The sequence below is a fragment of the Limnohabitans sp. genome (genome assembly GCF_031539175.1).
GTDB lineage: Bacteria > Pseudomonadota > Gammaproteobacteria > Burkholderiales > Burkholderiaceae_C > Limnohabitans.
Map to the genome: position 1 here is coordinate 1 of NZ_JAVKLQ010000072.1, position 54,752 is coordinate 54,752.

General features: G+C 57.2%; 54 protein-coding genes, 1 pseudogene and 1 riboswitch. Of the genes and pseudogenes, 30 read left to right on the forward strand and 25 right to left on the reverse strand.

Annotated elements, in window-relative coordinates; translation table 11 throughout:
* From RMS95_RS13210 to RMS95_RS13220, 3 genes and pseudogenes are all read left to right on the forward strand, one after another.
* A pseudogene (locus RMS95_RS13210) lies at positions 1-131 on the forward strand (IS30 family transposase); the annotation flags it as partial.
* 696 nt (positions 132-827) lie between these two features.
* Entirely contained in the window at positions 828-1,268 is a 441-nt protein-coding gene (locus tag RMS95_RS13215) for a helix-turn-helix domain-containing protein (RefSeq protein ID WP_310646666.1), read from the forward strand.
* Positions 1,269-1,407: 139 nt separating this feature from the next.
* Positions 1,408-2,898: a HAMP domain-containing sensor histidine kinase gene (locus RMS95_RS13220; RefSeq protein ID WP_310646667.1), complete on the forward strand. Its 1,491-nt coding sequence runs from the start codon at positions 1,408-1,410 to the stop codon at positions 2,896-2,898.
* A gap of 235 nt (positions 2,899-3,133) precedes the next feature.
* Here the strand turns inward: RMS95_RS13220 and RMS95_RS13225 are convergent, their stop codons facing one another.
* Genes RMS95_RS13225 through RMS95_RS13245 form a run of 5 tightly spaced genes read right to left on the reverse strand, consistent with a single transcriptional unit; the run spans position 3,134 to position 7,438 of the window.
* Positions 3,134-3,595 carry a hypothetical protein gene (locus RMS95_RS13225; protein WP_310646668.1) on the reverse strand — a complete coding sequence of 154 codons (462 nt, stop codon included), beginning with the start codon at positions 3,593-3,595 and terminating at the stop codon, positions 3,134-3,136.
* On the reverse strand, positions 3,592-4,413 hold the full coding sequence (locus tag RMS95_RS13230; RefSeq protein ID WP_310646669.1) for an FAD:protein FMN transferase: 822 nt from the start codon (positions 4,411-4,413) through the stop codon (positions 3,592-3,594). Before RMS95_RS13230 ends, RMS95_RS13225 begins: the two co-directional genes overlap by 4 nt.
* A 7-nt stretch (positions 4,414-4,420) precedes the next feature.
* Positions 4,421-4,990 carry an FMN-binding protein gene (locus RMS95_RS13235; RefSeq protein WP_310646670.1) on the reverse strand — a complete coding sequence of 190 codons (570 nt, stop codon included), beginning with the start codon at positions 4,988-4,990 and terminating at the stop codon, positions 4,421-4,423.
* Positions 4,991-5,000: 10 nt separating this feature from the next.
* The gene (locus RMS95_RS13240) at positions 5,001-6,341 is read right to left on the reverse strand and encodes a hypothetical protein (protein ID WP_310646671.1); all 1,341 of its coding nucleotides are present in this window, start codon (positions 6,339-6,341) and stop codon (positions 5,001-5,003) included.
* 14 nt (positions 6,342-6,355) lie between these two features.
* Entirely contained in the window at positions 6,356-7,438 is a 1,083-nt protein-coding gene (locus RMS95_RS13245; protein ID WP_310646672.1) for a cytochrome c peroxidase, read from the reverse strand.
* Positions 7,439-7,622: 184 nt separating this feature from the next.
* Here RMS95_RS13245 and RMS95_RS13250 point away from each other — a divergent pair, with 184 nt between their 5' ends.
* Positions 7,623-7,907 carry a FeoA family protein gene (locus RMS95_RS13250; protein WP_310646673.1) on the forward strand — a complete coding sequence of 95 codons (285 nt, stop codon included), beginning with the start codon at positions 7,623-7,625 and terminating at the stop codon, positions 7,905-7,907.
* A 12-nt stretch (positions 7,908-7,919) separates the two neighbouring features.
* Positions 7,920-9,674: a ferrous iron transport protein B gene (gene feoB, locus RMS95_RS13255; RefSeq protein ID WP_310646674.1), complete on the forward strand. Its 1,755-nt coding sequence runs from the start codon at positions 7,920-7,922 to the stop codon at positions 9,672-9,674.
* A gap of 38 nt (positions 9,675-9,712) precedes the next feature.
* Here the strand turns inward: feoB and RMS95_RS13260 are convergent, their stop codons facing one another.
* Positions 9,713-10,588: an alpha/beta fold hydrolase gene (locus RMS95_RS13260; protein WP_310646675.1), complete on the reverse strand. Its 876-nt coding sequence runs from the start codon at positions 10,586-10,588 to the stop codon at positions 9,713-9,715.
* Here RMS95_RS13260 and RMS95_RS13265 point away from each other — a divergent pair.
* Genes RMS95_RS13265 through RMS95_RS13280 form a run of 4 tightly spaced genes read left to right on the forward strand, consistent with a single transcriptional unit; the run spans position 10,587 to position 13,481 of the window.
* Positions 10,587-11,381, forward strand: coding sequence for a DUF4118 domain-containing protein (locus RMS95_RS13265; RefSeq protein WP_310646676.1), 795 nt, complete (start codon positions 10,587-10,589; stop codon positions 11,379-11,381). The two genes, RMS95_RS13260 and RMS95_RS13265, sit on opposite strands and share 2 nt — an antisense overlap.
* Entirely contained in the window at positions 11,374-12,156 is a 783-nt protein-coding gene (locus tag RMS95_RS13270; protein ID WP_310646677.1) for a MipA/OmpV family protein, read from the forward strand. Before RMS95_RS13265 ends, RMS95_RS13270 begins: the two co-directional genes overlap by 8 nt.
* Positions 12,157-12,166: 10 nt before the next feature.
* Positions 12,167-12,805 carry an MBL fold metallo-hydrolase gene (locus tag RMS95_RS13275; RefSeq protein ID WP_310646678.1) on the forward strand — a complete coding sequence of 213 codons (639 nt, stop codon included), beginning with the start codon at positions 12,167-12,169 and terminating at the stop codon, positions 12,803-12,805.
* A 7-nt stretch (positions 12,806-12,812) separates the two neighbouring features.
* Complete coding sequence (locus RMS95_RS13280; protein ID WP_310646679.1) at positions 12,813-13,481, forward strand: DUF1345 domain-containing protein; 669 nt, start codon at positions 12,813-12,815, stop codon at positions 13,479-13,481.
* 16 nt (positions 13,482-13,497) lie between these two features.
* On the opposite strand, the gene RMS95_RS13285 is transcribed toward RMS95_RS13280, so the two are convergent.
* Positions 13,498-14,331, reverse strand: coding sequence for a M48 family metallopeptidase (locus tag RMS95_RS13285; RefSeq protein ID WP_310646680.1), 834 nt, complete (start codon positions 14,329-14,331; stop codon positions 13,498-13,500).
* 35 nt (positions 14,332-14,366) lie between these two features.
* On the opposite strand from RMS95_RS13285, the gene RMS95_RS13290 reads away from it, so the two are divergent.
* From RMS95_RS13290 to RMS95_RS13300, 3 genes are all read left to right on the forward strand, one after another.
* On the forward strand, positions 14,367-15,752 hold the full coding sequence (locus RMS95_RS13290; protein ID WP_310646681.1) for an AmpG family muropeptide MFS transporter: 1,386 nt from the start codon (positions 14,367-14,369) through the stop codon (positions 15,750-15,752).
* Between the two features lie 69 nt (positions 15,753-15,821).
* Entirely contained in the window at positions 15,822-16,556 is a 735-nt protein-coding gene (locus RMS95_RS13295; protein WP_310646682.1) for a response regulator transcription factor, read from the forward strand.
* Between the two features lie 4 nt (positions 16,557-16,560).
* Positions 16,561-17,796, forward strand: a complete 1,236-nt coding sequence (locus RMS95_RS13300; protein ID WP_310646683.1) for an ATP-binding protein — start codon at positions 16,561-16,563, stop codon at positions 17,794-17,796.
* 10 nt (positions 17,797-17,806) lie between these two features.
* Here the strand turns inward: RMS95_RS13300 and waaF are convergent, their stop codons facing one another.
* From waaF to RMS95_RS13330, 6 genes are all read right to left on the reverse strand, one after another.
* Positions 17,807-18,889, reverse strand: coding sequence for a lipopolysaccharide heptosyltransferase II (waaF, locus tag RMS95_RS13305; RefSeq protein ID WP_310646684.1), 1,083 nt, complete (start codon positions 18,887-18,889; stop codon positions 17,807-17,809).
* Positions 18,873-19,076, reverse strand: coding sequence for a zinc-finger domain-containing protein (locus RMS95_RS13310; RefSeq protein ID WP_310646685.1), 204 nt, complete (start codon positions 19,074-19,076; stop codon positions 18,873-18,875). The genes waaF and RMS95_RS13310 overlap by 17 nt, the downstream gene beginning before the upstream one ends.
* Positions 19,077-19,108: 32 nt before the next feature.
* Entirely contained in the window at positions 19,109-20,050 is a 942-nt protein-coding gene (locus RMS95_RS13315; RefSeq protein ID WP_310646686.1) for a branched-chain amino acid transaminase, read from the reverse strand.
* 85 nt (positions 20,051-20,135) lie between these two features.
* Positions 20,136-20,570, reverse strand: coding sequence for a glycerate kinase (locus RMS95_RS13320; RefSeq protein ID WP_310646687.1), 435 nt, complete (start codon positions 20,568-20,570; stop codon positions 20,136-20,138).
* 63 nt (positions 20,571-20,633) lie between these two features.
* Positions 20,634-22,010: a DNA repair protein RadA gene (gene radA, locus RMS95_RS13325; RefSeq protein ID WP_310646688.1), complete on the reverse strand. Its 1,377-nt coding sequence runs from the start codon at positions 22,008-22,010 to the stop codon at positions 20,634-20,636.
* 76 nt (positions 22,011-22,086) lie between these two features.
* Complete coding sequence (locus RMS95_RS13330) at positions 22,087-24,795, reverse strand: response regulator (RefSeq protein ID WP_310646689.1); 2,709 nt, start codon at positions 24,793-24,795, stop codon at positions 22,087-22,089.
* Positions 24,796-25,001: 206 nt separating this feature from the next.
* Here RMS95_RS13330 and hpaR point away from each other — a divergent pair, with 206 nt between their 5' ends.
* The 11 genes from hpaR to RMS95_RS13385 all read left to right on the forward strand — a co-directional run bounded on the left by hpaR (position 25,002) and on the right by RMS95_RS13385 (position 34,468).
* Complete coding sequence (gene hpaR, locus RMS95_RS13335; protein ID WP_310646690.1) at positions 25,002-25,484, forward strand: homoprotocatechuate degradation operon regulator HpaR; 483 nt, start codon at positions 25,002-25,004, stop codon at positions 25,482-25,484.
* A 15-nt stretch (positions 25,485-25,499) separates the two neighbouring features.
* The gene (locus RMS95_RS13340; protein WP_310646691.1) at positions 25,500-26,207 is read left to right on the forward strand and encodes a fumarylacetoacetate hydrolase family protein; all 708 of its coding nucleotides are present in this window, start codon (positions 25,500-25,502) and stop codon (positions 26,205-26,207) included.
* Positions 26,204-27,010 (forward strand): fumarylacetoacetate hydrolase family protein, encoded by an 807-nt coding sequence (locus RMS95_RS13345; protein WP_310646692.1) that lies wholly within the window; start codon positions 26,204-26,206, stop codon positions 27,008-27,010. Before RMS95_RS13340 ends, RMS95_RS13345 begins: the two co-directional genes overlap by 4 nt.
* A 25-nt stretch (positions 27,011-27,035) precedes the next feature.
* The gene (gene hpaE / locus RMS95_RS13350; RefSeq protein WP_310646693.1) at positions 27,036-28,511 is read left to right on the forward strand and encodes a 5-carboxymethyl-2-hydroxymuconate semialdehyde dehydrogenase; all 1,476 of its coding nucleotides are present in this window, start codon (positions 27,036-27,038) and stop codon (positions 28,509-28,511) included.
* Between the two features lie 98 nt (positions 28,512-28,609).
* A complete protein-coding gene (locus RMS95_RS13355) occupies positions 28,610-29,536 on the forward strand; it encodes a tripartite tricarboxylate transporter substrate binding protein (protein ID WP_310646694.1) in 927 nt (308 codons plus the stop codon).
* A gap of 3 nt (positions 29,537-29,539) precedes the next feature.
* On the forward strand, positions 29,540-30,463 hold the full coding sequence (gene hpaD, locus RMS95_RS13360) for a 3,4-dihydroxyphenylacetate 2,3-dioxygenase (RefSeq protein ID WP_310646695.1): 924 nt from the start codon (positions 29,540-29,542) through the stop codon (positions 30,461-30,463).
* Between the two features lie 4 nt (positions 30,464-30,467).
* Entirely contained in the window at positions 30,468-30,941 is a 474-nt protein-coding gene (locus RMS95_RS13365) for a 5-carboxymethyl-2-hydroxymuconate isomerase (protein ID WP_310646696.1), read from the forward strand.
* Positions 30,942-30,969: 28 nt separating this feature from the next.
* Positions 30,970-31,785: a 2-oxo-hept-4-ene-1,7-dioate hydratase gene (gene hpaH, locus RMS95_RS13370; protein ID WP_310646697.1), complete on the forward strand. Its 816-nt coding sequence runs from the start codon at positions 30,970-30,972 to the stop codon at positions 31,783-31,785.
* 70 nt (positions 31,786-31,855) lie between these two features.
* The gene (locus RMS95_RS13375; protein ID WP_310646698.1) at positions 31,856-32,677 is read left to right on the forward strand and encodes an aldolase/citrate lyase family protein; all 822 of its coding nucleotides are present in this window, start codon (positions 31,856-31,858) and stop codon (positions 32,675-32,677) included.
* Between the two features lie 4 nt (positions 32,678-32,681).
* Positions 32,682-33,443, forward strand: a complete 762-nt coding sequence (locus RMS95_RS13380) for a class II aldolase/adducin family protein (RefSeq protein WP_310646699.1) — start codon at positions 32,682-32,684, stop codon at positions 33,441-33,443.
* Positions 33,440-34,468 (forward strand): 2-dehydropantoate 2-reductase, encoded by a 1,029-nt coding sequence (locus RMS95_RS13385; RefSeq protein ID WP_310646700.1) that lies wholly within the window; start codon positions 33,440-33,442, stop codon positions 34,466-34,468. The genes RMS95_RS13380 and RMS95_RS13385 overlap by 4 nt, the downstream gene beginning before the upstream one ends.
* Positions 34,469-34,571: 103 nt before the next feature.
* On the opposite strand, the gene RMS95_RS13390 is transcribed toward RMS95_RS13385, so the two are convergent.
* Together RMS95_RS13390 and alr are read right to left on the reverse strand one after the other, a co-directional pair.
* A complete protein-coding gene (locus tag RMS95_RS13390) occupies positions 34,572-35,450 on the reverse strand; it encodes an EamA family transporter (protein ID WP_310646718.1) in 879 nt (292 codons plus the stop codon).
* A gap of 16 nt (positions 35,451-35,466) precedes the next feature.
* On the reverse strand, positions 35,467-36,576 hold the full coding sequence (gene alr, locus RMS95_RS13395; RefSeq protein ID WP_310646701.1) for an alanine racemase: 1,110 nt from the start codon (positions 36,574-36,576) through the stop codon (positions 35,467-35,469).
* A 109-nt stretch (positions 36,577-36,685) separates the two neighbouring features.
* Between alr and lplT the strand changes: the two genes are divergently transcribed.
* Genes lplT through RMS95_RS13410 form a run of 3 tightly spaced genes read left to right on the forward strand, consistent with a single transcriptional unit; the run spans position 36,686 to position 39,434 of the window.
* Positions 36,686-37,993 carry a lysophospholipid transporter LplT gene (lplT, locus tag RMS95_RS13400; RefSeq protein ID WP_310646702.1) on the forward strand — a complete coding sequence of 436 codons (1,308 nt, stop codon included), beginning with the start codon at positions 36,686-36,688 and terminating at the stop codon, positions 37,991-37,993.
* Between the two features lies 1 nt (position 37,994).
* The gene (locus RMS95_RS13405; protein WP_310646703.1) at positions 37,995-38,885 is read left to right on the forward strand and encodes a DMT family transporter; all 891 of its coding nucleotides are present in this window, start codon (positions 37,995-37,997) and stop codon (positions 38,883-38,885) included.
* Positions 38,886-38,942: 57 nt separating this feature from the next.
* Positions 38,943-39,434 (forward strand): glutathione peroxidase, encoded by a 492-nt coding sequence (locus RMS95_RS13410; protein WP_310646704.1) that lies wholly within the window; start codon positions 38,943-38,945, stop codon positions 39,432-39,434.
* 32 nt (positions 39,435-39,466) lie between these two features.
* Here RMS95_RS13410 and glcF read toward each other — a convergent pair whose 3' ends face one another.
* From glcF to RMS95_RS13435, 5 genes are all read right to left on the reverse strand, one after another.
* Positions 39,467-40,699, reverse strand: coding sequence for a glycolate oxidase subunit GlcF (gene glcF, locus RMS95_RS13415; RefSeq protein ID WP_310646705.1), 1,233 nt, complete (start codon positions 40,697-40,699; stop codon positions 39,467-39,469).
* A gap of 27 nt (positions 40,700-40,726) precedes the next feature.
* Complete coding sequence (gene glcE / locus RMS95_RS13420) at positions 40,727-41,902, reverse strand: glycolate oxidase subunit GlcE (protein ID WP_405023395.1); 1,176 nt, start codon at positions 41,900-41,902, stop codon at positions 40,727-40,729.
* Between the two features lie 174 nt (positions 41,903-42,076).
* Positions 42,077-43,549: an ammonium transporter gene (locus RMS95_RS13425; protein WP_310646707.1), complete on the reverse strand. Its 1,473-nt coding sequence runs from the start codon at positions 43,547-43,549 to the stop codon at positions 42,077-42,079.
* Positions 43,550-43,588: 39 nt separating this feature from the next.
* The gene (locus tag RMS95_RS13430) at positions 43,589-43,927 is read right to left on the reverse strand and encodes a P-II family nitrogen regulator (protein WP_100133666.1); all 339 of its coding nucleotides are present in this window, start codon (positions 43,925-43,927) and stop codon (positions 43,589-43,591) included.
* Between the two features lie 33 nt (positions 43,928-43,960).
* Positions 43,961-44,716 carry a TorF family putative porin gene (locus RMS95_RS13435; protein WP_310646708.1) on the reverse strand — a complete coding sequence of 252 codons (756 nt, stop codon included), beginning with the start codon at positions 44,714-44,716 and terminating at the stop codon, positions 43,961-43,963.
* Between the two features lie 211 nt (positions 44,717-44,927).
* On the opposite strand from RMS95_RS13435, the gene RMS95_RS13440 reads away from it, so the two are divergent.
* Positions 44,928-46,475 carry a YifB family Mg chelatase-like AAA ATPase gene (locus RMS95_RS13440; protein ID WP_310646709.1) on the forward strand — a complete coding sequence of 516 codons (1,548 nt, stop codon included), beginning with the start codon at positions 44,928-44,930 and terminating at the stop codon, positions 46,473-46,475.
* Between the two features lie 125 nt (positions 46,476-46,600).
* Positions 46,601-46,900, forward strand: a complete 300-nt coding sequence (locus RMS95_RS13445) for a PsiF family protein (protein ID WP_310646710.1) — start codon at positions 46,601-46,603, stop codon at positions 46,898-46,900.
* On the opposite strand, the gene RMS95_RS13450 is transcribed toward RMS95_RS13445, so the two are convergent.
* Together RMS95_RS13450 and RMS95_RS13455 are read right to left on the reverse strand one after the other, a co-directional pair.
* Positions 46,901-47,656, reverse strand: a complete 756-nt coding sequence (locus RMS95_RS13450; RefSeq protein ID WP_310646711.1) for a putative DNA-binding domain-containing protein — start codon at positions 47,654-47,656, stop codon at positions 46,901-46,903.
* On the reverse strand, positions 47,650-48,474 hold the full coding sequence (locus RMS95_RS13455) for a DUF692 family multinuclear iron-containing protein (protein ID WP_310646712.1): 825 nt from the start codon (positions 48,472-48,474) through the stop codon (positions 47,650-47,652). Before RMS95_RS13455 ends, RMS95_RS13450 begins: the two co-directional genes overlap by 7 nt.
* Positions 48,475-48,605: 131 nt before the next feature.
* Here RMS95_RS13455 and RMS95_RS13460 point away from each other — a divergent pair, with 131 nt between their 5' ends.
* Complete coding sequence (locus RMS95_RS13460) at positions 48,606-49,166, forward strand: sigma-70 family RNA polymerase sigma factor (RefSeq protein WP_310646713.1); 561 nt, start codon at positions 48,606-48,608, stop codon at positions 49,164-49,166.
* On the forward strand, positions 49,163-49,861 hold the full coding sequence (locus RMS95_RS13465) for a DUF1109 domain-containing protein (RefSeq protein WP_310646714.1): 699 nt from the start codon (positions 49,163-49,165) through the stop codon (positions 49,859-49,861). Before RMS95_RS13460 ends, RMS95_RS13465 begins: the two co-directional genes overlap by 4 nt.
* 3 nt (positions 49,862-49,864) lie before the next feature.
* On the opposite strand, the gene metH is transcribed toward RMS95_RS13465, so the two are convergent.
* The 3 genes from metH to RMS95_RS13480 all read right to left on the reverse strand — a co-directional run bounded on the left by metH (position 49,865) and on the right by RMS95_RS13480 (position 54,470).
* Entirely contained in the window at positions 49,865-52,588 is a 2,724-nt protein-coding gene (gene metH / locus RMS95_RS13470) for a methionine synthase (RefSeq protein WP_405023396.1), read from the reverse strand.
* Positions 52,589-52,637: 49 nt separating this feature from the next.
* Positions 52,638-52,732: riboswitch (S-adenosyl-L-homocysteine riboswitch) on the reverse strand.
* Between the two features lie 17 nt (positions 52,733-52,749).
* The gene (locus tag RMS95_RS13475; RefSeq protein ID WP_310646716.1) at positions 52,750-53,352 is read right to left on the reverse strand and encodes a hypothetical protein; all 603 of its coding nucleotides are present in this window, start codon (positions 53,350-53,352) and stop codon (positions 52,750-52,752) included.
* Positions 53,349-54,470, reverse strand: coding sequence for an XRE family transcriptional regulator (locus RMS95_RS13480; RefSeq protein WP_310646717.1), 1,122 nt, complete (start codon positions 54,468-54,470; stop codon positions 53,349-53,351). The genes RMS95_RS13475 and RMS95_RS13480 overlap by 4 nt, the downstream gene beginning before the upstream one ends.
* Between the last annotated feature and the right edge of the window lie 282 nt (positions 54,471-54,752).

Genomic DNA, 54,752 nt, shown 5'->3' on the forward strand with positions numbered 1-54,752 from the left:
AAACCGTGACGGATGAGGAATTGACTATGATTGAAAACCGATTGAATCATCGCCCCAGAAAGCGACTAGGATTCAAGACACCTCACGAGGTATTCCATGCCTCGTTAAAGCGTGTTGCACTTCGTCCTTGAATCCGCCATACAAAAAATCCGAGAAAATTACAACGAAGAAATTCCTGCCATCATCGTGACAGCAGATACCTCACCGTCTCACGTCAACTTATTTGCCAAATTGAATGTGCAGGTCTTACATAAGCCCATAAGTTTCCAAGCAGTTTTACAAGTCATTGAAACAACCATTGCCCCATAACGCATTGGTTCTAGTACACATTTGTTATTGAAATAGCGCTGCGCTGCCAATACGATTTGGCATGTTTTTAATTTGGCATTTACATGAAATTCGCAATCGTCACTTCCACCCTGTCCGTCTTACTCATCATCATCGTCAGCGCGATTTCTATTGCTTTACTTTCTTGGGCCTACTCAAATCATCCGCCCTCAAAAAAAATTCCAGACACAAAAATTGACATCCGATGGGGTGAAGGCGCTTAACAGAACCGCCACATTCACACGCGCCCGCGCGATACGGGACAGATGAGTGTTGAGCTCATTTAGCTTCCCCCAAACAAGAACGCACGATCTAAACCATCGTGCGTTCGACTTTGTCGTGGCATTCCTTCCCAAACCTGTAGACACTTTTTTCAGCGCAAACTTTGATCCACGTTGCACCAAGATAGGGCCATTTTGATCATTGAATGTGCGCCAACACACAAACCAAATTGCATATAAATCAGCATACTTATCAAAGTATTGCTAATTTTCGCAAAAATGACACATCCAAAATCGAATCGACTATTTGAATCATTGCCAGAAAGAGACTACGAACGACTGCTTGGAGGTGCAATTTTTGATGTTTGGATGCGTGCCAACCAATATCTTTTGAATCAGCTTTCACAAAATGCGGTTTGCAACAAGTTTCACAGCGTCAATCAACGTCTGGCGCGGTGGCTTTTGACCAATTCAGATAAGTTTGAAATGAATTCGATTCCTGTCACCCATGCTTTTTTAGCCTCTTCCATTGGCGTCAGACGAGAGGCTGTCAGTTTGGCGTTCCTGAGCATGAATGATTTGGAAATCGTTCAAAGTAACCGTGGCACCACCGAAATATTGGATCGCGAGAGACTAGAACGCATGACGTGTGAATGCTATTTCACGTTACGCAAACTTTCTCCATTTCATTTGGACAATGACTTGCTGATACATACATAAACTCAACCTTAAGTAGCACTTAAAATATTTGTGACGTTTAATCTAATAAAATACGCAACAAAACAACCATTTGAGTTAACGATTTGTCGCCTTGCATGACTCGTTGCAGACACAGATTTAACTTAACAACTCGCCGCGCATGCAACTCGATACACAAACCACCATCTTCATGATCTGCTTCGTGTATTTGATGCTGCACGGCGCCATTTGGCTCGCGCTGCTGGAGTACCGAAGCTTCCAAGTCAAACTGTGGTGCGCCTCTGGCTTGATCAGTGGCGTTGCCGTGATCCTGCTGGCCATGCGAGGCAGCGTGCCAGAAGTTATGTTTTTTTATGTCGCACAACTCTTGATGCTGTTGGGCAACTGGGGGCGCATGGTGGCGCTGCGCATGTACTTGTTGCCAGCCTCACAAAGCAAAGCGTTTCACACGTACACCTTGGCAAACACAGCTTACTTTTTCGTCTTTTGTTATCTGATTTATTTTCACCAAGCCGAGTGGGAAGCCTTACTTTTGTTCAACGGCTTTTACGCCGTGTTGTGCTTTGACTATTTCCGCATCGGTCAAAAGCTGAATCAACGTCAAGCGTCGTTCGGCTCTAAATTGTTGATGTGGGCAGGCCTGAGTTTCACGGTCACACTAGCCACACGCACCTTTGGCGTTGCCCTGATTGGCGACATGCATGATATTTATGCGCCCAGTTGGGACCAAGGGGTCATGGTCGCGGGCCAGTTCACCGCCATTACTTTGAGCAACATTGCGTTTTTGCGAATCTTTTTAGAAATTGCAGAGCGTCAAAAACTTGCGATGACGCATGAATTGGCGGTCACCAATGAGCGGGCTGAGTCCATCCGGAGAACCAGCGTTGAATTGCAGAAGCTGCTGCAAGAGCGAGAAGAAATCATTCGGCAGCTGGCCATTTTCAATAAAACGGCGGGCATGGGCGCCTTGGTCGCTAGCTTGGCGCATGAGCTGAACCAGCCGCTCACGGCGATGCAACTCAATGCAGAGTTGATTGACTCAGCCTTTTTGAGCAGCCAAACATCTGCCAATTCAGACCATGCAATCAAAGAGGCGATGAGTGACTTGTTCAAGGACAACCAACGCGCTGCGACCATCATCAAAACGTTGCGCAACATGTTTGGCAATGGTCGCAAATCTGTGACGACGTTCGACATGAACGAGTTGGTGAACGAGGTGTTGCTGATCTGCAAATCTAGACTGACCCATCAAAACATCGCCTTGAAAGTTGAATTGCATCCAGAAGCGGTGCGCATCACAGCTGATAAATCTCAACTGCAACAGGTGTTTCTCAACCTCATCACCAATGCGGCGGATGCATTTGCTCCCAATTTTGCAAAACAAAAATGCATCACCGTGCGCACGCAATTAAACGACACGCAAGCACGCCTGAGCGTGACAGACAACGGCTCAGGCATTGCCCCCGAGATCGTCGAATCAATTTTTGAATTGCTGCGTACCAACAAAGACGAAGGCATGGGTGTCGGTTTATGGCTCAGCCGAACCATTGTGGAATCTCACCACGGCACGATCAATTTTGAAACCGGCTCAGAGACAGGCACCACGTTCACGGTCACGCTCCCCTTCTCGCAAGAGACATTGATTTATTAGCATGTGATTTACTCTAGGCGCGATTGGCTTGACGCCTAAAGGTTGAGGCACACGGCATCGACTTGGGCCACAAGCACAACAGGTCAGTTGTGATGTTGGTGACATCACGCAATATGACTTTGGTGCCAAGCCATTCGACGTGTGGCACGACAGCGCTGAGTTTCTCTTTTTGACAGACCCAACAGCCAGACAGGCTCACGCAAAGCAAGGGCAGACGTGTCCACGGCCAATTCATTCATCCATTTTTAACGCCCACTGTCGGGACGAACCTTCGCCATGTGTGGGCCAAGAAAATCAATGGAACGGCAGCGCCTATCCAAAAATGCAGGGGTGACAAGGTTTCATGCAGGTCCGAAGTGCCGTACAGCAAAAGCAAACCACTCAGCGCCAGCCACCCCAGCAAGACAAAATTAGCCTGTCCCAATATCCATTTGGTTTTTTCAGCGCGTTTGTGCCACATCACGCGCAAATGCGGCCACACACCGCGGCCACACATGACACAAAACCACCAAGTGGCCACGCCGTGCACGACGCCCGAGGCGTGACGTATCGAGGCTTGAAAGGGGGTCATGTCCATCAACTCAGAAACGGGGAGCACAAACATCACCACACCCGTGCTCCACAACAGCGTGCAAACAGCCGTCATCAACCCAAAGGTCGGGCGCCCCCAACCTGCTAAATTTTTTGTTTTTTTCATTGGGTTCTCCACATTCGTCCACCGTTCAAGCGCAACACCTGCCGCAAACTTGGGCACAACAAACTCGATTGCAGGGCCCACTTCGTCAACACGTCTGCGGCCATGCATGTATCGGCTTGAACTGTCACACTTTGCCACTGTGGCGGGCAATGGGTTCTAGACCCAACAAACTCTGGGTTCAGTTTGCCAGCGACCGATGTCGCCATGGCTTGCTGTGCCAAGTACCGATGCCGACTCAGCCGAACATCCCTCAAGGTCTGTTGCGCATGCCGCACATCCACCGGCCATTTTCGCTGACCGATGGCACGCATATCGCCCCCCGCATTCACCAAGGCATCACGCACCCCCTGCGCCAGCAAAACGTCCACAGCACAGTCAACGGCATAACCCTTGGCGATGCCTCCAAAATCTAATTTGACAGGACAAGCCAGTCGGACCTCGGTCTCAGAAAGTATCTGGATGTCGCTCAAGCGGCCCGTGGCGTCACCGGTCATACCAGGTCTCAAAGCTCGACGAGACAAGTCCTGCGCAGCACGGCATGGATTGAAGGTGCCCCCCGTCACGCGTGTCCAGTATTGCGCCGCACGAAGCACATGCACCGTGTGTGCATCGAGCGTGAGTACATCACCGGCACGAGCTGCTGAGATTCTTCCTAAATCAGAGCTGGCCTCGTGGGCGCTCATCACGCGACCGATGTGGGCCATGGTAGAAAACGCCTGCGCCATGACATGCTCGACAACTTCACGATGATCCGCACAACTGTGCGCATGAATGGAAACCACAGTCCCCAGCAGTGGGCGAGCCCGCGCAATCTGCATGCGCGCCCTACTTTCCACTCGCCAGCATCAGGGCCAAGGCGCTCACACGTTGCATGCCTTCCGTGACATGCTGACAAGAAAGCGTGGCTCCTGAAATGTTGCGTATGTCATCCGCAAATCGCATCGTACCGGGACCTTTTTTGCCGACGAATTGTTTGCGCCACGCGGTTTGCCGCACCTCAGCACCGTGTGATTCACGGTACGCCAAAATCTCGATGCCCAAGGCCGTACCCTCGGCATCAAAGCCTGCGGCGTAATCGATCAAGTCGTATTTACCAACCACACGGTCGGCAATCACCCAGCCTAAGGTCTTGTCGTTTTGAACGGCACGCCAACATTTGGGTTGAAAACCTCTGGGAACCCGGGTGTCACTGGCCTTCGCGATCGCATTGAGCTTGGCTTCATCCCATGTCAAAGGCCATGCTTGAAAAGCATCCGCATTAGGCTGCAGCACTTTTTGCGCTTGCTCTATCTCCATGAAAACCGTCGCAAAAGCGAGACCGCCCATCAACGAGGTGGCCCCCAAACCAACGGCACCCATTTTTTGCAAGGCTTGTCGACGGTTGGCAATCTGCATATTTTTCATCTCAATAATGGAAACCTAAGCCCATGTTGAAGCGGTCCAAGGCACTGTTGTCTTGGTATTTCTGAACGTCCATTTTGACGACCACCTGAGGGTGCAAATAGTAGCTAGCGCCAACGGTCACCACCTTGTTCTCAGGCCCATTGCTGTAGACCTGCCCTGGGAAGACGCCAGAGAAGCCCACGGCAGTGTTCACACGCTCATAGCGCGCGAAGGGCACCAAGCTGTAATCGCCACTGCGCCACAAACGGTAAGCAGCTTGGGCATACCAGCCGCGAAATTGATCTGGAACAGGGTTGCTGGCACCATTTCCCGACGCATTGAAGGCACTGACATCATGGAACCGACCTTGCGCAGCGAGCGCGGAGAGATCCCACGACCCCACCTGCCACTTGGTGTGCAACTCCGCCAACGTGACCGATGCGTTTGGCGACGCAATGGTGGCCTGTTTTTGTCCAATGCCGCCTTGGAAAAGACTGCCACCGAAATTGACACCAGGAATGCCATCAAAGTTCAAAGCACCGTAATAGGCCAGCGATGCGGCTTTGGCCAGTTGTCCTTCTTGGTGGATAGCGCCCAATGGAGACGCTTTGGTTTCTGCGCTCTCCGTTGGCCATTTGTTCAAATCAAAGCTCGTGACAACGCCTGCATCCCAACGTAAACCGGAGTCTTGTGTGCCTCGAAATCCAACACCCAACTCACGCCACGTCGAGGGAATGATGGCTGTTTCCACCAAGTTGCGGGTGACGCCGTAATAACGGGTGGGCTCGTGGGTTTCGTTCATGTAGCCGATGGGCAACAAGAACAAGCCCATTTTGGCGGACAGCCTCTCGCTGAAATCATGCTCCACATAGAGTTGTTCAAACGCCACTTCACCTTTGTCACCCGCAGAGACCACCGCGTTTTCAACTTCCAACTCCGCCGCAAAGCGTGTGCGATCGTTGAACCTGTAACCAAAACCCAGCACGGCACGGCGCGCTGTGGCTTCTGAGGCGGCGATGTTGTTTCTAGGACGTGTGAAATTCAGCTCGCCATAACCAAACAAGTTCACCGCATTCACGGGCAACTCCGTCTCTCGGTTGCGATTGGACGCGACGTCGTTAGTCCCGCTCGCTTTAACGGCTGTGATGCCTTCGACATTTGCCGAACTCGGCACCGGTGCAGCAATGGCGGACGCCGTTGCATCATTCTTTTGCTTTTTCAAGCCATCCAGCTCGGCACGAAGTTGGCGCAATTCTTCACGCATTTGACGCATTTCAGCTGCGACTTCTTGTGCTGTTTGCGCATGGCCCACTTGGCAGGCCAACATCACAGCGGTGGCGACGAGGGTTGTTTTGAATTTCATGGCAAGGTCCTTTTTCAATTCATGTAACCATCACTCAGCGTTCTGAGGAAGGCGATCAAATCATTTATTTCTTGCGCATTGAGCGCTGGCGTTTGGCCCTTGCGGTTGTAGGGGCCTTCGGTCACATTCACGTTGACGCGTTCCAAAGCGGGCAAATCGTTGTAGACCAACACATTGAGCGGATCCAAGGGATACCAAGCCGTCGGGTTCGTATCGCGCGTGACATAGAACTGCACAACATCCGTGAGGTTGTTGAACTTGCCGTTGTGAAAGAACCGTTTGCGTTGTGCCACGTTGCGCAAGCTCGGTACCTTGAATGCCCCGCACAGTGGGGTGCGTTGTGACAAATCTGTTCGCACGGGACCGCACAAGCCCTTGTCATAGAAACCAGCATCGGAGTTGGCCGGAATGTCCGCATTGCGCGGCAATCCAAGGTTGTCATACGAGAAATCGGTGAACAAGGCTGCAGGTGCGTTGTCTGGCTTCGTGCTGGGATGGCAAGCAGCACAGTTGCCTTTGTCGGCGCGGTTAAACCAAGTCAAACCTCTCAACTCTTCAGGGGTGAACGTGGCCTTGCCTTGGTTCACCGCATCAAACTTGCTGGTGAAGGGCGCGAAGTCTGCATCTTCAATTTGATAGCGCTCAAGCGCATAGGCCACACGCTCAAAAGCAGCGTTTGCATCGTTCAGAATGTTGGCCCCAAACACCCTTTTGAATTGCTCAACATAGGTGGCGTTGCGCAGTTTGTCGATGACCGCCGTAGGCGTGCCATTGGCCATCTCAGCGCCACTTAAAAAGGGGCCTTTGGCTTGTTCGGCCAATGAGTTGGCGCGGCCATCCCAAAAAAATCCGCCTGACGCTTTGCCCTCGGCATCGAATTTGAATGCATCGTTGAATTTGAGATAGTTGATCGCAGGCGGCGTTCTGAGCCCATGCTCTGTCAACGCGGTTGTCGAGCCCCCAGGTGCCACCGCCGTGTCAAAGGGGGACGCGTGGCCAATGCGCGGGTCATGGCAGGTTTCACACGCCATGACACCCGAAGCCGATAAGCTTTTGTCTTTAAAGATCAACTGGCCCAACTGAGCTGCACCACTCATGGCCTCGGCCGAACCCGAAGTAGAGGCGCCACCACCTCCGCAAGAAGCAAGGAATGTTGAACAGATCAACAACGCGAATAGACGAGGCCTGAACATGGTGTTTGGAATGTTTTTTAGGATTGGATTAAAATAAATTCTAAATGCAAATCATTCCTATTTGCATTGTTCGCTTAAAATTTTCACCATGTCCTCATCTGCCGCAGCACGTTCCACTGAAAACCAGCGTCCTTTAACGCTGGAGAAACTCTCCTGTGGCGAGTCAGGAAGCGTCATGGCCATCAATGTCGACACTGAGCTGAAAAAGCGCTTCTTCGCCTTGGGACTGAAAGAGGGCTCGCATGTGAGGGTGCTTCGCAGAGCCAAGTTTGGAGGCCCGATTCACCTGCGCGTCGGGACAAGCGAGTTGATCCTTCGGCTGAAAGAAGCCAGCTGCATTTGCCTTGCGTCCTCTCTTTTAGCGCCTGTTTAAAGCCCTCGCCACATGAAACGCATTGCATTACTGGGCATGCCCAACACGGGCAAGTCCACCCTCTTCAACCGACTGACAGGCGCACATGCCAAAGTGGGCAACTGGCCAGGACTGACGGTGGAGCTGCTCAATGCGCGTTTGATCTTGGGCGATCAAGTGGTTCAGTTGGTGGATTTGCCGGGTATTTACGACCTGCATGGTTTCTCGGATGACGAAAAAGTGGTCACCACCTTTTTGGACACCCAAAAAACCGACCTCATCATCTTTGTACTGAACACCTCGCAGTACGAGCGTCAGTTGAACCTTCTCAGCCAAGTCATCGCCAAAGGTATTCCCGTGCTTGTGGTGATGAACATGGTGGATGAGGCCAGCGCCATGGGCATCACGGTGGATGTCGACACGCTGAGTCGACAACTTCAAATCCCCATTCACTTGCTTTCGGCGAAATATGGCCAAGGCATGGAACGACTGCAACCCGCCATGCGTCAAGCATTGAGCGCGGACCAAGCGCTCTTGAAAACCCCGTCGCTGGCCAACATCGAAGCTGCGTTTCAAGCCGCCATCAGCGTCCCAGCACAAGCGTCGAACGCGTTGACCGAGCGCTTGGACAAGGTGCTGCTTCACCCCGTGCTGGGACTCCCACTGTTTTTTGCAGTCATGTTGTTGCTGTTTCAAGGCGTCTTTGCGATTGGCAAGCCTCTGCAGGACGGCACCACATGGCTGTTGACAGAATTTCGGGCCGTCGCACTTGAGCCTTTGAGCGCGCACTTGCCCTTGGTGCTTCACGGTTTGCTGTTGGACGGCGTCTACAACGGTCTGGGCACCGTCGCGAGCTTTGTGCCGCTCATCGTGCTGTTCTTTTTGTTCATGGGCATTGTGGAAGACACGGGGTATTTATCGCGTGCAGCATTCTTAATGGATGCGCTGATGGCCAAGTTCGGCTTGGATGGGCGCAGCTTTGTCATGCTGCTCATGGGCTTTGGCTGCAACGTCCCCGCGTTGATGGGCACGCGCGTGATTCGCTCAAGAGGTCTGCGGTACTTGACCATGCTGACCATTCCGTTTTCTTTGTGCTCGGCGAGGATGCAGGTTTTTGTGTTCTTCATTGCCGCACTCTTCACCGCAGAGCAAGCACCTTGGGTGCTGTTTTCGCTCTACATCATGAGCATCTTGATGGCCATCGTGACCTCGCTCGTGTTCAAGCGGGCGTATGTGAACAACGACGCTTTCGTGCTCGAAATGCCCCCTTATCGCTTCCCAACGGTTCGTCAGATGGCGATCTCTGGCTGGCAAGAAGTGAGACACTTTTTGCACCGTGCCACGCGCTTCATCGTGCTGGGCGTGGTGATGATTTGGATTCTGACCAACTTCCCCCAAGGCGTTGAACCCGGTAGCCTTGACTCATGGGCCGGACAAATGGGGCATTTCCTGCAGCCCCTGCTTCGCCCGATTGGCATCAACGCCGAGTTGACGATTGCACTGCTGTTTGGATTCATCGCCAAAGAAATCGTCATTGGTGCCTTGGCCATCATTTACGGCCAAGAGGGTACGGCCTTGGTGCACGCCATCACAGAGCACATCACGTGGATTCAGGCCTACAGCTTCATGCTGTTTGTTTTGATCTACACACCCTGCGTGTCCGCCATTGCAACCATTCGCAACGAAACGAAAAGCCTGAAATTCACGGCCCTATCGCTGGCGTGGCCCTTGGTGATGGCGTGGCTGGTGAGCTTTGCGTTCTACCAAACAGCCATGGCATTTCTTTAATTCACAGCAGAACAACAAGATGGCCGTGAGGCCTCTTGTCATCGTTTGCGCAATGCACGGCGCAATTCTGCCGACTGAACCGTTGCAACATCAAATGCCGGCTCATCGGTTGAGAGGTTCACCGCTTTTTTTAAAAATCGAATCGTCTCCTGATTGACGGTTTCGCGTTCGTTGTCTACGGTAATCATGTGGTAGCTATCACCCAGACAAACGAACTCTTTCTCCTTGGATGAGACGCTGTCATAGGCCCATTCGGCATTGCGCATGTGCACGGTCTCGTCGTCTGCGGCGTGAATAAAGAGCACGGGGCAATCAACAGACCGCACCTGCGCTCGGGCTTCTTTGATCAGAAGTTTGCCCTGTGACACATAGCCAAAAGACAGCGCATCAGCCCCCACTTCGGAAATGTGGTCCTTCGCCAAAGCGCGTTTGATCATGGCACGCATCTCTGGATTTTTCACACCAAATGGCTCAGCCTCGGCATAACGATAACGACTGGCGAACGGCACCCATCTGGAAAAGTTCAACAAAAAGCTGTACCAAGGAATGGCCCATCCATCGTAAGCCAGCGCCGTCGACAGCAGCACCAAGCATGTGACCTGCTCGCGTTGAGCAATCACCATGGCCAAGGTCGCGCCCATCGACAAACCTACGACAGAAACAGTTTTGTATTTCTTTTGTAACGCCCAAAGTACGTCTTGTACATGCTCAATCCATTGCCCCCAAGTGCCACACTCTGAACCAAAGCTGTAGTTAGGGATGTTTGGCGCGAAAACAGAAAAGCCTTCACCGTGCAGGTCTTTGGCAAGCCGCGCCAGTTCTAAAGGACTGGCACCCAAGCCATGTAACATCAACACGCAATGATCACCCGCAACGAGGTTGATGTCTTCTTGCAGCTTCAGTGAATCACTCATGCGTATTAAAAATTCCAAATCTTGGGTCAGTTATTCGCTCACGCAATCAGCGGTGTATTCCCTGCTGCTTTTAGGCATGGCGTTCGTCGCACGAATGCTGCTGCATTCCTATATCGAGCCTTATGCGCCGTTCCATTTTTTCATCGTAGCATGCCTCTTCATTGCCTACTTTTTTGGCTACCAACTGGCGCTGATCGGCGTTTTGATCAGCGTGCTGGTTGGCAATTATTTCTTCATTCGACCCTACGTTCAGTTTGGCCCCATCTCGACAACTGACCTGATTCAGTTTTTCACATTCGCCTCGGTGGCTGTGATTGCAATTTACGTGATTGAACAACTGCAACGCACCGCCTATTCGCGCAACATGGTCGTGAAAATCATGAAATCACGGCACAAGATTTCATTGCAGCGCGAAAACGATCGTTTGTATTTTGCTAAAAAACAAAATCAATCATGGGCCATTCTTGAAGGGATTTTGACCAGCTTCGATGAAATCGTGCTGCTCAAGTATGGGGCGGCCAACGTCCGGCTTGAGCCACTGTTTCTTGCGCTGGCCCACAGCCCAACATACCTGCTGGCCCAAGATGAATGGCAAACCTTGGTACACCCTGATGATGCAGCGCCATTGCAAGCCGCGCTCGACGCGAGCCATGCGCCATCGCCCCAAAAACTATCACTGCGTTTTTCACACGACCCCGCCCACACAACACATGCCGTCATCGTAGAGAGCAACCTCTTCATGAACAAACCGCTCAAGATTGTGCGCCTGGCGAAAGAGGCAACCTATGGTTAAACAGGCTTGGCTTGTTGCATCGATTTGCTTGCTCATCTCGGCCAACAGCGACGCCGATGTAGCGCGACAGCCCGACAAATTCGAAGCAACCTATGGGTTCACCCGAACGAACCAATCCTTGATCAACGGCGTTCTCATCAACTACAAAAACGACCCAACACTGAACGTGGTCTACGAAAACGCCACAGGATTTGCCAGCATCCAAAACGGTGTGGGCGTATGGTTGGTACGCGAGGACCAAGTTAAATCAGGTGTTTCGCTCAATTACATGATGGGTCGCAAGGCGTCTGCCGATGCGCGTTATGCAGGCATGGGTAACGTGGCGGGGGCGGGTATGGCCTATGTATGGGGAGAATGGCAACCCATCAAAGACGCGGTCACCCTTTATGCCAATTACGGAAGTGCCTTGCGCGAATCACAAGGTGCATTGGGGCAATGGGGCCTCACGCTCGGTCTGCCCTTGATCCACCGCGTCAATGTGTTTGCCGACGTCTCCCGAAGCTGGGCGAGTCAACCGTATATTCAAAAATACTACGGGGTGAATGCCAATCAAGCCCCCCTCTCTGGATACACGCCGTATACGGCGACATCCTCTGGGTTGCTGTACAGCAACCGTCAAGTCGGCATGCTCATCGAACCCGACAAAAACATCGATGTCATCGTGGGTTACGGTAAATCCTCAGCATCCGCGCTGCTGATGCACAGCCCTTTGCTGGACCACAAAGTTCAATCCCTATCAACCGTTGTACTCAATCAACGTTTCAATCTCGACTGAAGCCTTCCTCATGCTGCACTACGAAACCGTTCCTGTCACGCCCTTCCAACAAAACTGCTCCATCGTCTGGGACGATGAGACGATGAAAGGCGCCATCATCGACCCCGGCGGCGACTTAGAACTGCTGCTCGGCGCGTGCAAGCAACTGGGCGTCACACTCGAACAAATCTGGATCACCCATGCGCACATCGACCATGCGGGCGGCACGGCCGACTTAGCCGAGCACCTGAAACTGCCCATCGTCGGCCCGCACTCGGGCGATCAATTTTGGATTGATGGCTTGGCGCAAGCCGCCGCGAACTATGGCTTCCCGCCCTCACGCGCGTTCACACCCACACGTTGGTTACAAGACGGCGACACCGTCACGTTGAGCAAACACACGCTGCAGGTGCGCCACTGCCCCGGCCACACGCCCGGCCATGTGGTGTTTTACTCACCCGAAATCAAACGCGCCTTTGTGGGCGATGTGCTCTTCGCAGGCAGCATTGGCCGGACAGACTTTCCACAAGGCAACCACGACGATTTGATCAACAGCATCACCCAGCGCCTCTGGCCGATGGGAGACGACACGGTCTTCATTCCTGGCCACGGCCCTGAAAGCACCTTCGGACGCGAGCGTCGCAGCAACCCGTACGTGGGTGGGACCTGAAAGCCGCATGATGCGACTGCCAGCCATCGCCCACGCCTTTCTGGTTCGTCCTCGATTTTTGATCGCCATTGCGATGGGCTTGGGCAGCTACGCGCTACTGCCGACACAGTGGGATTTGCCTGAAATCACACGCGCCATCGTGGCTTGGAATTTAGGCACCCTGCTGTATTTGCTGCTGGTCGCACACATGATGTTTGCCGCCACGCATGAGCGCATGCGAAGCCGAGCGCTCAAACAAAACAACGGCCGGTTTTTGGTGCTCTGCCTCGTGATCTTGGCTGCCTTGTTTTCTTTGGCGGGCATCGTGGCCGAGCTGTCATTGGCGAGGCAACTGTATGGCGAATCGAAACTGGCTCACATGGTGTTGGTGGCGCTCACGGTGTTCACCACGTGGTCGTTCACGCAAGTGATGTTTGCGTTGCACTACGCACACGAGTACTACATGGCCCATCACGACAACATCGCTGGCGGACTGGAATTCCCCGGCGGGCATGCGCCGGACTATGGCGATTTCTTGTACGTGGCCTGCGTCATTGGCACCTCGGGTCAAACCGCGGATGTGGGCTTCAGCAGCCGCAATTTAAGGCGCATTGGCTTGGTGCACTGCGTATTGGCGTTTTTCTTTAACACCACGCTCGTCGCGCTGACCATCAACATCGCGTCGGGGCTGCTCTGAACCCAACGTGCATTCGTCACTGCCCGTTTTTACCGCGTTCGTACAGTGGCAAGACCTTGGGCAAGTTGGCCTGAATTTCTTGAATTCGTGAATTGCCCGATGGGTGGGTGCTGAGCCACTGAGGCGGCGCACCTTTGTTGGCATCGCTCATTTTTTGCCACAAGGTCACGCCCGAACGGGGGTCAAACCCTGCGCGAGCCGCCAACTCCATACCCACCAAATCGGCCTCGGTTTCATCGTCGCGGCTGAACTTCAGATTCAGCAGACCGGCACCTTGCTTGGCCACCAAATCGGTGAGTTGCGGATTGACGCCAAAAAACACCGACGCCACCGTGCTGCCAATCGCCGCCAAGCCATTGGTGGCAGTGGCCTTGCCCATACGCTCGCGGGCGTGCTCACGCAAAGCGTGGGCAATTTCATGGCCCATCACCATCGCGACTTCATCGTCCGTGAGTTTGAGTTGGTTCAAGATGCCGGTGTAGAACGCGATCTTGCCGCCGGGCATGCAAAACGCGTTGATCTGGTTCGAGCCGATCAAGTTCACTTCCCACTTCCACTCGCGGGCGCGGGGGTTCCATTCGTAACTGTGCGGAATCAGCTCTTTGGCAATGCGGCGCAAGCGCTGCACTTGGGGGTGGTCATCGGGGCCGAGCGCATTTTTGCTGGCCGCTTCTTTCAACATCTGACCATATTGTTGACGCGCCGATTGCTCCACCTCTCCCGCAGGCACCAAGCTGGCAAACGCCGATTCTTTGCCCACCTCCACGCCATCACGCGCCAACAGGGCGCCCGAACCGAGGCCACAGGCACAGCCAACACAACCATAAAGAAACGCACGTTTGGTGAGCATGAAAAGTCTCTGCTTGAAAGCCTGAAAATAGAGACATGAACGATACAACAAGTCAGCCCGCTGACACGACGTCAACCGATAAATCCACACCGCAAACGCCCAGTTGGTTGGCCGCGTTCAAGGTGTATTTGGAACCTGCGTCTTGGCGCATGTTGTGTTTGGGGTTTTCGGCAGGTTTGCCACTTTTGTTGGTTTTGGGAACGCTCAGTTTCAGACTGCGCGAAGCTGGCATTGACCGCAGCACCATTGGTTTTTTAAGTTGGGTCGGTTTGGCCTACGGTTTCAAATGGGTGTGGTCGCCCTTGGTCGACCGCTTGCCACTGCCGTTGCTCACGCATTGGCTGGGTCGACGCCGCAGCTGGTTGCTGTTGGCACAGGCGCTGGTGGTGAGTGGCTTGGTGGGCATGGCGTTGCTGGACCCACAACAAGCGCTCGAACCCGTGGTGTGGTGCGCCTTGCTGGTGGCTGTTGGCTCAGCCACGCAAGACATTGCGCTCGATGCATTTCGCATCGAATCTGCCGATGCTCAGCACCAAGCCGCGCTCGCTGCCACCTACCAAACCGGCTACCGCCTTGCCATGATTTGGGCGGGTGCGGGTGTGTTGTGGATCGCCGCCCGCGCTGCCACCGGCCCTGAGGCCAACACGGCCTACCAACACGCAGCATGGCAAGCCGCGTATTTGACAATGGCGGCTTCCATGAGCTTGGGCGTGTTGACGGTACTGCTGTCGCCCGAACCGGCACAACAGCCTATGGCGCCCGCACGCAACGCCCGCGAGTGGTTGCAAAGTGCCTTGGTGGCGCCGTTTGCCGACTTCATCGATCGCTACCGCTGGCAAGCCGCCATCATCTTGGGGCTGATCGCCATCTACCGCATCAGCGACGTGGTGATGGGCATCATGGCCAACCCGTTTTACGTGGACATGGGTTACACCAAAGACGAAGTGGCCGCCGTGACCAAAGTGTTTGGCGTGGTCATGACGCTGCTGGGTGCCTTCATCGGTGGCGTGCTGTCCATGCGTTTAGGGGTGATGCGCATCCTGATGCTTGGCGCGGTGTTGAGCGCGCTGACCAACCTGCTGTTCGCGTGGTTGGCCACACGCGGCCATGATTTGACGGCCTTGGTTTGGGTCATTTCTGCCGACAACTTGGCCAGCGGCATTGCCTCGGCGGCATTCATTGCCTATTTGTCGAGCCTGACCAACGTCAATTACTCGGCCACGCAATACGCCTTGTTCAGCTCCATGATGCTGCTTGCGCCCAAATGGCTGGCAGGGTTTTCAGGCGTGTATGTGGACGCACACGGCTATGCCGCCTTTTTCACCAGCACGGCTTGGCTAGGCGCACCCGTGTTGCTGCTGGTGTGGCTGGCGTCGCGGATATTGCCCATCCAAGAGCGCCTTCATGCCAAGGATGATTGACAGCGTTTACGCCGTCTTTACGAAACAGATAAGTTCGGGCTCTGGTTCGCACCGCATGATCAAAGGACCATGAACACACTTTTATTGATTGAAGACGACCACCGCTTGGCCCACATGGTGGGCGAATACCTGCGGCAGTCCGGCTTTGACGTGCAGCATGCCGCCAACGGTTTGGCGGGGCTGCGTCTGCTGCAAGAAGCCGGCAACCAAAGCCCCCCCATTTCTCTGGTGCTGCTCGACTTGATGCTGCCCGACATCGACGGCTTGGAAGTCTGCCGCCGCATCCGTGGCCTGCCCGGCCATTTGGCACAAACACCAGTGCTGATGTTGACCGCCAAAGGCGACCCGATGGACCGCATCGTTGGCCTAGAAATCGGCGCGGACGACTACCTGCCCAAGCCCTTTGAACCGCGAGAGTTGCTGGCCCGAATCCGTGCGGTGCTGCGTCGCCACGGGCCCAACGAGTCAGCAGGCGGTGCGCCCGCCTCGGCGCACCAACAGCTCAAGTTCGGCTCGCTGGAGCTGGACCGCGATGCGCGCTTGGTCACCGTGCAAGGCCAAGCCTGCGAACTCACGTCTTACCAATTTGACTTGCTGTGGGTGTTGGCCGAACGCGCGGGGCGTGTGCTCACCCGCGATCAAATCATGGAGGCGGTTCGGGGCCGTGAACTCGAAGCTTTCGACCGCTCCATCGACGTGCACATGGGCCGCATCCGCGCCGCCATTGAAGACGACGCCAAAGCCCCCAAACGTATCTTGACCGTACGCGGCGTGGGCTACGTCTTTGCCAAACAACAAGACTGAACCTATGCCCTCTTCGTCCACGTCAAATCGTGCGCTGCGCCTGCCTTTGTACGTTCGCCTTTGGTTTGCCGTGGTGTTGGCCGTTGCCATGCTCACCCTACTGGCGGGTTGGATCATGCGCATGACGGCCGAACCGCCTTTGCGCGAAGTGGTGGTGCGCAACGTCGCAGGCGACTTGGTCGGTCAAGGCCAAGCACGGCTTCGCCCGCCTGATGGCCTGCCACTAGAAGCCCCGCCCTTGCCACCACCCGATATGCCGCATCCTCCAGGGCACTTTGGCACAGGGCCTGAGTTCATGGTGCGCATGCACAACGGGGAATTGATGCACATCCATTTGCCACGCCCACCGCGCAGCTTTTGGAGCCGTCCGCCTTATGGTTTTTTCTGGACGCTCGGCCTCGTGGGCTTGGCCGTGGCGCTGGGCACCTACCCGATCGTGCGTCGACTCACGCGGCGCTTGGAGCATTTGCAAAAGGGCGTCGAGCAATGGGGCACGGGTAACTTATCGGCACGCGTGGCGGAAGAAGGCAACGACGAAGTGAGCTACCTCGCCCAGCGCTTCAACCATGCGGCGGCACAAGTGGAGCAATTGGTCACGTCGCACAAATCGTTGCTGGCCAATGCCTCGCATGAGCTGCGCTCGCCACTCACCCGCATCCGCATGGGCCTCGAGCTGATGGGCGACACGCCCTCACCCGCCATGAAGGCCGAAATCTCGCGCAGCGTGGGCGAGCTCGATCAGTTGATTGACGAAATCTTGCTCGCCAGCCGCCTCGACGCCAAAGAAGTGGACGTGGGCACCATCGAACAAGTCGACCTCACTGGGTTGGCGAGCGAAGAATGCGCCCGCTTCAACGCCACGTTGGATTTGGGCGAGCACCCGCAAAGCCTGAGCGTGCCAGGGGTGGCCAAACTGCTGCGCCGCATGCTGCGCAACTTGCTAGAAAACGCACGACGCTACGGCACCTCCGACATTCAAGTCGGACTGACGCGCGTCACGCGTGACGGCAAATCTTGGCTGCGATTGAATGTGGCCGACCGCGGCCCCGGCGTGCCGGTGGATTTGCGTGAACGCATTTTTGAACCGTTTTACCGCTTGCCCGGCGCCAGCGAACGCGAAGGCGGCGTGGGTTTGGGCCTGTCATTGGTCAGGTCCATCGTGCAACGCCACGGCGGGGATGTGACTTGCGAAGACCGCGCAGGCGGCGGGGCCAACTTTGTGGTGATGCTGCCGGCCTAAGCCGCGCGACTCAAAGCAGCTTGTAAACGCGCTCGGCCGAGACGTCTTCCAAGCAACGCATGTGGCCCAACGGGCAGGTGCGCTCATAGCAAGGTGCGCAAGCCAACGGGGGCTGGTAATTGGGGTCGACACGCAGCCACACCACGCGTGCGCGGTCGTTCAAAGGCGGGGTGTGTTCGGGACTGGACGAACCGTACACCGCCACCTGTGGCACACCAAAGGCGGCGGCCACATGCATCAAACCGGAGTCGTTGCTGACCACACGGTGCGCGTTGGCAATCAAGGCAAACGCTTGCACCAAATTGGTATTGCCCGCCAAGTTGTGGCAATGGCCCGGCTGCTGCGCGTTGGCAATGCGGGTGATCTCTTCGGCAATGTCGTGCTCTTTGGCGGAACCCAACACCAACACGGGGCGATCAATTTTGATCGCCAATTCGGCAAAGTGTTTGGCAGGCCAACGCTTGGCAGGCCCGTACTCCGCACCCGGTGCAAACACCACATAGCTGTTGCGCGCCAACACGGGCAAGCTAGGGATGCGGCTCAACTCTTCCAGCGCTTGGTCCATCAACTGCGGCGGCATTTTGAGGACGGGGCGCAGGTCGCCCGTCAACTTCATGGGCAGCTCAGGCTCAGCATAGGTCTGGCCCATCAAACTCAGCGCGGCGTACCACTCCACCATCGGAGGACGCTCTTCGAGTTGGGGGTTGTCGAGTCGATCGGTCAACAAACCAAAGCGCATTTCACCGGTGTAACCCATGCGCCTGGGAATGCCTGCCAACCAAGGAATCAGCGCACTTTTGAGCGAATTGGGGCAAACATAGGCCGCCTCAAAGCGACCGCGCAGCTGGCGGGCCAGCTTCCAACGGCCTTTGAGCTGCAAACCGCCGTGTTTGAACGGCATCTCGATCACCTCGGCCACGCCTGGCATAGCGCGGTAGACCGGTGCAATCCAAGGCAGCGCAGCGACGGTGAGGCGCTCACCGCGCGCGGCCAAGCGGCGCAGCAAAGGCTCTGTCATCACGGCATCCCCAATCCATTGGGGCGCGATGATCAGCGCGTTTTTGGCCAGTGCTTTTTTAATGGTGCCCGCCAACGTGTTCGCCGGCTTTGAGTTTGTACACGGTGCCGCAATAAGGGCACTTGGCTTCGCCGGTTGAGGCCACATCCAAGTAAACCTTGGGGTGGCTATTCCAAAGCTTCATGTCAGCTTTGGGGTTGGGGCAAAACACGCCGCCTTGACCATTGAGGTCGCTGGCTAAGAGTTCAACTGTGTGGCTCATTTTTGTTCCTGCGAAAGCTGAGACTTGGCCGCTTAGACCTGGGTCAACCAATGGGCGTACTTCGGATTGCGGCCGTTGACGATGTCAAAGAACGCCGTTTGAATTTTTTCAGTGATCGGGCCGCGGCTGCCTTCACCCAATTGGATGCGGTCGAGTTCACGAATTGGGGTCACTTCAGCGGCGGTACCGGTGAAGAACGCTTCGTCAGCGATGTACACCTCGTCGCGGGTGATGCGCTTTTGCACAATCTCGAGGCCCAAATCTTTGGCGATGTGGAACACGGTGTTGCGGGTGATGCCGTTCAAAGCGCCAGCCGACAAGTCAGGGGTGTAGATCACGCCGTCTTTGACCACAAAGATGTTTTCGCCAGCACCTTCAGACACAAAGCCTGAGGTGTCGAGCAACAAGGCTTCGTCGTAACCTTCGTCGGTCACTTCCATGTTGGCCAAGATGGAGTTGGTGTAGTTGCTGACCGCCTTGGCTTGCGTCATGGTGATGTTGACGTGATGGCGGGTGTAGCTCGAAGTCTTGACGCGGATGCCGCGCTTCATGCCTTCTTCACCGAGGTAGGCACCCCAAGTCCATGCAGCGACCATCAAGTGGATGGTGTTGCCTTTGGGGCTGACGCCCAGCTTTTTGTCGCCAATCCAAGTCAGGGGGCGGATGTAACCGCTTTCTAGATTGTTCTCACGCACGACAGCGCGTTGGGCTTCGTTGACCTGGTCTTTGGTGAAGGGAATGGCCATGCGCAAGATCTTGGCGCTGTTGAACAGGCGGTCGGTGTGCTCTTGCAAACGGAAGATCGCCGTGCCTTGCTCGGTTTTGTAAGCGCGCACGCCTTCGAAGGCACCGCAACCGTAGTGCAGGGTGTGGCTCAAGACGTGGATCTTGGCATCGCGCCAGTCGACCATCTGGCCGTCCATCCAGATTTTGCCGTCACGGTCAGACATGGAAGAGGGAATCACGACGCTCATGGGGTTTCCTTTGGACTTGTAAGTGGGGTCGCCAATTTGGCTGATCGCTCATTTTAGCGAGCCAGCCAAGGGGTTTGGCTGACGGTCAATCGTTGGCGGCCACCGTGGTGGGCTCGACATCTTCGGCTTGGAACGGGCGATCCAGCGTCCAGCTTTGCAGCTTGCCGCTCACCAAGGTGCACCGCACCACCGATTGGCTGCCATCGCGCCAGCTGAAAATTTCAGGTTGGGCATCTTTTTCGGTCTCGAGCTGGCCCAAAGCACGCGTCATGGCCACGATGTGCATCAGGCTCATGCCAGGCTTGAGCTTGGCGTTGAGCATGACCGCGCTGTCCACAAAACCAATGGGGCGGTTGTTCGCTCGCTTCAAAATTTGCACCAAACGGGTGAAATACATCAGCAACCACATCACGCCGCCCGTGAACACCATGAACACGCCTATCCAGCCACTGGTTTGCCACGCCCAAGCGGTGAGCCCCACAGCGCCGATGGGCACGAGAAATTTTTGATAGTTCTTCATGGTTTGAATTGTCTCAGGCTCAGAGGCATCAACGCCCCGGCTTCTACGTATGACGCTGTCGCCTTAGCTCAACGAGCGCACCAAGTGGATGGCTTCGTCCACGCGCTCGACCGCATGCACGGTCATGCCCTCAATCGGTTTTTTGGGTGCATTGGCTTTGGGGATCAAGGCCACGGTAAAACCCAGTTTGGCGGCTTCTTTCAGGCGCTCTTGCCCGCGTGGTGCAGGGCGCACTTCGCCCGCCAACCCGACTTCGCCAAACGCAATGAAACCTTGCGGCAACGGTTTGCCACGCAAACTGCTTTGAATCGCCAGCAAAACGGCCAAATCAGCCGCTGGCTCGCTGATGCGCACGCCACCTACAGCGTTGACAAACACGTCTTGGTCCATGCACGCCACGCCCGCGTGGCGGTGCAACACGGCCAACAACATGGCCAAACGGTCGCGGTCCAAACCCACGCTCAAACGCCGCGGCGAAGGGCCACCGCTGTCGACCAGGGCTTGAATCTCCACCAGCATCGGTCGCGTGCCTTCGAGTGTGACCAGCACACAACTGCCGGGCACCGGCTCGGTGTGTTGGCTCAAAAAGATGGCGCTGGGGTTGGTGACGCCCTTCAGGCCCTTTTCTGTCATGGCGAAGACGCCAATCTCGTTGACCGCCCCAAAACGGTTTTTGATCGCGCGCACCAAGCGGTAAGTGGAGTGTGTGTCGCCTTCAAAGTACAACACGGTGTCGACCATGTGCTCCAACACGCGCGGCCCCGCCAACGCGCCCTCTTTGGTGACGTGGCCCACCAACACCACGGCGGTACCGGTCGACTTGGCCATGCGCGTCAAATGCGCCGCGCATTCGCGCACCTGCGCCACCGAACCGGGGGCGCTGGTGAGTTGGTCGGAATACACGGTTTGGATGGAGTCCATCACCACAATCGATGGCTGCAGTTTGTCCACCGTAGCCAATACTTTTTCGAGCAAGGTTTCAGCCAGCACCTGCACTTGGCTGTGGTCCAACCCCAAACGACGCGAGCGCAGGGCCACTTGCGCAGCCGACTCTTCGCCCGTCACATACAAGGTGCGCATGCCGCTGCGCTGCAAGCCATCCATCGCCTGCAACAACAAGGTGGATTTACCAATGCCCGGGTCGCCGCCAATCAGCACCACACCGCCTTCGACCATGCCGCCACCTAAAACGCGGTCCAGCTCTTCTTGACCTGTAGGCGTGCGGGGCACTTCGGCGGCCTCAATGTCGGACAGCGTGGCCACTTCGGCGCTGGGTGCGAGTGCGGCCATGCCCGCGTAACGGTTTTTGGTGGGGCCGGTGGCATCCACCACGCTCTCGACCAAGGTGTTCCAAGCGGTGCAACTGGGGCATTTGCCCAGCCATTTCGGACTGGTACCGCCACACTCGGTGCAGATGTAATGTGTTTTTTCTTTGGCCATAAGGACTCAAGTGTGCCTGATTGCCACGCGCCTCGTTCGCCAAAACGAGGTCCAGAAACAACGGTGTCTGCGCGGCTTAGGCGGGCACTTCGGCGGAAGTCTTGGCCGGCGTCGCCGCCATCACCCCGTCAATTTCGAATTTGAGCGCATCAAACGAAATCGGCTTAGACACATACCCGTCGACACCCGAAGCGATGTAGTGCTCGCGGTCACCTTTGAGCGCATTGGCGGTCACGGCAATGATGGCCGTGCGTGGTTTTTGATGCCCCACCTCCAAATCACGAATGATCTGCGCGGCCTCCAACCCGCCCATTTCGGGCATTTGAATGTCCATCAAAATCAAATCGAACTCACCCCCTCGATACGCCTCAACAGCCTCCAATCCGTTGTTGGCGATGGTGACTTCATAGCCCATGCGGTTGAGCAAAATGGTTTGCAAGGTTTGGTTGATCGGCGTGTCTTCTGCCAGCAAGACACGCTTGGTTTGCACAGGCACCGTCTCATCTGACGTACCGGCCGACGTAGACGCAGGCGTCGCCTCAGGGCCGTTACACAGCGCGTTGGACTGACTCAGCACCGCCACCAGCTCTTGCGAATCCACCGGCTTGACCAAAAAGCCTTGGATGTCCAACCGATCCAACTCGTCTTGCCCCAGCTGCTCACTCAAAGAACCCAACATGATGATCTGCAGCTGCTCAGACGTTCGCGTCTGGCGCAGTTGGGCGGCAAACGCGTAGCCGTCGATATCGGGCATGTTCACATCAATCATCACAAACCGCGCTTGAGCCAGTTGCGGACTGTGCAAAGCATGTGACGCGCTGTCGCACGCCACGGCATGCATGCCCGCACACGTCAGACGCTTCGTCAGCACCAAACGGCTGCTGGCGTTGTCATCGACCACCAAAACCATCTGCCCAGCCAAATCCGCAGGCACCCGATGTTGTTGAGACTGTGCGCTGCTGACGCGTTGCAATTGGATGTTGAAACTGAAGTTGCTGCCTTGCCCCAACTTGCTGGCCACCGAAATGTCACCGCCCATGAGTTGCACCAAATTGCGGCTGATGGCTAGGCCCAAGCCCGAGCCTCCAAAACGGCGAGCGGTACTCGAATCGGCTTGCGTGAACACATCAAAAATCAGGGCTTGCTTGTCGTTTGGAATGCCGATGCCCGTGTCTTTGATCTGAATTTCCAACCAAACACCTTCGTCATTCGGTGGATTTTTCATACAGGCCACCTTGAGCATGATTTCGCCCTTGGCCGTGAATTTGATGGCGTTGCCCAGCAAATTGGTGATGATTTGTTGCAAGCGCAAAGGATCGCCCACCACTTGGTCGGGCACATCGGGCGCCAAATCACACAACAACTCCAACTCTTTTTCAGTCGCTCGCAGCGACAAGGTTCGCGTGGCTTGGCGCAGCAAGGCATGCAGTGAAAACTCATGCGGATCTAAGTGGAGTTTTTGCGCTTCAATTTTGGAAAAATCCAAAATATCGTTGATCACCGCAAGCAAAGAATTGGCCGACAGCGACACCATTTCTAAATAGCTGCGTTGCTCCGCCGTCATTTGGGTTTGCAAGCACAGCTCGGTCATGCCCAAGATGCCATTCATGGGCGTGCGAATTTCATGGCTCATATTGGCCAAGAAATGCCCCTTAGACGTGTTGGCCGCTTGCGCGGCATCGCGGGCCAACAACAGCTCGCTTTCGGCATGAATTCGGGCATCGACAAACTCATTGAAAGCATTCACCACCGACTTGATTTCTTTACCGCCAACTTCGGGAATAGGCGCCACCATTTCGCCTTCACGCATGCGCGTGGCCGTGTCAAACATGGCTTTGGCAAGCTGCCCCAATGGCAAGATCAAACGAGAAATCACGCCCCACATCAAAGGCGCCAAGGTCAGCATCAACAAGAACGTGACCAAAGCCATCTTGACGTACAACTCGTTGATGGGTGCAAACGCCTCGGCTGACGGGATGACCGATGCCATGATCCAGCCCGTGGTTTCGAGTTGCTTGAAGGTAAACAAGCCCTTCAGCCCACGCGCCGTTGTGCCCTCTTGCGTGCCCTCAAAACCCGCAAATGCGTTCTCAAGTGGCCGGTTGACACTGCCGGGCGGAATGACTTTCAAAATCAAACTGGGGTCAGGGTGCGAAATACGGATGCGATCTTTTGTGACCAAGTAGTAATAGCCGTCTTTGCCGTTTCTCTGATTGGCAATGGCACCCAACAAATTGGCTTTGAACAAGTTCAACACCCCGCCCATGATGCCGACCAACTGGTTGTTTTGGTCAAAGATGGGGGCAGCTACAACCACAATCGGTTGCTTGGTCGCTTTGCCCAAAATGGGGCTGGAAATCACGGCCTCGCGGGTGTCGATGACACCCTTGATGTAGTCACGCGAAGACATGTCCAGCGTTCGACGCCCGGGCTTCATGGGCCAATCGACCAACAAAACACCGCTGGCGTCAAACACATAGAGGTCATCAAACACCGTCAGCAACGCATGTTCACGTTGCAAAAAACTTTCCAACTTGACCAAATCGCTCATGTCTTTGACCGGCGCGTTCAACGCGACCGTCGACAACATGCTCATGCTCTCTTGGAGCTTGTCGTCCAAGTGAGACGCAAACTCGGTCAGTTGTGCGAACTCATGCTTTTCAATGCGTTGAACAATATCGCTGCGCAACACATAAAACTGAAGCCCCAGTTGCGCCAACAGGAGCACAAATCCCATGGCCAGGGCGGTCAATGACAACTGGAGCTTGATACTCAGATTTTTCATGGGTGTGGCGGTCTACGCGGCAAAGCCCATGCACCCAATAGGTGGCGTATCCAAAACGTCAAAAAGAGCGATATTGTAAACCTTTTTATTAAATATATGAATACTTAAATATTCATTTAACCTAATAGTTACACACCGACGACGTGCCACTTAAAAGGGTAAACCCCAAAAACTGTGACGGCTTAACCATTTAACATGTTAAATAAATGAGCGCCAAGACCCCTTTTGTTCACCGTAATTTGCCTCGCCTCTTGCTTCAAGCCCGAGAGGCGGTGATGACGCACACCCGCCCCAGCCTGCGCGATCAAGGTTTGAGCGACCAGCAGTGGCGCGTGTTGCGGGTGCTGGGCGAAGACCATGGCAATGGCGGCACGGGGGTCGAGACGGGCTGTATTGCCCGCGAAGCGTTCATCATCGGCCCCAGCCTGAGCGGGGTGCTGACCCGCATGGAGCGCGACGGACTGATTCAACGCGCACGCGCCACCCACGACCAGCGTCGCACCGTGGTGCAAGCCACCCAACTCGGGCTGGCGCGTGTTGCCACCCTTTCCACCACCATTGAGGCGCACTACCAATGGATGGAGCAGCACTTGGGCAAAGCCAGGCTGCAAGCCCTGTATGAACTGCTCGACGGCGTCATCGCGCTCGAAGCCACCAGTAGCGCCGCCATTGCCTCAACCACCGAATAACCCCTTGTCAAGCCTATGACCACTCACGAACTCCCCATTCACGGCACCGTCTACGGTGTGCTGCTGAACGCCAACGCCGAATGGCAAAGCGCCAGCGCGCACATGAACGAAGCCCCATACAAAGCCCCGCCCGTCGCGCCCGTGCTGTATATCAAAACCGCCAACACGTGGTCCATCAACGACAGCAACATCCCCGTGCCCGCTGACGTGCCCAACGTCGAAGTGGGCGCCACAGTGGGCGTGGTGATGGGGTTGCCCAACACAGAAGGCACCCCACATCTACGCGGCTTTGTGTTGCTCAACGATGTGTCCATCCCGCACAGCGTCGACGCCCAAGGCTTTTACCGCCCGCCCGTCAAATACAAATGCTTGGACGGCTTTTTGGGCGTCGGCCCCACGTTGGTGCCCGCCAGCGATGTGGCGCCCCCCAATGCCTTGCAACTCGAAGTCCGCATCAATGGCGTGGTGCGACAAACCGTGCACCTCGCCGACATGCGTCGTCTGCTGCCCGACTTGCTGGCTGACGTGAACAACTTCATGACCCTGCAAGCCGGTGACGTGCTGATGCTCGGCCTCGATATTTGTCACGATGGCCCCGAAGCAGGCCACCGCCCTCAAGCCCGCGTGGGCGACGTGATCGACATTCAGGCGCTCAACCTACCCAGCTTGGGCGTTTTGCGCCACACCTTGGTGGCAGCCCCCGCTTTGGAGATGCCGGTATGACACACCCCACCCCACACCTCACCACCCGCTTTGCCCGTGTGCGCTTTGAAGGCCACACCTTCGACGCCACCGAACAAGACGGCCAACTGCTGCTGGCCGATGGCCGCTTGGTCACCTATGACCAAGTGCAATGGCTGCCGCCTTTGGCGCCCCTTGCACGCCCTCGCACCGTCATTGCCTTGGGGCTGAACTACGCCGACCACGCCAAAGAACTGGCTTTCAAAGAGCCTCCCAAAGAGCCCTTGGCGTTTGTCAAAGGCGAAGCGTCGTTCATCGGTCATCAACAACTCACTGTGCGCCCCGCTGACGTGGCCTACATGCACTACGAATGCGAGTTGGCAGTGGTCATCGGGCGCACCGCACGCCACGTGAAAAAAGAAGACGCCTACGACTACGTGCGCGGCTACACCGTGGCCAATGACTACGCCATCCGCGACTATTTAGAAAACTGGTACCGCCCCAACCTGCGCGTGAAAAACCGCGACACCTGCACCCCCATCGGCCCTTGGTTGGTCGACGCCGCCTACGTGCATGCCCAATACGGCGACCCCATGAACTTGGCCCTGCAAACCACCGTCAACGGCAAAGTGACACAAAGCGGCAACACCCGCGACATGATCTTTGACGTGCCCACCTTGATCGCTTACTTCAGCCGCTTCATGACGCTGAACCCCGGCGACGTCATCTTGACTGGCACCCCCGACGGCATCGTGGACTGCCAACCCGGTGACGTGATCGTCACCGAGATTGAAGGCATTGGCGCGTTGACGAACACCATCACGCTCGCGACCCTACGCCCCTGAAACACACCAACACGGACACACCGCCATGTCACACATCCAACACCTCATCAACGGCCAACACGTCAGCCGCGGCAAAACGTTTGAGACCATCAACCCCGCCACCCAAGAGGTGCTGGCCAATGTGGCCGCGGGCGGCACGGATGAAGTCAACGCAGCGGTGGCCGCGGCCAAAGCGGCGTTCCCGAAATGGGCCAACACCCCCGCACCCGAACGTGCCAAGCTGATGCGCAAACTCGGCGACTTGATTGCCAAGCATGTGCCCGACATCGCCCAAACCGAGACCAACGACTGCGGCCAAACCATCTCGCAAACAGGCAAGCAACTCATTCCCCGTGCCGGCGATAACTTTCAGTACTTCGCCGAGATGTGCACCCGCGTGGACGGCCACACCTACCCCACCCCCACGCACCTGAACTACACCCTGTTCCACCCCGTGGGCGTGTGTGCGCTGATCAGCCCATGGAACGTGCCGTTCATGACCGCCACATGGAAAGTCGCTCCCTGCTTGGCCTTTGGCAACACCGCCGTGCTCAAGATGAGCGAGCTGTCGCCCCTCAGCGCCGCCCGCTTAGGCGACTTGGCGCTGGAAGCGGGCATTCCCGCGGGCGTGCTCAACCTCGTGCACGGCTACGGGCAAGACACGGGCGAGCCGCTGGTGGCACACCCCGATGTGCGCGCCATTTCGTTCACCGGCTCCACGGCCACGGGCAACCGCATTGTCAAAACCGCAGGCCTGAAAAAATTCAGCATGGAGCTGGGCGGCAAATCGCCCTTCGTGATTTTTGAAGACGCAGACTTGGACCGCGCCTTAGACGCCGCCATCTTCATGATCTTCAGCAACAACGGCGAACGCTGCACCGCGGGCAGCCGCATCTTGGTGCAACAAAGCATCTACGCCGACTTCGTGGCCAAGTTCACCGAACGCGCCAAACGCATCACCGTGGGCGATCCGTTGGACGAAAAAACCATCGTCGGCCCCATGATCTCTAAAGCGCATTTGGCCAAGGTAAAAAGCTACATCGAACTCGGCCCCAAAGAAGGCGCCACCTTGCTGTGCGGCGGCTTGGACCGCCCGAGCTACGCGCCCGAGTTGTCCGCCCGCGTGAAAAACGGCAACTTCGTGTGGCCCACCGTGTTTGCCGATGTGGACAACCGCATGAAGATCGCACAAGACGAAATCTTCGGCCCCGTCGCCTGCTTGATTCCGTTCAAAGACGAAGCCCACGCGATTGAATTGGCCAACGACATCGCCTACGGCTTGAGCAGCTATGTGTGGACCGAAAACATCGGCAAAGCCCACCGCGTGGCCGCCGCTGTCGAGGCGGGCATGTGCTTTGTGAACAGCCAAAACGTGCGCGACCTGCGCCAACCTTTCGGCGGCACCAAGGCCAGCGGCACGGGCCGCGAAGGCGGCACATGGAGCTACGAGGTGTTTTGTGAACCCAAGAACGTGGCCGTCAGCTTGGGCGACCACCACATTCCGCACTGGGGAACGGCATGAAACCAAACACATGTGAAGGTCACGAAATGCCGCGCCTCCAAGCCTCTGCATGCGGGGAGGGCTTTTCAAGAAGGCAACTCCTGCTCGCAGCGAGCGCCGTGGCCTTGCCCTCTGCCGCCCAAACCACAGCATGGCCCAGCAAGCCCTTGCGCCTGATCGTGCCCTTTCCTGCGGGCGGCACCACCGACGTGCTGAGCCGACTCATGGCCACCGAGATGACCAAGCTGCTCGGCCAGCCCGTGGTGGTCGAGAACAAACCCGGCGCAGGCACCGTCATTGGTGTGGACGCCGCCGCCAAAGCCAGCGCCGATGGTCACACGCTGGTGTGCATTGCCAATAGCTTTTGCGTCAACCAAACCTTGGCCAAAAACTTGCCCTACGACGGCTTGCGCGATTTGCGTCCCGTGGGCTTGCTGGCTGTGGCCGACCATGTGTTGGCCACGCACCCCAACAGCGGCATCAAAAACTTGAACGACGTGATCGCGTTGGCCAAAAAGAACCCGGGCAAGCTGAGCTATGCCTCGTTTGGCAACGGCACCTCTGCGCACTTGGCGGGCGCCATGCTGGCCAGCAAAACCGGTCTCGATTTGATCCATGTGCCCTACAAAGGCCAAGCGCCCGCGATGAACGATTTGATGGGCGGCCAAGTCACGCTGATGTTTGGCAACTGGCCCGAGTTTCGCCACCAAATTCAAGCCGGTAAGTTGGTCGGCGTCGGCATGGCCACCGCCAAGCGTTCACCGCTGGCGCCCGATCTGCCCACCTTGACCGAGCAAGGCGCGGCCTGCGAATCGAACTCGTGGTTTGGCCTGATGACACGCAGCGGCTTGCCTGAAGACGTGGTGACACGGCTCAACCAAACCATCAACAAAGCTTTGCAATCACCCGCCTTGGTGCAAGCCATTCAAGACGGCGGCATGACCTCGCTGGCCAACACGCCCGAGCGCTTCGCGGCGTTCATTCGCAGCGAGATCGACAAATACGCGCAAGTCATCCGACAGGCCAACATCACCTCAGAGGGCTAAGCCATGGGCCACGTTGCACTCGCCGCCAAAATCACACACGTTCCGTCGATGTACCTCAGCGAATTGCCGGGGCCGCGCTTTGAGTCACGCCAAGACGCGATTGACGGCCACCACGAAATCAGCCGCCGCTGCCGCGAACTCGGCGTGGACACGCTGGTGGTGTTTGACACGCATTGGCTGGTGAACGCGAGTTACCACATCAACTGCGCGCCCCACTTCAAAGGCACGTACACCAGCAACGAGCTGCCGCACTTCATCAGCAACCTTGGCTACGAATCGCCGGGCAACCCTGAGTTGGGCAAATTGCTGGCGAAAACCTGCAACGACTTTGGCGTGGACACCTTGGCGCACGACGCCACCACGCTCGCCCCCGAATACGGCACGCTGGTGCCGCTGCGCTACATGAACGCCGACCAGCACTTCAAAGTGGTGTCGGTGTCGGCCTTGTGCCAAGCGCATTACTTGAACGACAGCGCCCGCTTGGGCTGGGCCATGCGTCAAGCCGTGGAGCAGCATTACGACGGCACGGTAGCGTTCTTGGCCAGCGGCTCCTTGAGCCACCGCTTTGCGCAAAACGGCTTGGCGCCTGAATTTGCCTTCAAAGTATGGAGCCCGTTTTTAGAGCAGCTCGACCGTCGCGTTTTAGAAATTTGGGAGCGCGGCGACTGGGCCACCTTTTGCGACATGCTGCCCGAGTACGCCAGCAAAGGCCACGGCGAAGGCTTCATGCATGACACGGCCATGCTGTTGGGTGCTTTGGGTTGGAAGGGCTACGACGCACCGGCCGAAATCATCACCCCGTACTTTGGCGCATCAGGCACAGGCCAACTCAATGCCGTGTTTCCGATCACGCCACAAAACGGTGAACACATTCCGGCGGCGCAAGCCAGCGCGGCCCAAGGTTTTCAAGCGGTCAACCGCCTTTAAATTCATGCCTCACTTGGTCATCCTCTACACCGGTCAACTCGACCGCGAAACCGACATGGGCCTGCTGTGTCGTCGCTTGGCCGACGCCATGCTCACCGTCAAAGACGAAGCCAACAAACCCGTGTTTCCCACGGGTGGCACACGCGTGCTGGCCTACCCCGCCGCACACTACGCCGTGGCCGATGGCGGTGCAGCAGGGCGCAAAGCCGCGCAGTTCAACGACAACCCACACAGCGGCCCCAACGGCTCGGGCGACTCCAGCGACTACGCGTTTGTGTACCTCAACCTGCGCGTGGGCCGAGGGCGCACCGAGGCCACGCTGCAACGCGCGGGCCAAACGCTGACCGAGGTCGCCCATGCGCACTTGGCCGAGGTGTTTGGCAAACGCCACATCGGCATCACCTTCCAAGTGGACGTGGGCACCGAGGTGTTCGACAGCAAACACAGCAACCTGCACCCCCTGTTCAACAAGTCCTGATTCCTCCTTTGCAAAGGCTCCCCCCCCCATGTTTGATGACTCCTTGATCCAACAACTCGCGGCAGAGTTGAACCAGTCCGAAAAGTCGGGCGTGCAGATTGAGCACTTTTCCAAGCGTTTTCCTGGCATGACCATCGAAGACGGCTACCGCATCAACCGCGCTTGGATGGCGCTCAAACTGGCGGAAGGCCACACCGTGATGGGCCACAAAATTGGCCTGACCAGCCGGGCCATGCAGCAGGCCAGCCAGATCGACGAGCCCGACTACGGCACCTTGCTGGAGCACATGCGCTTCACCTGCACGCCGGGCCAAATGCTGGACATTCCGGTGAAGAATTTCATCGCCCCCCGCGTTGAGGTAGAGCTGGCGTTTGTGCTCAAACACGAACTGCGCGGCCCGAACGTCACCGTGGCGCAAGTGCTCGCCGCCACCGACTACGTGACGCCCGCGATCGAAATCATCGACTCACGCATTGAGCAGTTCGACCGCCACACCAAGGTGATGCGCAAAGTGTTCGACACCATCAGCGACAACGCTGCCAACGCAGGCATCGTGCTGGGCGGTGCCCATGTGGATCCCAACACCACCAACCTGCCATGGTGCGGCGCGGTGCTGCGCCAAAACGGCGTGGTGGAAGAAACCGGCCTGGCCGCAGGCGTGCAAGGCGACCCCGCCATTGGCGTGGCATGGCTGGCCAACAAACTCGCGCCTTGGGGCGAACACCTGCAAGCGGGTGAAGTGGTGTTGGCAGGCTCGTTCACGCGTCCCGTGGGTGCCAAAGTCGGCGACCTCTTTGAGGCAGACTACGGTCCCTTGGGCTGCTTGCAATTTCGCTTTGTATGAAGCCAACGTTCACACCTTTCTCGCCCATTCACACCCTCTTCAACCCCACTTTCATTCACACGGCCACACCATGCAAACACCTGTCAACGCCTTCAAACAAGCCCTTCACAACAAGCAAGCCCAAATCGGTTTATGGATGGGCTTAGGCAACGCGGTCGCCGCCGAGATTTGCGCGGGCGCTGGCTTTGATTGGCTGGTGCTCGACGGCGAGCACGGCCCCAACGACCTGACCACCTTACTCGCGCAATTGCAAACCGTGGCCGCCTACCCCGGCGCCAACCCCGTGGTGCGCGTGCCCCACGACCACCCCGCCTTGCTGAAACAAATCTTGGACATTGGCGCGCCCACCGTGTTGGTGCCCATGGTGGACACGGCTGAGCAAGCCGCCGCCATCGTCAAAGCCTGTCGCTACCCCCAAGACGACGGCAACGGCGGCATCCGCGGCATGGCGGGCACACGCGCTGCACGCTGGGGTCGCTACCCCAACTACGGCAAAGAAGCCAATGCGCAGGTGTGCGTGCTGGTGCAAGCCGAAACGCGTGAAGCGCTGAACAACCTCGACGCCATCGCTGCCACCGAAGGTGTGGACGGCGTGTTCATCGGCCCCGCCGATTTGTCAGCCTCCATGGGCCACATCGGCAACCCCATGCACCCCGAAGTGCAGGCTGCCATTGAAGACGCGATTGCACGCATCCGCAAAGCGGGCAAAGCCCCCGGCATCTTGATGGGCGACGAGACCTTGGCCCGTCACTACCTGTCACTCGGCGCTTTGTTTGTCGCCGTGGGTGTGGACGCGGTGATCTTGGCGCGTCAAACCTCGGCACTCGCCGCCAAATTCAAGGACAGCTTGCCCACCGCCAACCCTGCCAACGACAAAGGCCGGGTTTACTAAAGCCATGTCACAACAACGCTTTCACCCTGACGAGTGGGCTGCCCGCGTGCAGCTCGCGGCCTGCTACCGCATCTTCGCCATGCAGGGCTGGACCGAGATGATCTACAACCACATCACGGTGCGCGTGCCGCACAGCGTGAGCGGCGATGAGAAACAGTTTTTGATCAACCCCTTTGGCTTGCACTACAGCGAGGTGACCGCCAGCAACTTGGTGAAGATCAACCTCAAAGGCGAGGTGCTCGACGGCTCCACCCACCGCATCAACCCAGCGGGCTTTGTGGTGCACGCCACCTTGCACGCGGGGCTGGAAGGCGCGCACTGCGTGATGCACACCCACACCACCGCAGGTGTGGCGGTGGCGTGTTTGCAAGGCGGTTTGTCGCAAAGCAACTTTTACTCGGCGCAGCTGCACGACATGGTGGCGTACCACGACTTCGAGGGCATCACCATCCACGCCGACGAAGGGCCACGCGTGCTGCAAAGCATTGGCCGCAAACAAGCGGTGATCTTGCGCAACCACGGCCTGTTGGCATGGGGCAGCACCGTGCCCGAGACCTTCGCCATTTTGTGGACCCTGCAACGCGCCTGCGAGATTCAACTGGCGACCTTGAGCATGGGCGCACCCATCGCGGTGCCCGAACCCGTGGCAGCCAAATGCACCCGCGACTCCCTGCAGTTCGACAACCAACACGGTGGTGCGGGCGTGGATGTGTTTGACGCCCTCGTGCGCCAAGTCAACCGCATCGATACGAGCTACCAACAATGACGTTTTCCAAAGTTTGTATTTACGGCGCAGGCGCGATTGGCGGCTGGATCGGCGCGCGACTGGCGCAACAGCCTGGCGTGGAACTCTCGGTGGTGGCGCGTGGTGCAACGCTAGAAGCGTTGCAGCAGCACGGGCTGCGCTTGCACATGGCTTCTGGCGCGGGCGTCAGCGCTGCGGCAGCGCCAGCAACACCCCTCTGCGCGTCTGTAAAAACCAGCGCACAGCCTGCCGATTTGGGCGTGCAAGACCTCGTGGTGATTGCCGTCAAAGCCCCCGCATTGGCCGAGATCACGCAACACATTGCCCCGCTGATCGGTCCGCACACCGTGGTGCTGACCGCCATGAACGGCGTGCCGTGGTGGTTCTTGCAAGGCTTTGGGGGCGCGCACGCCAACACGCCACTGGCCAGCGTGGACCCCCAAGGGCGCATCGCACAAGCCATTCCCGCGCAGCACCTCATCGGCTGTGTGGTGCATGCGAGCTGCTCTCTGCGCGGTCCTGCAGAAGTGCAGCATCACTTTGGCAACGGTCTGATCGTGGGCGAGCCTTCGGGCGTGGTGACAGAACGTGTGCAAGCGCTGCATGCCTTGCTGCTAAACGCAGGCTTTGACGCCACGCTGTCGCCGCATATTCAAAAGGACACCTGGTACAAGCTGTGGGGCAACATGACGGTCAACCCCGTCAGCGCCCTCACCGGCGCGACCACCGACAAAATTTTGAACGACCCGCTGGTGCGCGGCTTCATCTCACAGGTGATGCTGGAGGCCAAAGCGATTGGCGCAGCAATCGGCATTCCGATCGATCAACAACCCGAAGATCGCCACGCGGTCACGCGCAAGCTGGGCGCGTTCAAAACCTCGATGCTGCAAGACGTGGAGGCCAAGCGTGCGGTGGAGTTGGATGCCTTGGTCGGTGCGGTGCGCGAGTTGGGGCAAATCGTGGGGGTGGCGACGCCTTTCACCGATGCGTTGCTGGGATTGGCGCGGTTGCAGGCGCAGGAGCTGGGGCTTTATCCGGCTGCTTGATTGTTTGCGCTGACTTTAGCCCCGCAAAGGGGCGCAGCCGGCGCTCGCTGCAGCTCCTTCGCTTCGCTCTTCACGTCGCTGCATCGAGCGCCGACTGCACCCCTTAGCTGCGATGTTGGCGTGCCTGCCAATGCGGCCATAACACGTTCAGCGCCAGCCCAGTCATGACCAAACCTGCGGCCATGAGTTTCCATGCGGGCAAGGGTTCGGCTAGCAACAGGGCTGAGGCACCCATGCCGAACACGGGGACGAGCAAGGCCATGGGGGTGATGGTGGAGGCGGGGTGACGGGCGAGCAACCAACCCCAGGCGGCATAGCCAAACAGGGTATTGCCAAACGACTGCCAAGCCACGGCCAACCATGTGCCCCACGTGGCGCGGGCGAGTCCGGCTTGCATGGCGGGGGCACCTTCTACTAACCACGACAAGGCGAACAAGGGCAGCACGGCAAAGCCGCTGGACCACACCACATAAGCCAGCATGTTCACTTGGCCGGCTTGTTTGCCCACCATGTTGCCGACCGACCAGCCTAAGGCGGCAAGCAGCACGAGGCCCAAGCCGAGGACGGTGGTGCTGGCGTCGGTGTGGGCCCCAATGACGGTGATGCCTGACACGGCCAGCGTCAAGGCCACCCACTGGAAACGGCGCAAGCGCTCTTTGGCCACATACATGGCCAAGCCAATGGTGAAGAACACCTGCGTTTGCACCACCAGCGACGCCAAGCCTGGCGCGATATGACCGTTGATGGCCATGTAGAGCGAACCAAACTGCACCAAGCCAATCAGCAAGCCATAGGCGGCCAAGTTGCGCCACGGCACGTTCGGTTTGGGTAAAAAGAAAGCGGCGGGCACGAAGGCCAAAGAAAACCGCAGCGCCGCAAACAACAAAGGCGGCAAATCGGCCAAGGCGTTTTTGATGACCACAAAGTTGCTGCCCCACACCGCCACCACAGCAAGCGCCAACAACCCATGACGCAGGGGCAGATGTTGGCTCATGGTTTCAGGCTTTCGACTCAATGTCAGAAACAAAGCCCACGCGGGCAGAGACAGCACACATCAGTTCGTAGCCAACGGTGCCCGCCGCTTGCGCCACCTCATCAATCGGCAACACGGTCCCGTTGGCAGCGCGCCCCCAGAGGGTGACTTCGCTGCCAAAGTCGGCGTCAGGGCACGGGGTCAAATCCACCGCAATCATGTCCATGCTGACGCGGCCCAAGGTACGGGTGCGCACACCGTTGACCAACACGGGCGTGCCAGTTGGGCAGTGGCGCGGGTAACCATCGGCGTAGCCACACGCCACCACGCCCAAACGCAAATCAGCGTCTGCTTTGAACGTGGAGCCATAGCCCACCGCGTCGCCCGCTTGCAACTGCTGCACCGCGATGATGCGACTGCTCAAGGTGAGCGTGGGTTGCAAGTCCCAATGGGCGATGTCGTGCTCGGGGAAGTCGGGCGAACTGCCATACAGCGCAATACCGGGGCGCACCCAGTCAGCCGCCACTGCCGCATCGCTGGCGTGGCGCAACAGAGCGGCACTGTTGCATGTGCTGCGTTCGCCGGGCAAATCTTGGGTGGTACGTGCAAACACGGCCATTTGCTCGGCCAAGCCTTTGGGGCCATCGGCGTCGCTGAAATGGGTGACGAGCGAGATTTCGTCAACTTGGGGCAACAGGTTCAAGCGCGTCCATGCGGACCGGAAACGCACAGGGGTAAATCCCAAACGGTTCATACCGCTGTTCATTTTGAGAAATACCCGGTGCGGCACTTGGGTTTTGTGACGGCTCAGCATGTCAATCTGCGCATCGCAATGCACGGTGTGCCACAGGTCCAGACGCGAGCACAGCTCTAGGTCACGGGGGTCAAACACCCCCTCTAACAAAAGGATGGGACCGCGCCAGCCCAAGGCCCGCAGGCGTTGCGCTTCGTCGAGGTCGAGCAGGGCGAAGCCATCGGCCGCACGCAAGCCCTCAAACACCCGCTCAATGCCGTGGCCATAGGCATTGGCTTTGACCACGGCCCACAGGCGTGCATCGGGCGCTGCCGCATGCATGCGCTGCAGGTTGTGACGCAATGCGTCGGTGTGAACATGGGCTTGAATCGGGCGGGGCATGGGCAATATTGTGGCACCCGCGTGATATAACCTTGACCGTTATCACTAGAAAGAAGTCACGGCAACGCTACTCCGCACATCAACGTGCGCGTCTTGCTCCACTCCCCCCATGAAGCGCGGTTTTTACACCATCATGTCGGCTCAGTTTTTCAGTTCGTTGGCCGACAACGCACTGTTTGTGACAGCCGTCGAATTACTCAAGTCAGACGGTGCGGCCGAGTGGCAACGCGCTGCGCTGGTGCCTATGTTTGCCTTGTTCTATGTGATCTTGGCCCCGTTTGTAGGCGCCTTTGCCGACTCACGGCCCAAAGGACAAGTGATGCTGATGAGCAACTCCATCAAAGTGGTGGGGTGTTTGTTGATGTTGGTGGGCGTGCACCCCTTGGCGGCGTATGCCGTGGTGGGCTTGGGCGCCGCCGCATATTCACCCGCCAAATACGGGATCTTGACCGAGTTACTCCCCTCCTCTCAGTTGGTCAAAGCCAACGGTTGGATTGAGGGCTTAACCATCGCGTCCATCATCTTGGGGGTGTTGTTGGGTGGCCAACTGGTGGGCCACAACCTCTCCACATGGTTGCTGTCGTTTGACCTGCCTTTTGTGACAACGGGCGTTGACTCTTCCGCCGAAGCCGCCATCTGTTTGCTGGTGCCCTTGTATGCCTTGGCCGCTTGGTTCAACACGCGCATTCCCAACACGGGCGCCACGTTGACCCCCATGCAAGCCGACCCCGACAAAAGCATGGCGCACAACCTGTTGGCCTTGGTGCCCGATTTTTGGGACTGCAACAAGCGACTGTGGCAAGACAAACTGGGCCAAATTTCGCTGGCGACGACCACTTTGTTCTGGGGCGTGAGCGGCAACTTGCGCTACATCGTGCTCGCATGGAGCGCTGCGGCTTTGGGCTACAGCACCACCCAAGCATCCAGTTTGGTGGGTGTCGTGGCCATTGGCACCGCCGTCGGCGCGGTGGTCGCCTCCATGAAGATGAAGCTCGACCACGCCACCCGTTTGATGCCTTTGGGCATCGCGATGGGCGTGTTTGTGGTGGGCATGAACTTCATCGACAACCTCTGGCTGGCCGTGCCTTTCTTGATCGTTTTAGGCGGATTGGGCGGTTTCTTGGTCGTGCCGATGAACGCGTTGTTGCAACACCGTGGCCACAACCTGATGGGTGCGGGTCGCTCCATCGCCGTGCAAAACCTCAACGAACAGCTGTGCATCTTGGGCTTAGGGGGTCTTTACACGTTCTCCACCAGCATCGGCTTGAGCGCATTTGGTGCCATCACCGCCTTTGGGGTGCTGGTGGGCTATGTGATGTGGCTGATCAAACTCTGGCATGCCCACAACCATGTGCACCATCGTGAAGAACTCGCGCGATTGATGCACATCGCCCGCAACGACGACCTGCACGGCTAAGGTGAACAAGCCCTTGCTGCCTGCGCTGGGCTTGGTGCTCAACGCCTTGGTGTGGGGCCTGTCTTGGTGGCCTTTTCGAGAGCTGCAAGCGCAAGGGTTGCACCCGTTGTGGGCCACAGCCGCCGTTTTTGCCGTGGCTTGGCTGGGCCTCATGGTGGCCTATCCCCACGCTTGGCGACACCTCAAAACCAACCCCGAACTCCTGTGGCTGATGGCAGCCTCGGGCCTGACCAATGTGGGCTTCAACTGGGCCGTGACCACCGGCGACGTGGTGCGCGTGGTGTTGTTGTTTTATTTGATGCCCACTTGGGCGCTGTTGCTGGCGTGGTGGCTGCTCAAAGAACGTCCCACCCGTGGCGCCTTAGTTCGCATGGGTTTGGCATTGCTGGGCGTGGTGCTGGTGCTCAAAACCCCCGACACCCCCTGGCCTATTCCACAAGACTTGCCTGACGTGCTGGCCCTTTTGGCGGGCATGTGCTTCGCGCTGACCAATATTTTGTTGCTGCGCTTGCAACACACCCCCGATGCGACACGCATGGTCGCCATGTTTGGCGGTGGCGCCTTGATGGCTGTGGCTTGCGCCAGCTTGGCCACGGTGACAAGCATCATCCCTGCGATCGCCATGCCCGTGACCCACCTGCTGCAATGGGCCCCGTGGGTACTGGGCTTGAGCGTGGCATTTTTGGTGTCCAACTTCGCCTTGCAATACGGTGCCGCCCGTTTGAGCGCACACACCACCGCCATGCTGATGATGTCGGAGGTGGTGTTTGCCAGCGTGTCCTCTGTCGCAGCAGGGGCATCGGTGCTGACATGGCGCTTGGGGCTGGGTGGCGGCATGATTGTGCTGGCCGCTTTGTTGGCCTCGCAAGCCCACACCCAACCCACCGAGTGATGCGCCGCGGCCAGATGCCGCATCGTGCTTTGAATTTGCTTTGAAAAGGATCGCCGTATGACCGCTTTGACCGACTTCACCGCCACCCGCATTGATGGCACACCTTTGGCCTTGGCCGACCTGCAAGGCCAGGTTTTGCTCATCGTCAACACGGCCAGTGCCTGCGGCTTCACGCCGCAATTTGAAGGGCTAGAGGCGCTGCACACCACCTACGGCCCCCAAGGCTTGGTGGTGATGGGCTTTCCGTGCAACCAATTTGGCGCGCAAGACCCAGGCAGCAACGCCGAGATTGGCGCGTTTTGCCAAAAGAACTACGGCGTGAGCTTCACGATGATGGAAAAAGTGGATGTGAATGGCGACAGCGCACACCCACTGTTCAAGTGGCTCAAGTCAGAAGCGCCAGGCCTGCTGGGCAGCGAAGGCATCAAATGGAACTTCACCAAGTTCTTGGTGGGCAAAGACGGGCAAGTGATCAAACGCTACGCGTCGATGGATGCACCAGCCAAACTGGCGGGTGATATTGAGGCGGCTTTGGCAGCCGCCCTATAAACGCGGGGCGCGAAGCCCCGCGCAACAGGCCATCAGTTCAACGCGGCGTCCAACACCTCCACCCAATGCTTCACCGGCACATCGGTGCCACTTTGCAAATGGGTGATGCAGCCCACGTTGGCACTCAGAATCGCTTTGGGTTGCAGCGCATCTAAGTGGCCCAATTTGCGGTCGCGCAAGGTGGTGCTGATTTCGGGGTTGAGCACACTGTAAGTACCCGCCGAACCGCAACACAAGTGCGCTTCGGTGTTGGCGACTTGAATGGCAAAACCCAAGTCAGCCAAATGCTTTTCAACGCCGCCTTTGAGCTGCTGGCCGTGCTGCAAGGTACAGGGTGGGTGGAAGGCTTGCATGCCTGCGTTGGCCAAGGCTGCGGCATTGAGTTTGGGTTTGAGCACGGGCACCAGCGATGGCAACAACTCGCTCAGGTCTTGGGTGAGTTCGCTGATGCGCTTGGCTTTGGCGGCATAGACGGCATCGTCTTTCAATACATGGCCGTAGTCTTTGACCATCACGCCACAGCCTGAGGCGTTCATCACGATGGCCTCAACACCTTGTTCCACATAGGGCCACCATGCGTCGATGTTGGCGCGCATGTGCGCCATACCGCCGTCTTGGTCGTTCAAGTGGAATTTCACAGCGCCGCAGCAGCCCGCTTTAGGGGCCACAACGGTTTGAATGCCCGCTGCATTCAAGACACGTGCGGTGGCGGTGTTGACATTGGGCATCATGGCGGGCTGCACGCAGCCGGCCAACATCAGCACTTTTCGGGTGTGCGTTTGAGTCGGCCAAGCGCCAGCCGCTTGTGGCGCGGGCACTTTGGCTTTGAGTTTGGCAGGCAAAACACCGCGCACCGCTTGGCCCAGCTTCATGGCAGGGGCAAACAGCGGCGAGGGCAAGCCTTCTTTCAAGGCCCAGCGCAACAGGCGCTCGCCCATCGGACGTGGCACTTGGGCATCGACCACCTTGCGGCCCACGTCCACCAAGTGGCCGTATTGCACGCCGCTGGGGCATGTGCTTTCGCAGTTGCGACAGGTGAGGCAGCGGTCTAAATGCTGCTGCGTCTTGCGCGTGGGCGTGGCGCCTTCAAACACTTGCTTCATCAAATAGATGCGCCCGCGTGGGCCATCTAACTCATCGCCCAAGAGTTGGTAGGTGGGGCATGTGGCGGTGCAAAAACCGCAGTGCACGCACTTGCGCAAGATGGCTTCGGCTGCTTCGCCCTCGGGCGTGCCGACATATTGGGGGGCCAGGTTGGTTTGCATGTGGGACTTTGAATGTGAAGCTGTGGTTTAAGCGCGACCGGGGTTGAAGATGCCCGCTGGGTCAAACTGCTTTTTGAGTTCGTTTTGAATGCGTTGCTGCACGGCGTTGAGCGGGGTGTAGACGCCCGCTTGCTTGTCCACATCGCCCGAAGTTTGGCGGCTGGCCGTGCTGGTGCGGAACAAGGTGGCGTGACCGCCTGCCTTGACCGCCGCTTCGCGCACTTGCGCAACAGCAGACGCAGGCGCCCACAACCAACGCTGTGCGCCATGCCACTCGACGTATTGCGCGCACGGTACGCCATTGACACGCACGTCCAACACAGGGGCGGTTTGCGCCACGCTCAAGCGCCACAAGCAATCGTGCTCGGTGGGCGCTTTGAAAAAGTCCAAGGTTTGCTCGCCGCTGGCTTTCCAGTCGGCGGTGACTTGTGCGCTGTCCATGCGCGTGACCTGTGCGCCCAAAGCTTGCACCTCGGCACGCATCTTGACCACCGCAGCATCCACCGCTGCGATGGCACCGCGCAGGCGCACGAAGAAAAAGTCTTGCGCTGGCGATGCGGTGGTGTCGTGCACCCAAGCGCTGGCGTTCAAAGGCAGCGGCTGACCGCCCCATTGGTTGATCAGTTTCAGCGCTTGTGCTTGGCTCACACCGGCGCACACCAACGTGGCCTCACCGGGGAACACAGGCAACACCTTCAAAGACACTTCGGTGATGAGGCCCAACTGGCCCCAGCTGCCCGCGAGCAAACGCGACACGTCGTAGCCAGCCACGTTTTTCATCACCTGGCCGCCGAAAGTGAGGTGCTCACCTTTGCCATTGATCACGCGCGCGCCCAACACGAAGTCACGCACGGTGCCCACGCTGGCACGGGCGGGGCCACTCAAACCCGCAGCGACCATGCCACCAATCGTCGCACCCGCACCGAAGTGCGGTGGTTCGAAGGCAAAGCTCTGACCTTTTTCTGCCAAGGCAGCTTCCACCTCAGCCAAGGGCGTGCCGCAGCGCACGGTGATGACCAGCTCACTTGGCTCGTAACTCAAGATGCCGCTGTAAGCGCGGGTGTCCAGCACATCGCCTTGCAGAGACTGACCTAAAAAGTCCTTGGTACCGCCACCGCGCAAGCGCAGAGGCTGGCCAGTTTGGCTGGCTTGAAGAATGCGATCGGTGAAATCTTGGAGGGTCTGTTGCGCGGTATCTTGCATGGCGAACATGTTAGCCGCTGGGGTTGGTGCAGGCTTTGAATTTTTTGAACAACCCCGTCAAAAAACGCTGCGCATGTGAGGTCTTGCACTGCCCTGGCAAATCCCACAGACGAAAAAAAGCCCGCCGTGAGGCGGGCTGAAAGTCCAAGGAAAACTTGAAATAAACCTTGATTTTTAACGGTGGTAGGCAGTTTCGCCGTGTGAGCTGATGTCCAAGCCTTCGCGCTCTTCTTCTTCCGTCACACGCAGACCGATCACCAGATCAACCAACTTGTAAGCGATGAAGGAGACCACAGCCGACCACACGATGGTGGTGGCGATTGCTTGGAATTGAATCCAAACTTGGCCAGAGATCGAGTACTCAGGGTTCACAGCGTTGGTGACATAGTCAAACACGCCAGTGCCGCCCAGAGAAGGCGCAGCAAACACGCCGGTCAACAAAGCACCCAAGATACCGCCCACGCCGTGGACACCGAAGACGTCCAAGGAATCGTCAGCACCCAGCATGCGCTTGAGACCATTCACGCCCCACAAGCAGATGAAACCTGCCAACAAGCCGATCACGATGGCACCCATGGGGCCCACGAATCCGCATGCTGGGGTGATGGCCACCAAACCAGCGACAGCACCGGATGCAGCGCCCAACATCGAGGCTTTGCCTTTGGAGAGGCCTTCGCCGGCGATCCAGCTCAGGGTAGCGGCAGCGGTAGCGACCAAGGTGTTCATGAAGGCCAGTGCAGTGACGCCGTTGGCTTCGAGATTAGAGCCAGCGTTGAAGCCGAACCAACCCACCCACAGCAAGGCAGCGCCCACCATGGTCAATGTCAAGCTGTGAGGCGCCATCGATTCTTTGCCGTAGCCAGTGCGTTTGCCGATCACGTAAGCGCCGACCAAACCTGCCACAGCAGCGTTGATGTGCACCACGGTACCGCCTGCGAAGTCGAGCGCACCTTTGGCCCACAACCAGCCAGCAGCGGCCGTCACAGCGTCAAGGGAAGCAGCGTCGGTGATCGCATCTGGGCCGTCCCAGTACCAAACCATGTGAGCCACAGGCATGTAGCTGAACGTGAACCACAAGGCGCAGAACAACAAAACAGCAGAGAAGCGAGCGCGTTCAGCGAATGCACCCACGATCAAGGTGCACGTGATGGCAGCGAACGTGGCTTGGAAAGCGGCGAAAGTCAACTCAGGAATCACAACGCCTTTGCTGAACGTGGCAGCAATGGAGTCAGGCGTGATGCCTTTGAAGAACAGCTTGTCCATGCCACCAATGAACGGTGAACCGCCGGTGAAGGTGAACGAGTAGCCGTAGATGACCCACAAGACGTAAATCAGCGCGGTGACCACAAAGACTTGCATCAAAACGGAGAGCATGTTCTTGCTGCGGACCAAACCGCCGTAGAACAAGGCCAGACCAGGGATGGTCATCAAGATCACCAAGATGGTGGAGATGGTCATCCAAGCGGTGTCGCCCTTGTTAGGGACGGCAACAGGTGCGGCAGCAGCGGGGGCTTCAGCAGCGGCTGCGGGGGCAGCCACTTTGGCTTCAGCGACAGGTGCCGCAGGGGCAGCGGTCTGCGCCATGACGGCTGAGCCGCCGAACAGCAGACCCAAGCCTAGGGCTAGGGAAGCGAGCAGTTTTTTCATGATGGATCTTCTTTCGAAAGGACGATGGGGGCGCTGCGATCAGAGGGCTTCCGGACCGGTTTCACCGGTGCGGATGCGAACCACTTGTTCGAGGTCATAAACAAAAATCTTGCCGTCGCCGATCTTGCCGGTGCGGGCTGCGCCCTCGATGGCTTCGATGGCACGGTCGACATGCTCGGCGTCAACCGCAGCTTCGATCTTGACCTTAGGCAAGAAGTCAACCACGTACTCAGCACCGCGATACAACTCGGTGTGACCTTTTTGACGACCAAAGCCTTTGACTTCAGTAACGGTGATGCCCTGCACCCCAATTTGCGACAAGGCCTCGCGGACCTCGTCCAACTTGAAGGGTTTGATGATGGCGGTGATGAGTTTCATGGTTGCTCCAATAGAAGACGTTGCGCTTGGGGCTTAGAAGCTGTATTTCACGCCCAACACCAAAGCGTTTTTGGCTGTGTTGTAGCTTGAGTTGTTGGCGCTGTAATAAGCGTTGTTTTTGGCGTTGGTGCTGATGAAGGCTGCGCTGGCTGCCAAACCATCACCCAAGTCTTTGTTCAAAGTCAAAGCAATATCGGTGTAGCTGTTGGCAGAGTTTTTGATCACTTGGCGACCCGCATGAGGCACCAGCGAGTAACCTTCGCCCAGATCGAACGTGGCGCTCAAGTCCCAGTAAGTGCTGCCTTTGGAGTTGGCCGTACCGAATAAGTCAGAGAAAGCATAGGAGTACTTGAGGGTAGCAGGACCTGCAGTCACAGCACCATAAGCTTCGTCGGTGTTGGCGTTAACGTTGCCAGCAATCTTGTTATACGTGTTGCCCACGTACTCGTAGCGCAAGTAGCCAACGTCGTAAGCCAAACCAGCCGCTTCGAATTTGTAGCCACCGTAGATGTCCAACTCAACAGGACCTTTGACATCGGTACCAGCTTCTTTGATCCACTTGATGGTTGAACCCCAAGCACCAGCGTAGAAACCGTTGGTATTGGCATAGTCAACGCCGCCTTGCAAAGCAGGGTCACCCTTAGTCTGGGCAATACCGCGGTAACGGTACTCAGAAGCCACACCCACGTTGTAGCCCAGTGTCGACTCAGGTGCAGCAGGTGCGGTTTGAGCGAAAGCAGCAGCAGAAGTAGCCAACAGGGCTAAGAGCAATTTGGACTTGAGTTTCATCGTGTTCTCCATTGAAAAATTAAAAAGGGATGTACTGACTTAGCAGGGTCCGTGCCAGCGCAGAAGTCCACAAAAGTGCCCTCAACACCCGCCCCAAGACCCAAAGTGATGCAGTAGTCTGGACGACGCCTCATTTTGATGCACACAACTGGTGCATCAATGCCCACAAATCGCCCCTGAATGGGGATAAATCATCAGAAAGCGAAGTTTTATGGCCCTCGCCTTGATTCACAGCCGCGCACTTTTGGGTTTACAAGCCCCTGCCGTGACCGTTGAGGTGCATTTAGCGAACGGCTTACCCAGCTTCAGTTTGGTGGGTTTGGCCGATACCGAAGTGAAAGAGGCGCGTGAACGGGTGCGCTGCGCCATTCAAAACGCGGGTTTGGACTTTCCCAGCAACAAACGCATCACCGTTAACCTTGCGCCTGCCGATCTGCCCAAAGATTCCGGTCGATTTGACTTGCCCATCGCCTTAGGCATCTTGGCGGCGCACGGTCAGCTCGACGAAGCAGCGCTGGGGCTGCATGAATTCGCAGGGGAGTTGTCGTTGTCGGGCGAGTTGCGTCCGGTACGCGGGGCCTTGGCCATGGGGCTGGCCTTGCATAGCGCAGGGCAGCGAACACGCTTGGTCTTGCCGCCGGGCAGCGCGGAAGAAGCGGCCTTGGTACCCACCGCCGAGGTGTACCGGGCGCAGCATTTGAGCGATGTGGTGGCGCACTTTGCCAAAGCGGGGCTGAGCAGCGCCGTACCAGCTGTCACCGACGCTGGCGGCTGGTGCCGCATTGCCTCACCCTTAACCCCCACCGCTGCGCCCATCCGAGGCTCCGACCTGTCTGATGTGAAAGGGCAAGCCGCACCTCGACGCGCCCTAGAAATAGCCGCCGCAGGTGGCCACTCTTTGTTACTGGTGGGCCCACCCGGCACCGGCAAATCGATGTTAGCGCAACGCTTTGCAGACCTACTCCCGCCAATGACCCTCGATGAAGCACTAGAAAGTGCAGCCATCGCCAGTCTGGCAGGACGCTTTGAGCTGAACCAATGGATGCAACGCCCCACACGCAGCCCCCATCACACGGCCACGTCGGTCGCGCTGGTGGGCGGGGGCACGCCGCCACGCCCCGGCGAGATTTCACTGGCGCACCACGGTGTGCTGTTCTTGGACGAATTGGCCGAGGTCAACCGCAGCGCCCTAGAGGCTTTGCGTGAGCCTCTAGAGAATGGACACATCACGATTTCACGTGCGGCACGACAAGCGCGCTTTCCAGCCAAGTTTCAACTCATCGCCGCCATGAACCCCTGTCCCTGTGGGTACTTGGGGTCGACGCTCAAAGCGTGTCGCTGCACGCCCGACCAAGTGGCGCGCTACCAAGGCAAACTCAGCGGCCCACTGCTAGACCGCATTGATCTACAAGTCGAAGTGCCCACGCTGGCACCCGATGTGTTGATGCAAACGGGCCCCGGTGAGTCAACCTCTGCTGTTCGGGCACGTAGCGCCACCGCCCATGCGAAAGCACTCGCGCGTCAAGGCACGCCCAATCAAGCACTGGTGGGCCAAGCTCTCGACGAACATGTGCACTTAGAAGTGGCGGCTGGACAGTTTTTACAAAATGCCGCCAACAAGCTGGGTTGGTCCGGTCGCAGCACACATCGCGCCTTGCGGGTGGCACGAACCATTGCCGATTTGGCGGATGCCACACACGTCCAAGTGGCCCATGTGGCAGAGGCCGTGCAATACAGACGTGTCTTGGTCAGTCGCTGAACACAAGCTGCTGCTTCCATTTATGTGTGCGGGGCTTGAACCTGAAGGGCAGGCAGGTTTTAAAAATGAACACGCGTTGTGCATCCAGCACAGCGCTTGTGTTCCACATCTACCTAGGAGCTGCCATGTCTAAATTTTTGATCTTGACCACGCTGAGCGTCTCGTTGATGCTCGGCTTCGCGCATGCCAACGAAGAGAAAGCCCCACGCAAAAACAAAATGAGCCAGTGCCACCAACAAGCCGAGGGCAAAAAAGGTGACGACCGCAAAGCCTTCATGAAAGAGTGCCTCAGCACCAAAGCCACGCCCAACGATGCAGACAAGCATGGCACTCAGCAGTCCAAAATGAAAACCTGCAACGCCGAAGCCAAAGGCCTCAAAGGCGATGAACGCAAAGCCAAAATGAGCGAGTGTTTGAAAGGCTGATCAAGCCGCTATCTTCCCGCCCAAAATCACGCCTTCGCGTTGGTACTGCGCCAGCAAATCGGGTCCGTAGCTCAAGAGGTCTTCGGGGTTCGGATGTTGCAACCAAGCGGCCATGGCCTGAAAAGCCTGGCTGCCCGTTATGCCGTCATTGAACAAGGCCAACAACTGCGCACGAAACACATTGCTAGGCACCACTTGTACCGCGCCGCTGACATCACGCAACACCGACACATACGTAGTTTGCATTTCATCAGGTCGGTGGTCCAAATCGATGATGTCTACAGGCCAGTCGTACGACACCTCCACATAGGTGGGGTTCATCACCACGATGTGTGTCATCAAATCGGCCGTGACATCCACCTCGACACCTGCTTCTGGCAAAACCAACGCAGACGTCGCCACCGCGCCTTTGAGCCACTCAAAATGCGACACATCGTTGAGCCAAGCAGGCAAATCACGCGTCACGGGACTTTCGCGCAAATAACGCGCAAACTCACGCAGCACGATGCGGGGCCAAGGGGTTTGTGCAGGTGCGTCACGCAAAAAGTAGCGTACGGTGGCGCGCCATGCCCACTCCCCCAACAGACCACGGGTCATGGGAAAAGCGGGATTTAGCACATCGCATAAGTTCTTGAACATGGCACGTTCATACGCGGCGGCTTGTTCAGCCGATACGCCACGCGGCAAAGGTGCCGTGTGTGGATCACGCAGGTGACGGGCGAAGGTGAACTGAAATTCACGGAAATCGTTCAACATACCAAGGCCTTTGTAGGCGTCTTCAGGGCGCAATCGGACCAGCGCTTGAGTTGCGCCAAATCGTCCACACACACCGGCACGGCAGGATGCACATGCGATAAGACTGCGGGCAACAGCCGCCATGCCACTTGGTTCAATGGCGCATCGGTAGACGCAGCATCTGAACCACCCAAACGCACGTAGTTCACACGTTTCATGGGCAAAGCCTTCAAAAACGCCAAAGCATCAAATCCAAATCGATGGCTGTTTTCAGCCAAAGCTGTGATGTCCAAATGCACGTTGCAACCCGTTTTATTCACCAATTCATGGATAAATTCAGCCTCATTCATCGCTGACATGGGCGGTACAGCATGGTGAGACACGTTACGAATCCCCACAGGCAAGCCCAAGGCATCTTGCACTTGCGTGATGCGATCTGCCGTCCATTGCAACGCGTCTTGTGTCGCTGGAATGGGCAAACAGGTGAACAACGGGGTGTCGTCATCGCTCCAACCCAACGCTTCAGAAAGCATGGTCATTTGGTGTTTGTGCATGAACGCGCCAAGCTGCTTGACAACTTGCATGTCCAAGCGACCTGGCCCGCCCAAAGAAAGGCTACCGCTCAAACAGACACTGGGCCAGCGCTCGGTAGCTTCTTGCAAACGCTGCCCCCAAATGCCGCCCAAGCCGAGCCATTGCTCCGCAGCAATCTCGACAAATTCAAGTTGATCTGGAGCGGGCAAGGCTAAATCAGCCTGCCAAGTCGTGTCAAAGGTGTTGGCAGCGATCGGCGTAGGCTTTAATGCCAAGCCGGCGCCTGTGATTCTGTGATTGTTCATAGCTCGTTTTGTAGCAAGGGGTAGCCGATAAATGGGCCTGAGTGACTAAATTCGACGCGAAGGCCACTTTCGTTACGAAAGAAAACGTAAATCACAATCTTTGTAATTCAAACCCCTAATACTAAACAATTATGAATGCGCGACTCCAAATTATTGAAGCGGACCTGCATGCCGCTTGGTTGGATGCGCTGGCGGGTGATGCAACCAGCTACCAAGCGGTCCTGACGCGCTTGAGCGGGCACTTACGGGTATTTTTAAGGCGTCGATTACTGGATAAACCCGAAGATGTGGAAGATTTAGTACAAGAAATATTGTTATCAATACATCAAAAGCGTCATACTTACGATCCAAAGCAACCGTTAACGGCGTGGATTTATGCCATCGCCCGCTACAAGTTGATCGACCACCTTCGCGCCCAAGCAAGACATGACGACAAAAACGACTCGATTGACGATTGGCATGACCAACTTTGGATGGTCAGCACCGAAGACGCCGATGCGTCCAAAGCTCATTTGACGCACATGCTCAGCCAATTGCCTGATAAACAACGCCTTCCGATCGAGCACACCAAGCTCGAAGGCCACTCGGTGGCAGAAGCGGCCCTGCTGACGGGGCAATCCGAATCAGCCGTGAAAGTGAACATTCACCGCGGTTTGAAAGCGCTGGCCAAACTCTATGGAGGGGTATTTTGAAAACCGACGATCTCATTGCCCAACTGGTCGCCGACAGCCAGTCGGTCGCCCCCGTTCGCATCCACCTGATGTTCACCCACGCGCTGCTGCTGGCCAGTTTGGTCAGTGTCGCGCTGTTGGTGGGGTTTTGGGGCATCGATTTGCGCATCGTGTCGCTGCTGGACACGCCCGTGTTTTGGGTCAAGCTGGGGCTGATGCTTTGGTTGTGCGCCAGCGCATGGTCCATGGTGTTGCATTTGGCGCGACCCGGCGAGTCGGCGGGCCCAATGGCATGGAGCGCGGGCGCATCGCTGACGGGCTTGTTGGCGGTGACGATTTCGCCTTTCGCGCCTGGCAGCCCCGAAGAGCAAGACCTGCTGGCCCAAGCCTCACCGTGGATGCTGGCTGGGGTCGATCACGGCTGGGCCGGCGTGGCGCAAGCGTGGCAAGCCGTATGGCGTGCAGGCGCCAGCATTTCGGCGCTGGCCGTGCCGTGGTTGGCTGCGCTGCTGTGGACCTTACGTGACATGGCGCCCACGCGTCCAGCTTGGGCAGGCGCCAGCGCAGGGTTCATGGCGGGTGCTTTGTCTGCACTCTTGTATTCGCTGCATGCCAGCGTGACATCTGGCCCCTTTGAAACGCTGGGCTACATGCTTGGCATGGCCCTGATGCCCGCAATAGGCGCCTTGCTAGGGCGCTGGCTTTTGCGATGGTAAGGATTACAAATTAGGGGCCAACAAGCGCTCTAAATCTTTCACCGCCACGCCTTGGCGTTGCGCCAAGTCTTGCACTTGGTCTTCGCCAATGCGGCCGACGTTGAAGTACTTGGCCTGTGGGTGGGCCAAGTAAAAACCACTCACGCTCGCAGCAGGTGTCATGGCCAAGCTGCTGGTCAGGCCCATGTCGATGTCGTCGCACTGCAGCAGGGCAAACATATCAAGCTTTGCACTGTGGTCGGGACAGGCGGGGTAGCCGGGCGCAGGGCGAATGCCTTGGTATTTTTCTTTGATGAGGTCTTCGTTGCTCAAGGCCTCGTCTGCGGCGTAGCCCCACAAGTCGGTGCGCACGCGGTAGTGCATGCACTCGGCAAAGGCTTCGGCCAAACGGTCGGCCAAGGCTTTGAACAAAATCGCAGAGTAGTCGTCGTGTGCGTCGATGAAACGCTTTTCTTGCTTCTCTGCGCCCAAGCCAGCTGTGACAGCAAACAAGCCAACATAGTCGGCGGCTTGTGTTTGATCAGCCACGAAGTCAGCCAAGCAACGGTTGGGGTTGTTGTTGGGTTTCACAGTCTGTTGACGCAACCCGTGCCACGTCATCACTTGTTGTTGGCGAGTTTCGTCGGCGTACAAAACAATGTCGTCACCCACGCGCTGCGCGGGGTACAAGCCCACCACCGCGTTGGCAGTGAGCCAGCGGTTGGCGATGATTTTTTTCAGCATCGCTTGACCGTCGGCGTACACCTTCTTGGCTTCCACGCCGACCACGGCATCGTCCAAGATGGCGGGGAAGGGGCCTGCCAAATCCCACGTTTGGAAGAACGGGGCCCAGTCGATGTATTTCTCTAGCTCGGCCAAGTCAAAGTTTTTGAACACGCGGCGACCAATGAACTTTGGCTTAGCGGGTTTGTAGTTGTCCCAGCTGATGGTCGTGGCGTTGGCTCGCGCTTGCGCCAGCGTGACCAACGGGGTTTGCTTTTTGTTGGCGTGCTGCTCGCGCACCTTGGCGTAATCGGCGTTCAGCTCGGCAATGTATTTGGCGGCTTGGTCCGACAACAAACCTTGCGCCACGCTCACGCTGCGCGAGGCATCGGGCACATAAACCACGGGGCCGCTGTAGTTGGGGGCAATCTTCACGGCAGTGTGCACGCGGCTGCAGGTGGCGCCACCAATCAGCAACGGCATTTGGCGATCGCGGAAATACGGGTCTTTCTCCATCTCGCTGGCCACGTATTGCATTTCTTCCAACGATGGCGTGATAAGGCCTGAGAGGCCAATGATGTCTGCGCCCTCTTCTTTGGCCTTGGCCAAAATTTCATGGCAAGGCACCATCACGCCCATGTTCACCACCTCGTAGTTGTTGCACTGCAAAACCACGGTGACGATGTTTTTGCCAATGTCGTGCACGTCGCCTTTGACCGTGGCAATGACCATCTTGCCCTTGGCTTTCACGTCTTGGCCCGCTTCGGCTTGCAAGCGTTTTTCTTCTTCGATGTAAGGCACGAGGTGCGCCACCGCTTGCTTCATAACGCGCGCTGACTTCACCACTTGCGGCAAGAACATCTTGCCTTGGCCAAACAGATCACCCACCACGTTCATGCCGTCCATCAAGGGACCTTCAATCACGTGCAGCGGGCGACCACCCTTGGCCAAAATTTCGCGATAGGCCTCTTCGGTATCCGCGGTGATGAAGTCGGTGATGCCGTGGACCAGCGCGTGGCTCAGGCGCTGCGCCACCGTCACGGGCGCATCAGGAGTGCCGCGCCAGGCGAGTTTTTGGCTGTCATCTTTGGCTGCGCCTTTGGCACTCTCGGCCACCTCAATCAGGCGCTCGCCTGGGGTCAGGTGCGCTTCGCCTTCTTTGTATTGAGGTGTGCGATTCAGCACCACGTCTTCCACACGCTCGCGCAGCGTGGGCTCTAGGTCGTCATACACGCCCACCATGCCCGCGTTGACGATGCCCATGTCCATACCGGCTTTGATGGCGTGGTACAAAAACACGGTGTGAATGGCTTCGCGCACAGGGTCGTTGCCGCGGAATGAAAAGCTCACATTCGATACACCACCGCTCACCTTTGCGCCAGGCAAGTTTTGTTTGATCCAACGCGTGGCTTCGATGAAATCCACCGCGTAGTTGTCGTGCTCTTCAATGCCGGTGGCAATGGCGAAGATGTTGGGGTCGAAGATGATGTCTTCGGGCGGAAAACCTACTTCGTCCACCAACACGCGGTAAGCGCGTTCGCATATTTCAATCTTGCGGGCGTAGGTGTCGGCTTGGCCTTTTTCGTCAAACGCCATCACCACCGCGGCCGCGCCATAGCGCTTGACCAGCTTGGCTTGGCGCTTGAACTCGTCCAAACCTTCTTTCATGCTGATGGAGTTGACGATGCCTTTGCCTTGGATGCAACGCAAACCCGCCTCGATGACCGACCACTTGGACGAGTCCACCATCACTGGCACGCGTGCAATGTCGGGCTCACCCGCCATCAGGTTGAGGAATCGCACCATGGCGGCTTGGCTGTCCAACATGGCTTCGTCCATGTTGACGTCAATCACCTGCGCGCCGTTTTCCACCTGCTGACGTGCCACGGCCAAGGCTTGCTCGTACTCGCCGTTCAAAATCATGCGCGCAAAGGCTTTGGAGCCGGTGACGTTGGTGCGCTCGCCAACGTTGACAAACAAACTGCCCTCGCCGATGGAGACTGGCTCAAGGCCAGACAGCTTCATGGGGGGAACTGCAGTGGAATTCATGGGGGTACTCACCTGGGTGCAAATTGTCAGGTGAGCGTCGTTGCTAAAAATTCGGCCCCAAGCCTGACTTCACGCGCGCACCTCAAAAGGTGGGGTAAAGCTGCAACGCTCCTTGGGGAAGCTCAGATTTTAACCGCTCACGCAGCAGGGGCTGGACCGAAGATTTTCTTGAAAACCTTGTATTTCGCATCTTCCCAAGTTTTGGTCATATCGCCGTTGGCTTCGAGTGCTTCGTAAATGTCTCGAATCAACGCGTCGTCCACCGCCTTGGCCGTTTTAAGTTTGGCCAAAAGCTCGTATCCATGCCAAACCTTGATGTCTTTGAAGTCGCTGGCCAGCTCGTGCATGCCCAAGTCATCTGTCACCACAACAGCAGGCCTGACCTGTCCAAACGCTAGCAACCAACAATCGGCATAGCCTGGCGGTGATCGGCCAAACGACGTGAACCTGCTCACATCCATTTGCACCCAGCCCATCAGCACGCTTTGCGCGGCGTCAATCTGAGCCTTTTCATCTTTGGTCAAGCGCACTTGCTTGGCCAAACGCTCCTCGGCAAACTCTGGGCCATCAAACCACGGGTTTTTAAACTTGAGGTGCGCGCTACGATGCACCTCGTCCTCGGTCACTTTATGAATGGCCAGCAAATATGGCACCTGCCCGAATTTAAGCCCCACAAAAGGACGCACCCGCTTGGCGAGTCGTAAATATGTGTTGGTATCGAGCAGGACCAGCGTTGTCAACGGCTCAACTCTCCATGCAGTGCTATCGCGTCTTGCATGGGTATGTCCATCACCTGCTGGATATAGCCGGGCCCAGTCTGCTTGCTTTTAATCATGCGTTGCAGCGATTCAAAGAACGAACTTCTAAACACGTTCTTCACAGCTGCCACATAAGCACTTGGCTCGGCGGGTATGGGTGCAAACAATGACTCGCTCACAGTGCCACTACGCTGCATGGTGCGTATGGCGTGAATTTGTGCATCTGTGTGTTTTAGCAACGTGAGCCCTTGCGATTTGGCGTAGCGATTGACTTCGAAAAACACACTGTAAAGAGAAATGCCATACGCCTGTGCTTGCGCCTCTAACAGTTTTTTCTCGACTGTCTTGTTACCCGTGCTGGCCTCTTCATACGTTTTTTGCGCCACGGCTTTGGGAAACAGCAATGCACCTGCAAACGCATCGGCAAAATCTTCGCCCTCGTTCTTACCTGCAAGCTCTGGCGTGTACACATGCGCCAGTTCGTGCGCCATCCAAAACTTGAAATCTTCTTGGTGTGTGTCTAAGTTGAGGAAGATGAAGGTCACCCGTTCTTGCGGCAGCAGGATGTGCAGCGCATTTTTGTGGTTTTGCTTTTGTCCCCACAACACTGGAGCCACAACTGCGCCGTTGTTGTCAAACTCACTCAGCAAATCTTTGTATGAAATTGCAGCTTGCTCGCCCAAGCCTAAACGCTGGCGCACTTGGCTAGCCAATGTGTGCAGCTGCTCGTAATCGGTGCTTGGCTGTTGCAGCTGCAAGCGCAATACGGGCAGCTCTGGCAAGAAAGGCACAAGTGCTTTTAGCAACTCGCCCATGACCATGGCTTTGCTGATATGGCCATCGGTTGTTTTGGCACCCGCCTTTTTGCGGAAAGCCACCACGGGCTGGCCTGTGGCTTCGAGCTTGACCAAATCTGCAAAACCCATTTGCAAAGTGGTTGCGAGCTTGAGCAGTTTGTCGGGGCGTGGAAAGTCTGAACCCCTGAGCCAGTTGGTGACTGACTGCGCCGTTACGCAAAGGGCAGTGGCCAAATCTTTTTGCTTCCACCCCCGCACTTGCAACGCCTGCTTGATGTTTTCGCTGTGGATAACTTTTTGCATAGGGGCTGGATTATGCATCAAGCAGCCGAAAAATCAACTTTAATCAACTTTAAAGACTTCGGACTGGCTTAACTTGAGGGCCAGAAAAAACGTCGTCGCTAGATCCAAAAAGATAACAAACAAGCGTGCAAGCCCTTGATTTTTAAATGTGGCGGATTCAAGGACGAAGTGCAACAAAGATGAACTGGTTATAGGTGGCTGAGGATGCGAGAGCATCATGGCCGCTTTAACCGCCAAATCGAAATTGCCCAATGTACAAGCACCTCAGCCGAGAAGAACGAT

Coding starts and splice junctions, on each gene's coding strand:
- RMS95_RS13215 (WP_310646666.1), top strand. CDS start 828: ATGACACATCCAAAATCGAATCGACTATTTGAATCATTGCCAGAAAGA.
- RMS95_RS13220 (WP_310646667.1), top strand. CDS start 1,408: ATGCAACTCGATACACAAACCACCATCTTCATGATCTGCTTCGTGTAT.
- RMS95_RS13225 (WP_310646668.1), bottom strand. CDS start 3,595: ATGAAAAAAACAAAAAATTTAGCAGGTTGGGGGCGCCCGACCTTTGGG.
- RMS95_RS13230 (WP_310646669.1), bottom strand. CDS start 4,413: ATGCAGATTGCGCGGGCTCGCCCACTGCTGGGGACTGTGGTTTCCATT.
- RMS95_RS13235 (WP_310646670.1), bottom strand. CDS start 4,990: ATGCAGATTGCCAACCGTCGACAAGCCTTGCAAAAAATGGGTGCCGTT.
- RMS95_RS13240 (WP_310646671.1), bottom strand. CDS start 6,341: ATGAAATTCAAAACAACCCTCGTCGCCACCGCTGTGATGTTGGCCTGC.
- RMS95_RS13245 (WP_310646672.1), bottom strand. CDS start 7,438: ATGAGTGGTGCAGCTCAGTTGGGCCAGTTGATCTTTAAAGACAAAAGC.
- RMS95_RS13250 (WP_310646673.1), top strand. CDS start 7,623: ATGTCCTCATCTGCCGCAGCACGTTCCACTGAAAACCAGCGTCCTTTA.
- feoB (WP_310646674.1), top strand. CDS start 7,920: ATGAAACGCATTGCATTACTGGGCATGCCCAACACGGGCAAGTCCACC.
- RMS95_RS13265 (WP_310646676.1), top strand. CDS start 10,587: ATGCGTATTAAAAATTCCAAATCTTGGGTCAGTTATTCGCTCACGCAA.
- RMS95_RS13260 (WP_310646675.1), bottom strand. CDS start 10,588: ATGAGTGATTCACTGAAGCTGCAAGAAGACATCAACCTCGTTGCGGGT.
- RMS95_RS13270 (WP_310646677.1), top strand. CDS start 11,374: ATGGTTAAACAGGCTTGGCTTGTTGCATCGATTTGCTTGCTCATCTCG.
- RMS95_RS13275 (WP_310646678.1), top strand. CDS start 12,167: ATGCTGCACTACGAAACCGTTCCTGTCACGCCCTTCCAACAAAACTGC.
- RMS95_RS13280 (WP_310646679.1), top strand. CDS start 12,813: ATGATGCGACTGCCAGCCATCGCCCACGCCTTTCTGGTTCGTCCTCGA.
- RMS95_RS13285 (WP_310646680.1), bottom strand. CDS start 14,331: ATGCTCACCAAACGTGCGTTTCTTTATGGTTGTGTTGGCTGTGCCTGT.
- RMS95_RS13290 (WP_310646681.1), top strand. CDS start 14,367: ATGAACGATACAACAAGTCAGCCCGCTGACACGACGTCAACCGATAAA.
- RMS95_RS13295 (WP_310646682.1), top strand. CDS start 15,822: ATGAACACACTTTTATTGATTGAAGACGACCACCGCTTGGCCCACATG.
- RMS95_RS13300 (WP_310646683.1), top strand. CDS start 16,561: ATGCCCTCTTCGTCCACGTCAAATCGTGCGCTGCGCCTGCCTTTGTAC.
- RMS95_RS13310 (WP_310646685.1), bottom strand. CDS start 19,076: ATGAGCCACACAGTTGAACTCTTAGCCAGCGACCTCAATGGTCAAGGC.
- RMS95_RS13315 (WP_310646686.1), bottom strand. CDS start 20,050: ATGAGCGTCGTGATTCCCTCTTCCATGTCTGACCGTGACGGCAAAATC.
- RMS95_RS13320 (WP_310646687.1), bottom strand. CDS start 20,570: ATGAAGAACTATCAAAAATTTCTCGTGCCCATCGGCGCTGTGGGGCTC.
- radA (WP_310646688.1), bottom strand. CDS start 22,010: ATGGCCAAAGAAAAAACACATTACATCTGCACCGAGTGTGGCGGTACC.
- RMS95_RS13330 (WP_310646689.1), bottom strand. CDS start 24,795: ATGAAAAATCTGAGTATCAAGCTCCAGTTGTCATTGACCGCCCTGGCC.
- hpaR (WP_310646690.1), top strand. CDS start 25,002: ATGAGCGCCAAGACCCCTTTTGTTCACCGTAATTTGCCTCGCCTCTTG.
- RMS95_RS13340 (WP_310646691.1), top strand. CDS start 25,500: ATGACCACTCACGAACTCCCCATTCACGGCACCGTCTACGGTGTGCTG.
- RMS95_RS13345 (WP_310646692.1), top strand. CDS start 26,204: ATGACACACCCCACCCCACACCTCACCACCCGCTTTGCCCGTGTGCGC.
- hpaE (WP_310646693.1), top strand. CDS start 27,036: ATGTCACACATCCAACACCTCATCAACGGCCAACACGTCAGCCGCGGC.
- hpaD (WP_310646695.1), top strand. CDS start 29,540: ATGGGCCACGTTGCACTCGCCGCCAAAATCACACACGTTCCGTCGATG.
- RMS95_RS13365 (WP_310646696.1), top strand. CDS start 30,468: ATGCCTCACTTGGTCATCCTCTACACCGGTCAACTCGACCGCGAAACC.
- hpaH (WP_310646697.1), top strand. CDS start 30,970: ATGTTTGATGACTCCTTGATCCAACAACTCGCGGCAGAGTTGAACCAG.
- RMS95_RS13375 (WP_310646698.1), top strand. CDS start 31,856: ATGCAAACACCTGTCAACGCCTTCAAACAAGCCCTTCACAACAAGCAA.
- RMS95_RS13380 (WP_310646699.1), top strand. CDS start 32,682: ATGTCACAACAACGCTTTCACCCTGACGAGTGGGCTGCCCGCGTGCAG.
- RMS95_RS13385 (WP_310646700.1), top strand. CDS start 33,440: ATGACGTTTTCCAAAGTTTGTATTTACGGCGCAGGCGCGATTGGCGGC.
- alr (WP_310646701.1), bottom strand. CDS start 36,576: ATGCCCCGCCCGATTCAAGCCCATGTTCACACCGACGCATTGCGTCAC.
- lplT (WP_310646702.1), top strand. CDS start 36,686: ATGAAGCGCGGTTTTTACACCATCATGTCGGCTCAGTTTTTCAGTTCG.
- RMS95_RS13410 (WP_310646704.1), top strand. CDS start 38,943: ATGACCGCTTTGACCGACTTCACCGCCACCCGCATTGATGGCACACCT.
- glcF (WP_310646705.1), bottom strand. CDS start 40,699: ATGCAAACCAACCTGGCCCCCCAATATGTCGGCACGCCCGAGGGCGAA.
- glcE (WP_405023395.1), bottom strand. CDS start 41,902: ATGCAAGATACCGCGCAACAGACCCTCCAAGATTTCACCGATCGCATT.
- RMS95_RS13425 (WP_310646707.1), bottom strand. CDS start 43,549: ATGAAAAAACTGCTCGCTTCCCTAGCCCTAGGCTTGGGTCTGCTGTTC.
- RMS95_RS13430 (WP_100133666.1), bottom strand. CDS start 43,927: ATGAAACTCATCACCGCCATCATCAAACCCTTCAAGTTGGACGAGGTC.
- RMS95_RS13435 (WP_310646708.1), bottom strand. CDS start 44,716: ATGAAACTCAAGTCCAAATTGCTCTTAGCCCTGTTGGCTACTTCTGCT.
- RMS95_RS13440 (WP_310646709.1), top strand. CDS start 44,928: ATGGCCCTCGCCTTGATTCACAGCCGCGCACTTTTGGGTTTACAAGCC.
- RMS95_RS13445 (WP_310646710.1), top strand. CDS start 46,601: ATGTCTAAATTTTTGATCTTGACCACGCTGAGCGTCTCGTTGATGCTC.
- RMS95_RS13450 (WP_310646711.1), bottom strand. CDS start 47,656: ATGTTGAACGATTTCCGTGAATTTCAGTTCACCTTCGCCCGTCACCTG.
- RMS95_RS13455 (WP_310646712.1), bottom strand. CDS start 48,474: ATGAACAATCACAGAATCACAGGCGCCGGCTTGGCATTAAAGCCTACG.
- RMS95_RS13460 (WP_310646713.1), top strand. CDS start 48,606: ATGAATGCGCGACTCCAAATTATTGAAGCGGACCTGCATGCCGCTTGG.
- metH (WP_405023396.1), bottom strand. CDS start 52,588: ATGAAGCTGTCTGGCCTTGAGCCAGTCTCCATCGGCGAGGGCAGTTTG.
- RMS95_RS13480 (WP_310646717.1), bottom strand. CDS start 54,470: ATGCAAAAAGTTATCCACAGCGAAAACATCAAGCAGGCGTTGCAAGTG.